This is a genomic window from Cedecea colo (assembly GCF_011808225.1).
Taxonomy (GTDB): domain Bacteria; phylum Pseudomonadota; class Gammaproteobacteria; order Enterobacterales; family Enterobacteriaceae; genus Dryocola; species Dryocola colo.
Map to the genome: position 1 here is coordinate 288,358 of NZ_SOYS01000004.1, position 57,671 is coordinate 346,028.

A 57,671-nucleotide genomic window follows, 5' to 3' on the forward strand; every position below is an offset into this window, starting at 1 on the left:
TCAGCGGCGGATTTTTGGCAACGGCCTCACGCCAGCGCGCCTGTTCATCCTCGCTGCGAGCATGCTTATATTCCGGGAATGACTTTCTAAAATCATGCTCCGCCTCAAGGCCAGACAGCAGGCGTTTAAACGGCTCAGAAAGCGCCTCATATGCCGCAATACCGCTGGTCCACAGCGTGTCGCCGCCCATTTCCGGTAACAGCTTCGCCGCGAGGATCGCTCCGGCAGGCGGCGTGTCGATAAAGGTCACATCGGTATGCCAGTTATCGTTATCCGGCGGGTTATCGTTGTGGGTATCCAGCACGATGATTTCTTCCACGCCTTCCGCATGTGGATAGACCGGATGAATATGCAGGTCGCCAAACCGCATCGCCAGCGCACGCTGCTGCGAAGGCGTAATGGCCTGGTCGCGGAAGAACAACACCTGATGACGGATCAGGGCATGATAAATTTGCTCGAACTGGTTGTCGCTCAGCCCACGCGTCAGATCCACGCCTTGTACCTGCCCGCCAATGTAAGGCCCCAGCGGCACAATATTCACTTTTTCACTCATTGTCCTTCTCCATGCCATGGGGTTAACCGACGCTGTAATGCCCGTAAACCCAGCTCTAAACAAAACGCGATAACGGCAATCACGCCGATGCCCGCCAGCACCACATCGGTTGCCAGAAACTCACCGGCGGACTGCACCATAAAGCCCAGCCCGCGGGTGGCGGCGATAAGCTCCGCGGCCACTAAAGTTGACCAGCCAACGCCCAGACCGATGCGGAACCCGGTGAGGATTTCCGGCAGCGCGCCGGGTAAAATCACATGCCACACAACCTGCGCGCGGGTTGCCCCCAGCGCACGCGCGGCCCGAACGCGAACCTGCTGAACGCTGCGCACGCCGGCCATGGCGGACATCGCGACGGGGGCGAAAATCGCCAGATAAATCAGCAGGATTTTGGAGGTTTCACCGATGCCGAACCAAATCACCATCAGCGGCAGATAGGCCAGCGGCGGCACCGGGCGGTAAAGCTCAATCAGCGGATCGAGAATGCCGCGCACCGTCGGGCTTAAGCCCATCGCGATGCCCACCGGGATACCGATAAGCACCGCGGCGAACAGCGCGGTCAGGATGCGCAGCAGGCTGGCGGCGAGATGCTGCCAGAGCGTCGCATCCATAAAGCCTTCCGGCCCGGCGATGCTAATAAGTTTGCTCAGCACCTGCCCCGGCGGCGGCAAAAAAAGCGGGCTGATCCACTGCTCGGCTGCCACCCACCACCACAGCAGGACGATGGTCGTCAGGGTCACGAGGCTTAACGTAATCTGGCGCGAGAACGGCCAGCGCAGGGCGACGCGCCTGCGACGCGGTTTATCCGGGATTGCGATGCTCACTGGAAGCCCTCCCGCTGTTCAAATACACGGCCGAGCACATACTCGCGCCTGGCGATAAATTCGGGGTCAGATTTAATGCTGCGGCAAGGCTCGCCCGCCGCAAACCGGCGGCCAAAATCGAGCGGTAATCGTTCCAGAACGCGCCCGGGGCCGGGCGAAAGCAGCACTAATTCGGTGGCCAGAAACACCGCCTCTTCAATGTCATGGGTGATAAGCAGCACCTGACGGCGACTTTCATGCCACAGCTTTAATAGCAGGGTCTGCATTTGTTCGCGGGTAAACGCATCGAGCGCGCCAAAGGGCTCATCAAGCAGTAGAAGCTGTGGTTGCGTGGCGAGCGCACGGGCGATGCCTACACGCTGGCGTTGACCACCAGAAAGCTGCCAGATGGTCCGTTTTGCCTTATCCTCCAGCCCAACTTTGCGCAGCATATCGAGCGCGATTTCCTCGCGCTGCGGCTTCGGCTGCCCGGCCAGTTGCAGGCCAAAGGCGACGTTATCCAGCACCGTTCGCCACGGCAGCAGCCCTTCATTTTGAAAGACCACGCCACGCTCGGCACCCGGCCCCGTCACCTGTTTCCCCTGCAAGGTGATGCTGCCTGCGTGATACGGAACAAAGCCAGCTATCAGGTTCAGCAACGTCGTTTTGCCGCAGCCTGACGGGCCGAGCACCACCAGCAACTCCCCTTCGTCTACCGTCAGATTAATATCGTTGAGAACGGTTTTTCCGCCGTAATCGGCGCTGAGTCCTGAAACCTGTAACATGGCCTGCCTCCTTACTGCGCCAGCGTTTTCACGAAGCGATCGGTGACGAACTGGCTGTAGTCCGCTTCCACCGCCGGGACTTTGCCCTGCGCCTTCAGGAACCGTGCGGTATCGACAATCGCTTTATTTACCGGGCCGCTGAGCTGCTCGTTTTGCTGGCCCGGCGTCAGATAGGTATTGCCTTTCACCAGCCCCGGCACGTCGCTTTCCGGCACGCCGCTCAGGCGGGAAAGCTTGCTGAGGTTCTCCGGCTGCTTCAGCCAGACATCAGGATTATCGATATAGCCTTTTTGCGCCCGCAATGCGCTGCGGGCGAAGGCTTCCACTACGTCAGGATGCTGCTGCGCGAAGTCCTTACGCACGACCCAGACATCCAGCGTTGGCGAGCCCCATTTGCCTACCTGCGCGGAATCGGTCAGCACCGTGCCGTCTTTTTCCAGCTCGTTCACCGCCGGTGCCCAGACATAAGCGCCGTCGATATCGCCGCGCTGCCAGGCAGCGATAATCGCCGGCGGCTGAAGATTAAGAATTTGTACCTGGCCGGGCTTGATGCCCCAGTGTTTCAGCGCCGCCAGCAGGCTGTAATGCGTGGTGGAGATAAAAGGAACGGCGATGCGTTTACCGATCAGATCCTTTGGATCGGTTATGCCTTTTTTTACCACCAGCGCCTCAGAGTTTCCGAGCTTTGATGCCAGCAGGAACACCTCAATCGGCACCTTCTGGCTTGCCGCAACCGCAAGCGAACTGGAACCGATATTGCCGATCTGCACGTCGCCAGAAGCCAGCGCGCGCACCACGCTCGCGCCGCTGTCGAATTTGCGCCATGCAACTTTTGCACCGCTGTCTTTGGCAAAGGTGTTATCGGCCTGCGCAACTTTGGCGGGTTCTGCGGATGTCTGATAGGCCACGGTGACGTCCACCGCGAACGCCCGCGTGGCGATTAAGGCCAGCGCTGCCAGCCAGAAAGAATGTCGGATTATTGCCATGTTGTGTTTGCCCCTGTCTCAATGATGGGAGCAGTATTTCCAATGGCGACGATGAGATAAAAGAATTAAAAATTATCGTTAATGCTTTTATATCCTTAGATAAAATTGTGGGAAGAATAGTTGGGGAACGGGAATACAGAAAGCGCAAAAAGGCCAGCACCAACAAGCCGTTGAGAGGTTGATATCCGAAGGGAAAAGGGTTGGTTTAAACCACCAGGATGGGTCACAAATATAAGAAAAGGCCATCCATCCGATGACCTTTTCTTAATTTAATCCGCCTTCCCCGATGGCTTACTTCAGGTATTCGCTTCATGTAACGGCCAGGACTCAAACAGGTAGCCGTCGAAGTTAATATCATCCACGTCAGAGAGTTCCAGCAGCCGCAGCTTAACGTTTTCAAGATGCTGCCACATCGCCAGCTTGGCGGCTCGGGCATCCTTTTTGATCAGCGCGGCGAGGATCTGCTTATGGTCGCCGAGCCACTCTTTGCGGTACTGGGTATCTTTCAGATGACGGTGCAGCTGAATCCACATTGGATTATTGACGCGCCACTCCCAGGATTGCTTAAACAGTTCCACCAGCATGCTGTTATGGGTGGCTTCGGCAATAGCCAGGTGAAACTGCATATCGCCGACTTCATGCTCGTCGGAGACCAGATCCTGCTCCTGAATCTGCAACGCGCGGCGCATTTTAATAATGTCGTCGCGGGTGGCCTGCAAAGCGGCAAATTCAGCGATGTTACTTTCCAGCAGCTGGCGAGCCTGCAGGAGTTCGAAGGGGCCCGCGTCGTTGCATTGATTAACGCTGCTCTCTTCGCCTTCTTTTTCGCCTTCTTTTTCCACTTCATTTCCGGGAATGCGAACCACGAAAATACCGGCGCCTCTGCGCACTTCTACGATACCTTCGATTTCCAGCATAATCAGCGCTTCGCGCACCACGGTTCTGCTGACATCCAGCATATCTGCGATTTCACGCTCCGGAGGAAGACGCGCGCCCATGGCATAGTTTTTATCAACGATCATTGAGCGCAGCATCATGCCCACTTCCTGATAGGGGCGCTGCTGGGATGTGGCCTGTTTCATGGTGATTTTAATTCACTTTTCTGGATTATCTCCGCCATACCGGAGGCAATCCAGACTATACCATAAGAGATCCAATAGTGATTAATCCCCAGGCTAAGTGAAAGAAAGTAGAATAAATTAAGCCGCTAATTTATATGTTTTTTCTTAGCTGAAGCAGCGACAGAATGGCTGTTTAACCCTTCTGTCGCCAGGCTGGACCAGACGTGAAGCCCCGGTAAAACTTATTTTATCGTGAAGTAACGCTGCGCATTATTAAAGCAGATATCCTGCACCATGCGGCTCAGCATCGCCTCATCATCCGGGATCTCTCCTTCCTGCGCCCACTCGCCAATCAGGTTACAGAGAATACGACGGAAATATTCGTGGCGCGTATAAGAGAGGAAACTGCGGGAGTCGGTCAGCATACCGACAAACTGACTAAGCAGACCCATCTGCGAGAGCTGTTCCAGCTGGCGCAGCATGCCGTCTTTTTGATCGTTGAACCACCAGCCGGAACCGAATTGCACTTTCCCGGCGACGCCCGGTCCCTGGAAGTTGCCGATCATCGTCGCCAGCACTTCGTTATCGCCCGGATTCAGGCAGTAGAGAATAGTCTTCGGCAGTTCGTCGGTAATATCCATGCTGTCGAGCAGGCGGGAAAGCGCCCAGCTGATTTTATTGTCGCCAATGGAGTCAAAACCGCTATCCGGCCCCAGCAGGCGGAACATGCGGGTATTATTGTTGCGAATCGCGCCGATGTGCAGCTGCATCACCCAGCCGCGCGCCGCATACTGGCGGCCCAGCCAGACCAGCACGGCGGTAGAGAACTGGGCAATCTCAAGCTCGCTCAGCGCTTCTCCTTTCAGACGTTTGCCAAGGATGACGTCGAGCTGCGCATCGCCAGGAGCCGGCGCAAAGCGCAGCGTTTCAATACCGTGATCGGAAGCGCGGCAGCCGCACGCGGCAAAGTGGTCCAGACGACGGGTGAGCGCCTGCCGCAGCTCGTCAAATTGCGTAATGCTGATATCCGCTGCCGCTTCGAGCTTTTTCAGGTAATCAACGAAACCATCCAGCTCGATTTTAAACACCTTATCGGGACGCCAGCTCGGCGCTACTTCTATGTCGAAGCTGCTGTCGGCGGCAATTTGACGATGATATTCCAGCGAATCAATCGGATCGTCGGTCGTCCCTGCCATGCGCACATTCATCTGGCGCATGATGCCGCGAGCGGAGAACGCCGCCGTGGACAGTTTTTCATTACACTGCGTCCAGATACGCTCGGCGGTGTCTGGCCCAAACAGCGTGTTGGTGATACCAAACGGACGGCGCAGCTCAAGGTGCGTCCAGTGATAAAGAGGGTTACCCAGCGTTTTCGGTACCGTGTTGGCCCACGCCATATATTTCTCATAGTCGCTGGTTTCTTTGCCGGTAATCAGCGACTCTTCCACGCCCGCGCTTCGCAGCGCTCGCCATTTATAATGGTCGCCTTCCAGCCAGATCTGCCCGAGGTTATCAAAGCGGCGATCTTCCGCGATTTCTTTTGGGCTCAGATGGCAGTGGAAATCATAAATCGGCATATCCGCGGCGTACTTATGGTACAGCGTGCGGGCAATTTCGTTTTTCAGTAAAAAGTCTTCCGTCATAAATGCCGCCATTGCTTTTCTCCTTAATCTTTCAGAGCTTCAACCGCTGCACGCGCGCCGTGCTGCAACAGCCGCTGATAAGCCTCGGTTAAGGCTTGCACAAACTCGCTATTCTCCGGCAGGTCACTACCAAAGATGGATTCCATCGTCAGCAGCCCACGCACGCGTTCTTTCGGCGTCTGATATTGCTGATGGATTGCCTGATAGTGTGCCGCCAGCGGATCAACCACATCGATGGCATTCCCTTGTTCATCCACGCCGCCAACGTAGCGCATCCAGCCCGCCACGCCCAGCGTCAGATGACGATAATCATTGCCCTGCTGCAGATGCAGGCGAACCGGGTCCAACAGGCGCTGCGGCAGTTTCTGGCTGCCGTCCATCGCTATCTGCCAGGTGCGGTGCCTGAGCGACGGATTGGTGAAGCGTGCGATCAGTAAGTTCGCGTACCCTTCCAGATCGGTGCCTTCCGGCATCGAAAGCGTCGGCGCCTGCTCTTTAAGCATCAGCGCGAGCGCCGCTTTGCGGTAGGCGGGATTGGTCATGGTATCCGCAATGGTGTCATACCCGCCGAGATAGCCCAGATAAGCAAGGAAAGAGTGGCTGCCGTTGAGCATGCGCAGCTTCATCATTTCAAACGGCACGACGTCCGCCACGAACTGAGCGCCGACCTTATCCCAGGCCGGGCGGCCGTTGACGAAGTTATCTTCAATCACCCACTGACGGAACGGCTCGCAGGCGATGGCGCATGGGTCATAGACGCCCAGCAGATCGGCGACAAGCCGTAGAGTTTCTGCCGTCGCCGCCGGGACGATACGGTCGACCATGGTGCACGGAAAGGTGACATTTTCAGCGATCCATGCGGCCAGCCCCGCATCGCGCGCCTTTGCCAGCCCGAGGACGGCGGCTTTCGCCACGTGACCGTTCTCGCGCACGTTATCGCAGGAAAGTACGGTAAAGGCTTTCATCCCCTGCTCGCGGCGCATGTTCAGCGCTTCAACGATATAACCGATAGCCGATTTTGGCTGTTGCGGATGAGCAAGATCGTTTTTAATCAGCGGATTGTTCAAATCCAGCTCGCCGGAGGCGGCGTCGGTGCAATAGCCTTTTTCGGTCACGGTAAGCGAAACAATAGCGGTTTCCGGGCGCGCCATCGCTTTCAGGATGCCGTCATGGCCGTCGAATTCCGGATGCAGCGCTTCTTTCACCGAACCGATTATTTTCAGCTCGGTGCTTTCTGCGCCGCGCTCTGCAACGGTATACAGCAGATTTTGCGCCTTCAGATTCTCAATCAGCCGCGCGTCGTTGCCCGGCATCAGGTTGACTTCGCAGATGCCCCAATCGCTGTCGCTTTCTTCCAGCAAATGATGGGTAAACAGCGCCTGATGCGCGCGGTGAAATGCGCCGCAGCCCAGATGAACAATACGCGATACCAGACGCGATCTGTCCCAGTTCGGACGGGCGACGGTAACCGTGCCGGTCGCAATATTCTGTTCCATTGCAAACTCCTGTCGTTCGACGTCTTCGCCCGTGGATGAAGGGGCGAGAATGTTGCTATTGCGTTGAATAGAGGGAAATCGCATGACGCGTTGCGCCATGCGAAAGATGATTACTTGCTAAAGAAAGCGCGCTGGATAGCAAGTTCGACGCCGCGAACTTCCGCCAGGCCTTTCAGTCGACCAATCGCCGAGTAGCCGGGGTTGGTTTTCTTTTTCAGATCGTCCAGCATCTGGTGGCCGTGATCCGGACGCATTGGGATCGGATCCTCATTGCCTTCCGCTTTGCGGCGGTGCTCTTCTTCAGCGATGGCTTTCACCACTTCATACATGTCCACATCGCCATACAGATGCGCCGCTTCGTGGAACGTTTTTGGGTTTTCTTCGCGAAGCGTGGAGCGCAGGTGCGTGAAGTAAATGCGTGGGCCGAACTGTTTGATCATATCGACCAGATCGTTGTCCTCGCGCACACCATAAGAGCCGGTGCACATGGTGAAGCCGTTCGCCATACTGTTCACGGTGTCCACCATCCATTGCATATCTTCAACGGTAGAGACAATGCGCGGCAGGCCGAGGATAGGACGCGGCGGATCGTCCGGATGAACCGCCATACGTACGCCAACCTCTTCCGCGACCGCAATAATGGCTTTCAGGAAACAGGCGAAATTGTCGCGCAGTTTCGCTTTGTCGATGTCTTTGTAGGTCGCCAGATGGCTGCGGAACTGATCCAGGGTGTAGCCTTCTTCAGCGCCCGGCAGACCTGCGATGATATTGCGGGTCAGACGCCCTTTGTCTGCGCCGCTCATCGTGGCGAAACGCTGGTTAGCCTGCTCGATCTCTTCCGCCGTGTAATCGGCTTCTGCTCCCTGGCGCTTCAGGATATGTAATTCAAAGGCGGCAAACTCAATCTGGTCAAAACGCAGGGCTTTTGAACCGTCCGGCAGAACATATTCAAGATCGGTGCGGGTCCAGTCCAGTACCGGCATGAAGTTGTAGCAAACGGTGTAGATGCCGCATTGCGCCAGGTTACGCAGGGTTTGCTGGTAATTTTTGATCCACAGATCGTACTGCCCGGTATGGGTTTTGATGTCTTCGTGAATAGGGACGCTTTCTACTACCGACCACACCAGACCCGCCTCTTCGATGATGGCTTTGCGTTTAAGGATCTCTTCAACTGGCCAGACTTCACCGTTCGGGATCTGATGTAACGCCGTCACCACGCCGGTTGCGCCAGCCTGGCGTATATCTGACAGCGTTACCGGATCGTCAGGACCGTACCAGCGCCAGGTTTGTTTCATATTCAATTTCCTCTTCTTTCGATGACTTTGCCGTGGTTGACCAATCGATACCCACTAACGGAACGTTCGTAATAAAACGGGGCTATACGCATTAAGTTCAGCCAAACCCGGTGCCATGTCAACCATCACATGCAAATTGGTTAACCAAATCACAAATATCGCCATTGTTGGTCAGCCAATCTTATTTATTTGATCCGCGTCAAATTTTAGCGTGCAAAAAAAATCCACCATGCATTCTGATGTGATTTTATGCAGGTATCCGTAAGGAATTACTTCCAAAGTTGCGGCGCGGTTCGCGCAACGCTTGCCTTAAATTCAGCAAGTGGCCAACCAATTCGCATGATTTCAGTTTTCTACGCCAAAGATCGGAGGGCGTGGAGGCATTGATCTTTAACGAGGCTTTATCATGAAGATAACGAAATTAAGATGGTGGATTATCGGTTTGGTCTGCGTGGGGACCATCGTGAACTACCTGTCCCGCAGCTCGCTCAGCGTCGCGGCACCGGCGATGATGAAAGAACTCAATTTTGATGAACAGCAGTACTCCTGGGTCGTGAGCGCCTTCCAGCTTTGCTATACCATTGCGCAGCCGATTACCGGCTATCTGATGGATGTCATCGGGCTGAAAATCGGCTTCTTTATCTTCGCGTTGCTCTGGTCGTTTATCAACATGGCACACGCGCTGGCGGGCGGCTGGATAAGCCTTGCGTTCCTGCGTGGTTTGATGGGGTTGACCGAAGCGTCTGCCATTCCTGCGGGGATTAAAGCAAGCGCCGAATGGTTCCCGACCAAAGAACGCGGTATCGCGGGCGGCTTGTTTAACATCGGCACGTCTATTGGCGCCATGCTGGCCCCGCCGTTGGTGGTCTGGGCAATGCTGACCTTCGCGGATAGCGGCATTGGCACCGAGATGGCGTTTGTCATTACCGGCGCTATCGGCGTGCTGTTCGCCATCACCTGGTTCCTGATTTATAACTCGCCGAACAAGCATCCGTGGATTACCCATAAAGAACTGCGCTACATCGAAGACGGCCAGGAAAGCTATCTTCAGGACGATAATAAAAAGCCAGCCGTAAAAGCGATCGTCAAAAAGCGTAATTTCTGGGCGCTGGCGATCGCCCGCTTCCTGGCCGATCCGGCATGGGGCACCCTGAGCTTCTGGATGCCGCTGTACTTGATTAACGTGATGCATTTGCCGCTCAAAGAGATCGCTATGTTCGCCTGGCTGCCGTTCCTGGCGGCGGATTTTGGCTGCGTTGCCGGTGGCCTGCTGGCGAAGTTCTTCATGGAAAAGATGAGCATGACTACCATCAATGCGCGCCGCACAAGCTTTACCATCGGCGCCATTCTGATGATTTCTATTGGCTTCGTTAGCATCACCACAAACCCGTATGTCGCTATTGCGCTGATGAGCATCGGCGGTTTCGCTCACCAGACGCTTTCTACGGTGGTTATCACCATGTGTGCCGACCTGTTTAAGAAAAACGAAGTGGCGACCGTTGCAGGCCTGGCGGGTTCTGCGGCATGGATGGGACAGCTGAGCTTCAACCTGTTTATGGGTGCGCTCGTCGCGGTGATCGGCTATGGCCCGTTCTTTGTTGCGCTTAGCCTGTTCGATATTATCGGCGCCATCATTCTGTGGGCGATGATTAAAGATCCGGCGAAGCATAATCCCCAGGCTACGGCGCAGCCGTTAACCTCCCATAGCTAATCACCCATCCTGCATTAACGGCCACCGGAAGGTGGCCGTTTGCGATGGCTGACAAAGAAGGAAAAAGCGTGGTTTTTCCTTCTTTGTGGTTAACGACCCAGGATCAAGCAATTGATTTTAAATCTGATTTTATTAGAGGCATATTTCAGCGTTTTGCACGCCATGAGGTTTGGCATCAGTCTCTGACGGCCACCGCAAGGCGGCCGTTTGCGTTTCACTTAAGCATGAAATCATACTGAATGCTCATTTTTACATCCCAGTAGTTCAGCCGATCGCCCAGCGTACTGCCGTCGCGCTTTTCCCGCCCCTTATCGGCGGCGAGGAAAACGTTCATTCCCTGTAACGGCCCTTCTGCCACCTTGTAGTTCACCGCGCCTAGCAGCCCTATCCCCTTGATTTGCACATCGCGCTGGCTGGACTCATAGCCGCGGGTGACGATGGGTGCCAGCGTCATGGTTAACTGTGGCGTAAGGCGATAGTTGACCCCAGCCTGCCAGGACTGCATCCCTTCCCGGTTACGATCGAGGCTCAGGGAGAAGGGATAGCCAATATCAGTGTCCACAACCGCGCCGCTCATGGCATGCTGCAAATAGCCCCCGCTTGCAAACAGCCCGCCCCACGGCGCAGACCAGCTTAGCTGGCCGCTGACCAGCCCGGTTTCATCAGGCTGTGATGAAGAGCGGCTTAGCCCTTCTAACTTCACGTAAGACCCCAGCAGTTCGCCTTTCAGGGCGTGATCTTTGGTCAGTGGAATACGCTTTTCAAAAATACTTTGCGCCTGGGTCGAGACATCGTCTTGTACCGAGCCGCCAACTGAATAGCGGCTGTTTTCATCGTGCCAGCTGGCGGCTAAAAACGTGCGGGGCCGGTGCTTGTCATATTTACCCGTCGCACTGTTGTAGACGCCTTCATCACGTATGCCGGTAGCAGAGTCGGTCCATTGAAACACGCGGCTGCGCCACATCGCCCAGAGTTCAATATTCGGCGTTAGCGCCATATATCCCAGCGCGCCTTCCGAAACCGTCGGCAATGTGCGCTGCGAGTTGCCGGCAATAAGCGGAATGCGCCAGGGCAGGCTGCCGTAACCATAATCGGTGCCGAAACGGCCGAGCTTTAAGCGAATATTTTCCGTCGGTTTAATTTTTATCGCGCCGAGGGCGTAACCAAAACTTTCATGTCCATCTAAATACCATCGCGTGCTCATGTCATTATGCGCGCCAAGCTTATAGACATAATATGCACCGCCCTCTACGCCAATAAATTGCGCGTAATATTCGCTATTAAAATCGATCAGTCCTCCCTGAACCCAGGCATAAATATCCCGGCCCGTTCCGGCGCTCGGTTTATCAGCTCTTCGTAATTCATTTTTCAACCTAAATCGTAATGCGGATTCATCATCTGAAAGTTGTATGGCCCAGGCAGAGGGACAAGCCGCGGCCACGGCTATCGAAATAGCCGCTATCTTCGCGCTCTTTTGCATTATTTAACCTTCTGTATTGTAATTATTTTATGGCGAGGCTATTTATTGAAATCTTTAATTAACTGCTGTTGTACTTGTTTTCGTTTATCTATCTCCAGAATAATATCTTTGAATTTTTTGTCGGTAAGGGGATAAAACCAGATAATGATAAATGCCAGCAACATAAAGCCGCACGGTATTAGCGAAATTGCCATACGGATCCCTGTTATTACCTCGGGAGTTTGCGGCTGGTTGGCAATATAACCGCTGAGACCCAAAATAAAGGCAGGAATAGACCCGCCGATTGCCTGACCGCACTTACGCGTGAAAGAGAACAGAGAATATGTCAGCCCTTCAATACGCACGCCGGTGAGATACTCGCCATATTCCACCGTATCGGCTTCCAGCGCCCACATCACCGTCATCGTAATGCCCTGCCCAATAGAGGCAATTGCCAGCGCGGTGAGCGCAACAGGTACGGACTGAACAGACATATAAAAGAACAGTAAATAACCGCAGGTTCCCATAAGCGCACCGAGCAAGAACGTATTCTTTTTACCTGCTCGTGCGACCAAACGCGGCACCAGCGGCGCCGACGCTACGGAACCGATGAGCATTTGCACCAGCACAATCACGGAGAACAACCCGGAATCGTTCAGCACATAACGCACGTAGAACAATGACGAGGCGCTCACGGCGAAAGTGGAAATCAGAATGCAAAGCGCGCCCGAACACAGCATAAGTAATGGCCGGTTCCGTTTCAGCGTTTGCAGGCTAATTTTCAGCGAAGGTTGCGCCACGATACGGACAACGTTTTCGCGGGTTGATTTAAAGCAGAGAAAATAAAGTCCCATACCGGCAACCGCCAGGATGATGGTCCAGAAGAGATATACCGACTCCATTTCCGACGGGCTGGCGCTGGTGATACGCGGCCCGATCAGAAACGCCAGGCAAACAAAGGTCAACGAGGCCGCAATGCTGCGCGCAGCCCCCAGACGCGCGCGCGACTGGGGTTGCCGGGTCATGGCCGTCGCCAGCGACCCGTAGGGAATATTGACGATGCTGTAGCAAAGCCCCAGCCCCATATAGGTCAGGTAGGCGTAAATCACCTTGCTGCTATGGCTCCACTCCGTTGGAACGCAGAACACCAGCACGCTAAACAACATTAAAGGGGCGGACCCGAATAACAAAAAAGGCCGGAATTTTCCCCAGCGGGTATTGACGCTATCGACGATGCGCCCCGCCGCAACGTCGGCGAAGGCGTCAAATACGCGGACTAACAGCAGCATCGTGCCGGCGGCGGCGGCACCGACGCCTGCAACGTCGGTGTAATAACTCAACAGAAACAACGCCCCCATAGCGAAGGCGAAGTTGTTAGCGACGTCACCCAGGCTGTAACCCACAATGCTACGCCAGGAGAGTTGTTGACTCATTATTTATCTCCCTGCTGGGGCTTCACGCCAAAGTCCATGCCGGTCCAGCGTTTTTGCAGCAGGAAGGCCGCCGATTTTGGTTTTCTGTCGCGGGTGAATATACCTTTTTTGTTGCCGCCAACGCGCATAATGCCCTGCGAAGTGGCGAAGTCGGCGAAGTTCCATACCTGCTCGCCGACGACGGCGCTGACGCGATCAAACACGCGATGGTACATATCAAGCCAGGCGCACTGGTACTCTTCGCTCCACATATCGTTGTACATGGAATGCAGGCCTGCAAGCGTATCGACGCCGTATTCGGTGATGATAATCGGGCGGTGGAGTTTCTCCTGCCAGGCCAGAAGCTCTTTCTCCAGCACTTTCTCAGCCTTCTCCAGATCGCCGCTTTGTACATACCAGCCGTAGTAGCGGTTCAGGCAAACGACATCAAAGAGATCGGTAATGGTGTCGCTTTCCGCATCGCAGAACATCACGTTCACGCAGGTTATCGGACGTGTAGGATCGAGTTCGCGCGTTGCCTGCGCCAGCGGAGCGAAGTATTCGCGCGCGCCGTTCGGGCGGGTATCCGGTTCGTTGGCGATACTCCACATCACGACGCTTGGGTGGTTCTTATCGCGGGCAATCAGCTCCTTAATTGCCTGCAGGTGCGCGCGCTGCGTTTCATCGTTCACGGCCTCATCGCTGTAGAGCTCTTTGGGTTTTTCGCCGACATCAAAGCTAATCCCTAAAGACAGGTTGAATCCGACGGCGGCCGTTTCATCAATGATGACGATGCCATGTTCGTCCGCCCAGTCGAGCATCTCTTCGGCATAAGGGTAATGCGAGGTACGGTAAGAGTTCGCACCGATCCAGTCCATTAGCGCGTGGTCGTGCACCATCAGCACGTTATCAAAACCCTTACCGCGCAGATCGGCATCTTCATGACGTCCGAACCCGGTGAAATAGAAAGGCTTATGGTTGATCAGGAACTGCTCCCCTTTTACTTCTACCGAGCGAATACCGACGCGCAGCGGATATTCATCCTGCTCGTCCTGATGCTGCGCGATGACCCGCAGTTCATAAAGATAGCCCTCGCCAGGCTGCCACAGCCGCGGCCCTTCCAGCAGCAGTTCACCTTTTTCCCCTTGCCCCGAAGCGACAAGCTGTTGCTCCGCGTCACGTAGCTCTACACGCACTTCGCCATTCGCCCGTACCTGCCAGGCGACGGTAGCCTGAGCCAGATCGTCAGCAACCTGCGTCACGACGGTAATATCTTCCACAAAAGTTTTCGGCGTGGTGTACAGCATTACGCTGCGATGAATACCGGCGTAGTTAAAGAAATCATGGAAATACGCTTGCTGCTTCTTACCGTTTACGCCCTGGGTCACAACGCCCGGCGGGATCGTCTGCCAGTTCAGCTCGTTATTCACGCATACCGTGATACGCACGGATTCCCCGGCGGAGATAAGGTGGCTGATATCCGCTTCAAACGGCGTGTAGCCGCCCTGATGTTCCATTAAAAATTGGTCATTGACCCAAACTTTTCCATAGTGAGTCACCGCATCAAAGCGCAGCACTATGCGCTGGCGATCCCAGCCTTTCGGGATGCGTATCTCACGCTGATACCAGACGTTGCCAACATAATTGCGGATCTCGGCAGCGGCAAACTGATCGTTATAGCTTCCCGGAACGGCGATAGCGCGGCTTTGGGGTAACGGTTGACGCCACCATTGCTGCGCGTTGCCGCACTCTTCGCTATCCATACAAAACGACCACAGGCCGTCCAGTTTTTTGATTTCTCGCGTCGCGGTTTCGACAGAACGTAACATTTTATGGCTCCTTAACAAGGTGAACGCTTATTGGTCAACCAGAAAACGAGGACAAGTTAACCAGTTAGCTGAGGAGAAATAGTTAGCACGGAGCGATCGGATGGGAGAACGAAGAAAAAAGAGATCTGAAAGGCAGGTCAAAGATCCGGTGATTGCAGAGAAATTTTTGTGTCGTCGGTCACGTAACCGGTTTTATCCGCGTTGACTTATGCTAAAAAATAGTCAACCGAACGTTCATTCGAATGCTTGCCGTAAAAAGAGCGGTCTTCCTGCACGCTGAGCCTGCACAGAGTCGACAGCCACAACTTTATTTTATTGGTTGACCAAATAAGGTAAGAACGGAGAGTAGGCGTTCGCGGTCCATCTGGTTACACTGCTGTTTTCAACGCCAAACCTGGTCACCTTCATGGATAACATGTTTACCGAACCCTTGCCGACGCGTATCAGGATCCTGCGCGCGGCAAGGCAGTGCTTTGCGAAGAATGGTTTTCACAGCGCCTCAATGAAGACGATCTGCGGGGCCTGCGGGATGAGCCCCGGCACCCTGTATCACCACTTTCCGTCCAAAGATGCTTTGATTGAGGCGATTATCCTTGAGGATCAGGAAAGAGCCCTCACCCATTTTCGCGATCCGCTGGAAGGCGTAGGGCTGGTGGATTACCTGGTGGACTCGATGATTGAGGTTACCCAGGAAGATTACGCGCAGCGTGCATTGGTGGTGGAAATCATGGCCGAAGGGATGCGAAATCCGCTGGTCGCGGAAATGCTGAAAAACAAATATCAAACCATTACCGGCTCCCTTGTTACCCGCTTTACGGAGGCGCAAAAGAGCGGGGAAATTGGTGCGGATATCGATAAAGGGATCGCGGCCAGAATGCTGCTGGCCATCACTTACGGCATTTTGTCGGACAGTGAAGCGGCGGAAAATGCCCGGCACGCAGCGTTTGCAGACACGTTCAGGAATATGGTTAACGGCTTACTGAGCGTGCCGAAGATCTGATGGCTGCCGCTGTATTGCGGGCATTGTCGTGAGGCGCCAGCGCGCCTTTTCTGGCGGACCCACATTTTTTGCACGATCTGGGTTCTGGCTTGCAGATCCGAGCTAAACCTCCGCCAGTCGATTGATTGTCCAGCATAAAAAAGGGAAGGTTCTCGCCCGTATTCCTGGCTGGACGGCCTTATATTATGCCTGTTATTCAGCTTGTTGAACGTGCGTTACGGATCCTCAACCTGTTTAACGGCCAGGCGGCGAAGCTTAAAATCACCGACATCAGTAAACGGATGGGCCTGAGCAAAAGCACTCTTCATTCTCTGCTTAAAACCCTGCGGCTATACGGCCAGCGACCTGGAATAATTCCCGGCTTATTCGGCGTCCCTTCCCGCCAACGAATATTTCTTAATTTTGCGGTACAACGTAGCAATGCCAATACCCAACTCATCTGCCGCCTGTTTTTTATTACTGTAGCGTGCAAGCGCATCGTTAATCATTTGTCGCTCCATTTTCTCCAGCGCCGTTCCTCCCTCTTCATGAAACGACAATGTCGTCATAGTCCTGGGCAATTCCGCTTCGGGCTCAACATTGCCGCTACCGCTTACCAGATTAGGCGGCAGCAGAGCCATATCAATTATCTCACCCGAGGGCACGACGTTTACCAGATACTCCATGAGATTGCTCAGTTCGCGAATATTACCCGGCCAGGCGTAGCGTTTTAGGAACTCAACCACCTCCTGCGCCACGCCGGGATAGACCAGCCCAAGCCGGTGCGTATGCAAATTCAGGAAATAGTGAATCAGGAGTTCAATATCATCCCGGCGCTCACGCAGCGGCGGCAGGCGCAGCGGGATCACGTTGAGCCGGTAATAAAGATCTTCGCGAAATTTACCTTTTGCGATGCACTGCTCAAGATTCTGATGAGTGGCGGAGATAATGCGAATATCCACCGGGACCGGACAACTGGCGCCGACCGGCTGAATCTCACGCGATTCAATGGTCCGCAGTAGCTTGGCTTGCAGGGTAAGCGGCATATCCCCTATTTCATCAAGAAACAGTGTGCCCTGATTGGCTGCCTGAATCAGCCCGACTTTCCCGTTTGCAGACGCGCCGGTGAAAGCGCCTTTAACGTAGCCAAAAAGCTCGCTCTCCAGCAGTTGCTCAGGAATGGCCGCACAGTTAATGGCGATAAATGGCTTTGCCTGACGGCCGCTGAGCTTATGGATTGCCCGGGCGACCACTTCTTTACCGGTGCCGCTCTCACCGGCAATCATGACGCTGGAAGGGCTTGGCGCAACGCGGCCGATCAGCTTTTTAAGCTGGCGCATCGCACGACACTCTCCTACCATAGCTTCAATTTGCGGCCCCTCCTGCGCAGCGCTGAGATCCGCAGACGAGTGCGACTGGTGAAAGGCCATTAAAAACAGCCATTGATCCTGCACCATATGCAGTTGCCCAATAATAAGCTCTTTACGATCGTCAAAAGTGATGACGTGCTGCATATGCCCATGTTTGAAATTATCTCCGAAAGTCAGCGGCTGAAACTGGATAGTTTTACCAATCATCTGTCCCCGACTGGCATCCATAATTTTCAATGCCGTATGGTTAGCGAATTTCACTTTTTGATCGTTACCCACTACCAGCACGCCCTGATCCATATTTTCCATCATCGTTAAAAATATTTTATGAATATTCCCCCCGGAGGATCGATCGCATAAAAAACGCGAAACAAATATGGATGAAACATGGCGAACATAATCAGAGAACTCCTGAATATTATCATTAATTCGTTTCTGCTGTTCGTGAGTGAGCGCGACCAGACTAATCACGCCCACGCATTGGTGATGGTACATAATCGGCGTACCCAAAAAAGCTTTTTCCTGGCACGCTTCTTTATTACCGCAATTTTCACAAAGTGGATCAAAGCGTGAATGGGTAATGACTTTCTCTTTTTGGGTTTCAATAATGTAACGCAGAAGTTGCGAGCCTGTAGATAGCTTCTGCCCAATTTTTTTGTTGAACAAGCCGGTTCCGGCTACGCGATATAATGCACTATCGATTATCTCAACCTCAAGCTGGAGTACGCTGGAAAGCATGCTGGCAAATTGTTGAATTTGTGGCTGAATTTGCATCAAAATGGAAAGTGGTATGGACGGTATCATAGTCGACCTTTTTACATTATTCATCAGATACGCACCGGTACGTAACGGCCTGGGCTTGACCTTTCAGAATGATATTACTCCCTCTTCCCATCCGTTCATTGATATAGATAGTGCTTCTCAGAGAGGCTTATCTAAAATATGCAATAGCTATCACATATTTATATCAGCATGATAATTTGGCGCAGGAATTATCATATTGATATAGCATCATCACCTTAAGCAGGCTATTTTCCCCGGCAACGTCCAACCTTGCCTGTTAATTTCACCGCTCAGAAAATACGCCTGGCGCCGATATCCGCGCGCAGAATTTAATTTCGTGACAGAGGTCGCATAACGCGCTTCTTTCGTCGTACTTCATATTATTTATCCGGGAACTGGCACATTTATTGTTAGTAACAACACAGCGCTGGCTGTCGGCATTTCAGCACTGTACCTATCCGACCGCACAGCAAACGTTAAGCCCGCCATTCACGCCCAGGATAGAAATATGAAAACAGTTAATGAACTGATTACGGATATCAACAAACTCAACTCTTATCTCAGCGAGAAAGATTTCCTGCTGACATGGGAGCAATCTCCGGATGAGCTGAAGCAGGTTCTGGATGTTGCGGCCGCCCTGAAAATGCTACGTGCTGAAAATATTGCCACGAAAGTGTTTAACAGCGGGCTGGGCATCTCTGTTTTCCGCGATAACTCAACCCGTACTCGCTTCTCCTACGCCTCCGCGCTGAACCTGTTAGGCCTTGCCCAGCAGGACCTCGATGAAGGTAAATCGCAGATTGCTCACGGAGAAACGGTGCGTGAAACCGCCAATATGATCTCCTTTTGCGCCGACGCTATCGGTATCCGCGATGACATGTATCTCGGCGCCGGTAACGCCTATATGCGTGAAGTGGGTGATGCCCTGGATGATGGCTATAAGCAGGGCGTGCTGCCGCAGCGTCCGGCGCTGATCAACCTGCAGTGTGATATTGACCACCCGACCCAGGCGATGGCCGACCTGGCCTGGCTGCGCGAGCACTTCGGTTCGCTGGAAAACCTGAAAGGCAAGAAAATTGCCATGACCTGGGCCTACTCGCCGAGCTACGGTAAACCCCTCTCTGTACCGCAGGGCATCATCGGTCTGATGACGCGTTTTGGTATGGACGTAACGCTCGCGCATCCGGAAGGCTATGACCTGATCCCTGATGTTATCGAAGTGGCAAAAAATAACGCTAACGCGTCCGGCGGCAGCTTCCGCCAGGTTACCAGCATGGAAGAAGCCTTCAAAGACGCCGACATTGTCTATCCGAAGTCCTGGGCGCCGTACAAAGTGATGGAGCAACGTACCGAATTGCTGCGCGCTAATGACCGCGACGGACTTGCCGCGCTGGAAAAAGCGTGCCTGGCGCAAAACGCCAAACATAAAGACTGGCACTGCACCGAAGAGATGATGAAGCACACCCGTAACGGCGAGGCGCTGTATATGCACTGCCTGCCCGCTGACATCACCGGTGTCTCCTGTAAAGAGGGGGAAGTGACCAAAGAGGTATTCGAAAAATACCGCATTGCCACTTACAAAGAAGCGAGCTGGAAACCGTACATCATCGCCGCAATGATCGTGTGCCGCAAATTCGTCACCCCAGGCCAGACGCTGGAGCAACTCCTTAAAGAAGCGCAAAAACGCATCAAATAATCTACCCCGGTCTGGCCTGCGGGCCAGCCTCATCCTTTCGCCATAAAAGAATAAGGATCGATTATGTCTGCTTTCTCACTGAAAATGGATATTGCCGAAAACCGCTTTTTCAACGGGGAGAACTCACCGCTGTTTTCCCGCCAGCAGGCGCAGCAGGCGCGTCACTTCCATCAAAAAATCGCCGGATACCAACCCACACCGCTGGTTGCTATGAACGAACTGGCCGCCCTGTTCGGCGTGCACAAAATTCTGGTTAAAGACGAGTCTCAGCGCTTTGGCCTTAACGCATTCAAAATGCTGGGCGGCGCTTACGCCATCGCGCGGCTGCTTTGCGAAAAATACCAGCTAGATATCAACGAATTCTCATTCGAAACGCTGAAATCCAGCATTAAAGAGAAGATGACTTTTGCCACCACGACCGATGGCAACCACGGCCGGGGCATTGCGTGGGCCGCCCAGAAGCTGGGACAAAACGCCGTTATTTATATGCCGAAAGGTTCGGCGCAGGAGCGCGTGGATGCCATTTTGCGTCTCGGGGCTGAATGTATCGTCACCGACATGAACTACGACGATACCGTCCGCTTCACCATGCAAACCGCGCAGGAAAAAGGGTGGGAAGTGGTTCAGGATACCGCCTGGGAGGGCTACACCAAAATCCCCACCTGGATTATGCAAGGCTACGCCACCCTTGCGGATGAGGCCGTCGAACAGATGGCTGCCATGGGGATAGCCCGCCCGACTCACGTCTTTTTGCAGGCGGGCGTCGGCGCCATGGCGGGCGGCGTGCTGGGCTATCTGGCGGACGTTTACGGCGCCAGAAACCTGCATTCGGCGATCGTTGAGCCAGAACTGGCAGACTGCATCTATCGCTCGGGTGTAAAGGGAAAAATCGTCAACGTCGGCGGCAGCATGGCCACCATTATGGCGGGACTCGCCTGCGGAGAACCCAACCCGCTGGGCTGGGACATTCTGCGCAACTGCGCCACCCAGTTTATCTCCTGCCAGGACGCTGTTGCCGCGCTGGGTATGCGTGTGCTGGGTAACCCGCCCGGTAACGATCCACGCGTTATTTCCGGCGAATCCGGCGCGGTCGGCCTCGGCGTGCTTGCCGCCGTTTATTTCCATCCGCAGCGCGAAGCGCTAATGCACAAGCTGAAACTCGACGGCCACTCCGTCGTGCTGACGATCAGCACCGAAGGCGATACCGATATTCAGCATTACCGGGAAGTGGTCTGGGAAGGCAAACACCCGGCAGCACGGTGACGGACAACAGGCCGTATTACATTCCTCCCGCCACGCGGGAAACACGAAGGACTGGAGAAAAGATCCATGGCTAAGAACATCCCTTTCAAACAGATTGTTGAAAAAGCACAACGCTATCAGAATGATATGACGCGCTTCCTGCGCGATATGATCGCCATTCCCAGCGAGAGCTGCGATGAGAAGCGCGTCATCCATCGTATTAAAGAAGAGATGGAGAAGGTCGGGTTCGACAAAGTGGACATTGACCCGATGGGCAACGTGCTCGGCTATATCGGACACGGACCGCGACTGGTGGCGATGGATGCACACATTGATACCGTTGGTATTGGCAATATCAAGAACTGGAACTTCGACCCGTACGAGGGAATGGAGACGGATGAGCTGATCGGCGGGCGCGGCGCATCTGACCAGGAAGGCGGCATGGCGGCAATGGTTTACGCAGGCAAAATCATCAAGGACCTGGGGCTGGAAGATGAATATACGCTGCTGGTGACCGGCACCGTTCAGGAAGAGGATTGCGACGGCCTGTGCTGGCAGTACATTATCGAGCAGTCCGGCATTCGCCCTGAATTTGTGGTCAGCACCGAACCGACAGACTGCCAGATCTACCGCGGCCAACGTGGACGTATGGAGATCCGCGTCGAAGTCCAGGGCGTTAGCTGTCACGGCTCTGCGCCCGAGCGCGGCGATAACGCGATTTTCAAAATGGCCCCGGTCCTGACCGAGCTGGAACAACTTTCGCAGAAACTGGGTTATGACGCGTTTCTGGGCAAAGGCACCCTGACCGTTTCCGAGATTTTCTTCACCTCACCTAGCCGCTGCGCGGTGGCGGATAGCTGCGCGGTCTCTATCGATCGCCGTCTGACCTGGGGCGAAACCTGGGAAGGGGCACTGGAAGAGATCCGCGCCCTGCCTGCGGTGCAAAAAGCGAATGCCGTGGTCTCTATGTATAACTATGAGCGCCCGTCATGGACCGGCCTGGTCTACCCGACCGAGTGCTATTTCCCGACCTGGAAAGTGGAAGAGAACCACTTTACCGTCCGCGCCCTGAGCAATGCCTATGAAGGCCTGTTTGGACAGGCGCCGGTCGTGGATAAATGGACCTTCTCCACCAACGGTGTCTCCATCATGGGCCGTCACGGTATTCCGGTTATCGGCTTTGGCCCTGGTAAAGAGCCAGAAGCCCACGCGCCAAACGAAAAAACCTGGAAATCCCATCTGGTGACCTGCGCCGCGATGTATGCGGCCATCCCGCTGAGCTGGCTGGCAACGGAGTAATCCATGATATTTTCCGCCGCGCTCAGCGGCGGGATTCTGAGGTTTCTATGCGTGTACTGATCAAAAATGGCCTCGTCGTTAACGCCGACGGACAGATGAAACAGGACCTGCTGATCGAAGATGGCCTCGTCAGGCACCTTGCCGACGCCATTGAGGTTGAGCAACCCTGTGAAGTGATCGACGCCGAAGGTTGCTACGTTATGCCCGGCGGCGTTGATGTTCATACCCACTTTAATATTGATACCGGCCTCGCCCGCAGTTGCGATGATTTTTTTACGGGCACCCGCGCTGCCGCCTGCGGCGGAACCACCACCATCGTCGATCATATGGGCTTCGGCCCGCCCGGCTGTCATCTGCGCCACCAGCTAGAGGTTTATCACGGCTACGCCGCCTATAAAGCGGTTATTGACTACAGCTTCCACGGCGTGATTCAGCACGTAAACCACGGCGTTCTCGATGAGATCCCTCTCATGGTTGAGGCGGGAATCAGCAGCTTTAAACTCTACCTGACCTACCAGTACAAACTTAATGACGGCGACATACTCCAGGCCATGCGCCACCTGCATCGCGCCGGGGCGCTGACCACCGTACACCCGGAGAATGATGCCGTCATCGCCCAGCGGCGGGCGGAGTTTATCAGCGCCGGTAAGACCGCTCCGCGCTACCACGCCCTGAGCCGTCCACTGGAGTGCGAGGCGGAAGCCATTGCCAGGATGATTAACCTCGCCAAACTGGCCGGAAATGCGCCGCTTTATATCGTTCATCTCTCTAACGGCCTCGGGCTGGATTACCTGCGCCTCGCTAAGGCCCGCCATCAGCCGGTATGGGTGGAAACGTGTCCGCAATATTTACTGCTCGACGACCGCTGCTATGAACGTGAGGATGCGCTGAAGTACTTGCTCAGCCCGCCGCTGCGTAACGCCAGCAATAACGACGCCCTGTGGTGCGGTATTAGCGACGGTTCGATTGATACGGTGGCCACCGACCACTGCACTTTCTCCATGGCCCAGCGCCAGCAGATCTCCGGGGGAGACTTTAGCCGCTGCCCGAACGGCCTGCCGGGCGTTGAGAACCGTCTGCTGCTGCTGTTCTCTCACGGGGTAATGAGCGGACGCATTTCGCCCGAACGCTTCGTGGCGCTGACCAGCGCGAATCCGGCGAAACTGTTCGGCCTCTGGCCGCAAAAAGGCGTGCTGGCACCGGGGGCCGATGGCGACGTGGCGATCATCGATCCTAAGCGCACCACAACCATCCGCCACGGCATGTTGCATGACAATGCCGACTACTCTCCCTGGGAAGGCTTTATCTGCCAGGGCGCCATTCGCCAGACGCTCTCCCGAGGCCGGGTTATTTTTGACAACGGCACCTTTACCGGTAACGCCGGACAGGGCCGCTTTTTACGCCGTAACCCCTTTTCCACCGCTTGCCTCCCCGTCAGCGGACCAGAGAATTAAAGAGAGGAATCTATGAGTAAGAAAATTGTTCTCGCCCTCGGCGGGAATGCGCTGGGCAACGATCTTGCAGGACAGATGCAGGCCGTAAAACAGACCTCGCAGGCTATCGCCGACTTAATCGCTCAGGGCCATCAGGTGGTCGTCACCCACGGCAACGGCCCGCAGGTGGGCATGATCAACCTTGCCTTTGAAGCCGCCGCCAAAACGGAAGCGCATACGCCAATGCTGCCGATGTCAGTCTGCGTGGCGTTAAGCCAGGGCTATATCGGCTACGATCTGCAAAATGCGCTGCGCGAAGAGCTGGTGTCGCGCAAGCTGGATATCCCGGTCGCGACCCTGATTACGCAGGTGGAAGTAGATAAAAACGATGAGGCGTTCCGCACTCCGGACAAACCTATCGGCTCCTTTTTCAGCGAAGAAGAGGCGCAAAAGCTGACTCAGCAGGGCTACATGATGAAAGAGGACGCCGGTCGCGGCTACCGTCGCGTGGTGGCCTCGCCGAAGCCTGTCGATATTATCGAAAAACAGACGGTGAAAACGTTGATGGAAGCCTGTCACGTGGTGATTACCGTTGGCGGAGGGGGAATTCCGGTCATTCGCGAAGGCAATCATCTGCGCGGCGTCAGTGCGGTTATCGATAAGGATTGGGCCAGCGCAAAACTGGCGGAGATAATTGACGCAGACATGCTGATCGTTCTCACGGCCGTGGAAAAAGTCGCCATCAACTTCGGCAAGCCCAATGAGCAGTGGCTGGATAAACTGTCGCTGAGCGACGCAGAACGCTTTATTGCCGAAGGCCATTTCGCTAAAGGTTCAATGCTGCCGAAAGTAGAGGCCGCCGCTGCATTTGCCCGCTCGCGCCCTGGCCGCAAGGCGTTGATTACGGTGCTCAGCAAGGCAAAAGAGGGCATTGAAGGTAAAACCGGCACCCTTATTAGCCAGTAATCAGCAGCGGATATTGCCAGAGCAACAGAATAAAAGAGCAGGCCCGGCAAAGCACGGGCCGCCAGCATTATCCATCACGGGTAGTCATTCAGGCGTCAATGCTTTCCGCTTCACGAAGCCGCTCTTCTGCCCGCGAAGAAGATTTCACCTGGGTCATCAGCCCGCCCGCCGCCCTGTTTTTTACCTGCAGGAGTTCCGCCAGTATGCTGATAGCAATCTCGTTCGGCGTCTCCGCGCCGATGTCATAGCCTACCGGCGCCCGTAAGCGGTTGATGTCCGCCTCCGGTACGCCATTGTCCCGTAACTGGTGCAAAAAGACCTGCACCTTACGGCGGCTGGCCAGCAGGCCCAGCCAGGCAACCGGCCGGGTAATCAGGCTATCCAGCGCCTCCCTGTCCTGATTATTGGTGGCAATTAATACGAAATCCTCGGGGCGAATGACCATTTCGTCGACAACCCCAGCGAAACTTGACGCATGAATCAGATGCGTCGACGCGGGAAAATAGTCTGGATTGAGGCTCTCCTGATAAATGTCGCCAACGCCAATATCAAAATCCAGCAGCGCTGCGCCCTGCGCCACCGCGCGATTGACATGGCCCGCACCAACAAGCCACAGCTTTGGCCGCAGGCCGTGAACGCTGATATAGACTGACATCGCGCCGCCGCAGTCAGATCCCACCGCATCGCTGCCATTGCGTGCCATCCGGCCATGAAACATTCTCGACGCTTTCTCGCTCAGGGCCTCAAGCGCCTCGGCAATGACTTTACGCTCGACCATGCCGCCGCCGATGGTGCCGACAATCGATCCTTCTTCACGAATTAACATCTGGGCAGAGTGCCTCGGGGTCGATCCCCTGCTGTCAACGATCTGCGCCAGGGCGAAGGGACGGTTTTGTTTTTCAAGTCTCGCTGCTTCTTCGAAAATATTCATACCAACCTCAACAGATATTTCTCTGACCTGTAGTCTGCGGCTTCATGACACACCCTGCGTCGCTCTTATGCCTGTCCTCGCTCGGTTCATGCTTTCTCAGTTTGAGAAGTTCACGCTCAAGGAGAATTCGCCGGGAGAGGCACACCTTCCATTAATGCAATGTTCATGCTTATCTGTGACTTTTGTTTTCAAAGCGTGAGCCGGAGCATTTTCAGGAGGTGATGCAAGTAGAAGTTGCGACATCGCACATATTATTACCCCAACGCCGCTGCGGACGTTTAAATCGCTTCACGCCCGGCTCCCGTTATTCTCGTCGCCCCGTTGAAAGTAAAGTCGGAATACGCGACCAAATTATCATTGTGATATTTCCTCTCTATTTTTGAGAAATAACACCGCGCTAAAAAAAAGAGTGAGTTTAATTCGCATTAAGCTGCGGTGAAATAACGCACACCACGACGCTGAGTTTCGAGCCACCTCACAAAATCATTATTCCCAACGGCACTCTCTTCATAACTGGTGTGATTGTTGCTCTGCTCCGATTACCCCGTCGGGATGATGACTCTACCGGCAATGTCGATCTTACAAATAAGTCTAAGGAGAGGGTTATGGGAGATATTATGCGTCCCGTCCCGTTTGAGGAACTTTTGACGCGCATTTTCGATGAATATCAGAATCAAAAATCTATATTTGGCATTCCCGAGCAGCAATTCTATGCGCCGAAAACACATCACCCGCTACAGGTATTTGGCGAAAGCTGCGCAACGCCTCTCGGCCCCGCTGCCGGGCCGCACACGCAACTGGCGCAGAATATCATTACCGCCTGGCTCACTGGCGGCCGGTTTATCGAACTTAAAACCGTCCAGATCCTCGACCGGCTGGAGCTTGAGAAACCCTGTATCGATGCGGAAGACGAATGTTTTAATACCGAATGGTCCACCGAATTCACCCTTAAGAAAGCCTGGGATGAATACCTCAAAGCCTGGTTTGTACTTCATCTGCTGGAGCAGGTTTTCCCGCTGACGCCGAATAGCGGCGGCAAATCGTTTATTTTCAATATGAGCGTCGGTTACAACCTTGACGGCATTAAGCAGCCGCCGATGCAGGAATTTATCGACAATCTGATGGACGCTTCCTCCCATCCTAAATTCATGCGCTATCGCGACACGCTCAACCGCTGGGTACATGACAAAGCGTTTATTGCCCGGCTCCCGCAAGGCACCCGTATTTCTGAGCTTGATACGCTGGCGCAGCGCGTTCCCGCCACGCTGGTACGTGGCGTTACCCTCTCGACCATGCATGGCTGCCCGCCGGATGAAATAGAAGCCATCTGCCGCTACATGTTGGAAGAGAAAAATATCAGCACCTTCGTGAAGCTGAATCCGACGCTGCTGGGCTATCCGCGCGTGCGCGAAATCCTCGACGCCTGCGGCTTTGACTATATCGGACTAAATGAAGCCTCATTCGAACACGATCTGAAGCTCGATCGGGCTCTCGGCATGCTCACCCGCCTGATGGCGCTGGCTAAAACGCATAATCTGGGCTTCGGCGTTAAGCTGACCAACACCCTGGGCACCATTAATCATAAAGGCGCCCTTCCCGGTGATGAGATGTATATGTCCGGGCGCGCGCTGTTCCCGCTGTCGATCAATGTTGCTGCCCTGCTCTCCAGGGCGTTTGACGGCACGTTGCCCATCTCCTATTCCGGCGGCGCCAGCCAGCTCAACATCCGCGACATTTTCGAGACCGGCATTCGTCCGATAACCATGGCCACCGATCTGCTGAAACCGGGCGGCTATCTCCGTCTGGCCGAGTGTATGCGCGAGCTGGAGAAAGCCGACGGCTGGACTATGACGCGGGTTGACGTTGACCGTCTGAATGCGCTGGCAGAGAAAGCGGTCAGCATGGCCTGGACCCAGAAACAGTGGAAGCCGGAAGACCGCATTGACGTTGGTGAGCCGCTGCCGCCGATCGACTGCTATGTGGCCCCTTGCGTCACCGCCTGTGCCATCAAGCAGGATATCCCGGAGTATATCCGCCTGCTGGGCGAACATCGCTATGCCGACGCGCTGGAGCTTATCTACCAGCGTAACGCGCTGCCAGCCATTACCGGCCATATCTGCGATCACCAGTGTCAGTACAACTGTACCCGCCTGGATTACGACAGCGCGCTGAATATCCGCGAATTGAAAAAAGTCGCGCTGGAAAAGGGCTGGGATGAATACCAGAAGCGCTGGCACAAACCGGCCGGGTCAGGATCGATGCATCCGGTAGCGGTGATTGGCGCAGGTCCGGCTGGTCTGGCTGCGGGTTACTTTCTCGCACGCGCCGGATATCCGGTCACGCTGTTTGAGCGGGAAGCGAATGCGGGCGGCGTGGTACAGAACATTATTCCGCAGTTCCGCATTCCGGGTGAGCTTATCCACCATGATATCGACTTCGTGGTGAGTCATGGGGTAAATATCATTTACGGCTGCGATCCGCATCTGACGATAGACAAACTCCGGGCACAGGGCTTCCGCTACGTGCTGGTGGGAACCGGCACCGACAAAAACAGCGGCGTGAAGCTGCGTGGCGACAATCAGAACGTGTATAAATCGCTGCCGTTCCTGCGAGACTTCAACCGTGGCGATAAGCTGCAGCTGGGCAAGCATGTGGCCATTGTGGGCGCAGGCAACACCGCCATGGACTGCGCCCGCGCCGCGCTACGGGTGCCCGGCGTAGAAAGCGCCACTATCCTGTATCGTCGCTCCCGACAGGAGATGCCTGCCTGGCGTGAAGAGTACGAAGAGGCCCTGCACGATGGGGTTAATTTCGAATGGCTGTGCAACCCGGAACAGTTCAACGCTGATGGCACTCTCGTGGTACGCATGATGAAGCTGGGCGATGCCGATGAAAAAGGGCGCCGCCGCCCGGTTGAAACGGACGATACCCGCCTCCTCCAGGCTGACGCGCTTATTACCGCTATCGGCGAGCAACAGGATGGCGAGGCGCTGTCGGCGATAGGCATTCCGCTGGACCCGCAGGGCTGGCCGCTGGTCAACGCCGCAGGTGAAAGCAGCAGAAACAACGTCTTCCTGATTGGCGACGTTCAGCGCGGCCCCTCATCCATCGTCTCCGCGATTGGCAACGCCCGTCGGGCCACGGACGAGATTCTGGCGCGGGAAAACATCGCCAGCCATCACGGCAACAAACGCTGGAACAATGTCGATCCGGCGGAGATCTATCAGCGTAAAGGCGCCATCGCCATCACCCAGGTTGATAAGGACGATCGGGACGCCTTTGTCGCGCAGGAAGCCAGCCGCTGCCTGGAGTGTAACTATGTTTGCAGCAAGTGCGTTGACGTCTGCCCGAATCGCGCCAACGTCTCCATCGCCGTTCCGGGCTTCCAGAACCGCTTCCAGACGCTGCATCTTGATGCTTATTGCAACGAATGCGGCAACTGCGCCCAGTTCTGCCCGTGGCAGGGACGTCCTTATCAAGACAAAGTGACCGTCTTTAGCCTTGAGCAGGATTTTATCAATAGCAGCAATCCGGGCTTCTACATTGAGAACGGCAAGGTGCGCATACGCCAGGACGGCGAGATCTGGCAGCTCAATATAAGCCCTGACGGACGCTTCACCGCCGCTCCTGCACAGCTTGACGCCATGTGCCGCATCATCAGCCACGTTCATCAGCACCACAGCTATCTGCTGGGAGGAGTTGAAGTATGAGTATCGTCATTCTGAAAAATGCCACCGCCGCGCAGCTCTGCCCGGCGAAAGTGTGGGAAAACGTCGATATTGCCATTGAGAATGACAAGATCCTCGACGTAGGGCCAGCGCTGAGCCAGCGCTACCCGCAGGCGCAAATCAAAGAGATGCACGGGCGGCTGGTGATGCCCGGTATGGTCTGCTCCCACAACCATTTTTACTCCGGCCTGTCGCGCGGCATTCAGGCGAAGATTGCCCCCAGCCCGGACTTTATCTCGACGCTAAAAAATCTCTGGTGGCGTCTCGACCGAGCGCTGGACGAAGAATCGCTTTACTACAGCGGCCTTATCTGCGCCATGGAAGCGGTGCGCAGCGGTTGTACGGCGGTTATTGACCATCACGCGTCGCCTGAATATATCGCGGGCTCTTTAAGCCAGCTTCGTAACGCCTTTCTCAGGGTGGGCCTGCGCGGAATGACCTGCTTCGAAACCACCGACCGAAACGGCGGTCTGAAGGAGTTGCGGGCGGGCGTGGAAGAGAATATCCGCTTCGCCAACGAGATAGACGCCGCCCGGCAAAAAGGCGATGAGCCCTGGCTGGTGGAAGCGCATATCGGTGCCCATGCTCCCTTCACCGTGCCTGACGAAGGGCTATTGATGCTAAGCGAAGCGCTGAAAGCGACCCGTCGCGGGCTGCATATTCATGCCGCCGAAGACAGTTACGACGTTTCACATAGCCACCATCACTACGGTAAAGACCTGCTGGTGCGGCTGGATGAGTTCGGCCTGATCGACAGCAAAACGTTAATTGCCCATGGCCTGTATATCTCTGATGCCGACGTCGAAGTGCTCAATTCACGGGACGCTTTTCTGGTCCATAACGCCCGCTCCAATATGAATAATCACGTTGGCTATAACCCTCGCCTGGCGGAAATCCGCAACCTTGCGCTGGGCACCGACGGTATCGGCTCAGATATGTTTGAAGAGATGAAGTTTGCCTTCTTTAAACATCGTGATGCCGGCGGCCCGCTGTGGCCGGACAGTTTCGCAAATGCGCTCTATAACGGTAACACGTTGTTAAGCCGCAACTTCAACGCTCGTTTTGGCCGCCTGGAGGCGGGCTGCAAAGCGGATCTCACCATCTGCGACTATCTACCGCCCACGCCGCTGATGGCAGAGAACATCGCCGGGCATATTGCCTTTGGTCTCGGTTCAAACAGCGTACACAGCGTGATGGTAAACGGGGTGATGATCTATGAAGATCGCCAGTTTGCCTTCGACGCCGCGCCCATCTTCCGGGAAGCGCAGAAAGTGGCAGAGAAAATGTGGCGACGCATGGATGCCCTGCCCTGACAGACAACGAAAACCCGCTAACAGGCCCGGCCCGTCCATAGCCGGGCTTTTCTTCGAGAGCGGTGTGAAATTTAGAAGGTGTTTTGCCGAATAACGGTACGCTTATCCGGCCTGTAGACGCTGATGCGGAGCGTTGACGATGCTGGTCTACGGAAAAATACCGACCCGCAGGTTTACAGGTTCAGCAGCGCGGCGGTGGCGATGTTGCGCTGCCTTTGCAATTCCGTCAGATGCTGTTCGGTCATTTTAGTTAATGCTGCCGTCGGGCAGACATCCACGCAGGCCGGGCCGCGCTCCCGCTCGCCGCAAAGATCGCACTTCACAATCACCGGAGCCTGTCCGATGCGGGTTTCGATGGTGATGGCGCCAAACGGACAGGCCACCACGCAACTCTGGCAGCCGATACAGCGGCTGGCATCGGCCTCTACCCGCGCTGAGCCCATCGCGAGCGCGCCGCAAGGGCAGGCTTCCACACAGGGCGCATTCTCACACTGATGACACATCACGGGCACGCTAAGACTATCAAGGCGCATTACTCTGAGACGCGGATTAAACTCTGCGCCTGCGGTGACATGCTCCAGCGCGCAGGCCACCTCGCAGGTTCGACAGCCGATGCACGCGTGCGGACTGGCGACGATAAAACTGGTCATAACCCCTCCTGCTGCCTGAATAGCGTCAACATCTCCGTCGCCGCCTGGCGTCCGGCCACCATCGCGGTCACCACCAGGTCGGCGCCGGTTACCACATCGCCACCGGCGAAGATTTTCTCGTGGCCGGTCTGGGTAGTTCCGCGTCCTTTTCCGCCGGTGGCGATATTTCCCCACCGATCCCGTTTAATGCCGTAACCGCGTAACCACGGCGTATCATGAGGCTGGAAACCAAACGCCATAATCAACACATCGGCCTGCAACTCAAACTCAGAGCCCGCAACGGGCTGCGGACGGCGGCGACCATCCGGCCCTGGTTCCCCCATCTTCGTGCGGATCATGCCCACGGCGCTCACCTGCCCTTTGCGGTTGCGCTGGATGCGCTGCGGCTGGACGTTGAACTCGAAATTAACGCCCTCTTCACGGGCGTTGATCACCTCTTTTTTCGAGCCAGGCATACTCATTTCGTCGCGGCGATAGGCGCACGTTACGCTGGCGGCACCACGACGAACGGCGGTACGCAGGCAGTCCATCGCCGTATCGCCACCGCCGAGAACCACAACCCGTTTGCCTTTGATCTCCGTTAGCGGATATTCCGCGCTTACCTCCAGGCCCATTACCTCACGGGTGCTGGCTATCAGGAACGGTAAAGCCTGAATCACCCCCGGCGCATCCTCACCCTCAAGGCCCGCAGCCATCAGCCCGTAGGTGCCGACGCCCAGAAATACGGCGTCATAGTTTTCCACCAGATCGTTGAAGGCCAGGTCCCGGCCGACCTCCTGATTGAGATGAAAGTGAATGCCCATACCGCTGAAAATTTCACGTCTTACTGCCAGCAGGTGTTTATCCAGCTTAAAAGGAGGAATACCGAAGGTAAGCAGCCCGCCGATTTCCGGATGACGATCATAGACATCAACATGCACGCCCGCGCGAGCCAGGATATCCGCGCAGCCCAGCCCGGCAGGCCCCGCGCCGATAACCGCCACTCGCTCTTTGCGCGGCGTCATCTCGCTAATCGTCGGCCGCCAGCCCATCGCCAACGCGGTGTCGGTGATATAGCGCTCCAGATTGCCGATGGCCACCGATCCTCCCTCATTTTTTAGCGTACACGCCCCTTCGCAGAGCCGGTCCTGGGGACAGACGCGACCGCAGATCTCCGGCAGGGAGCTGCTCTGGTGACACAGTTCAGCCGCCTCGATAATGTTGCCCTCTTTTACCAGACGGATGAAATCGGGAATCGCGTTGTGCAGCGGGCAGGTCCAGTTGCACCACGCTTTCTGCGCGCAGTAGAGACAGCGCTCGCTTTCATATTCCGCATCGCACTCGGCCAGCGGCCGGTAAATTTCGTCAAAATGTTGTTTGCGGTTATCGGCTGCGACTTTTTTCGCCCCAACACGCGGGGGTTTATCCAGAATAGCCTGCCGCCGTTCGCCGCGGACTGCCGCCACCGGCTGGCCTGTAGCCGAGCGGACCTGACGCTCCCGACGAAGCTGATTGATGCTGGTTTCATCCATCAAACGCAGCGCCTGGGTGGGGCAGCTTGCCACACAGGCGGGCTGCCCGGAGGCATGCTGGCTACAGAGATCGCACTTTTGCGCCAGCTGTGGCGCATCATCATCGTTAGCGACCATCTCTATTGCGCCAAACGGGCAGGCGATGACGCAGTTCTTACAGCCGATGCAGAGCGTCTCTTTAAACTGGACGCTGTCGTTAGCAAATTGCAGCGCCTGCGTCGGGCAGGAGGCGACGCAGGGAGCGTCATTACAATGGTGACAGGTCGTGGCGCTGCTGACGTTACGGTGGAAAAAAACGTGAATACGCGGAAGAAAGTGACTGCGCTGCTGCGGCCAGGCGTCCTGATGATGAGAGGTGACGCAGACCACTTCACACGCGTGGCAACCAATGCAGTTCGCGGCGTCGGCAACGATAAATTTATTCATTTGCTTCCCTTTATTATTCTTAAACTCACAGGGATAGCGATGCAATAATCAGACGCTTTTTAACAGTTTATTGCTGTAAAAATTATTTTTGTGAGACATCTCAAGAAATCATTGCTAATCCGCCAGCGCATTCAATAAAACCATTCTGCCGCATCCACTTTGGGCACTTCTGGATGAATCAGATTGATAATTTACCGATCCTTGATGTAGACCAAAATGATATTCACGCTGTCTCAATGTGATACCGTTAATGTATTGCAAAGCTGTACACATCTATTCTCTATTCACGGGCAAATATTATTCTTATTAGCGTGTGATTTATTTCACAAATATATCTCTCCGTCATCGCTGCCATTATATTTGGCACAGCTTACGCATAGCAAAACCTGTGCGTGCAGCATTCTGATAACGCCATCAGCTCAGGGAGGCCGCGGCCTTCGAATCGTAACTTCGGCTCTGTTCACACGTTTACGGAGAGAAGTCGTACAGGAGATAGTAATTTCATGAAAGATATTGCCATTCCGGCCTCGCAAAATTCGGCAGGGACCGCACCTGTTGATGAGGTTTTACCTATCACGCAAATGATTCTTTATGGTCTGCAACATGTGCTGGTCATGTACGCTGGCGCAGTAGCGGTGCCGTTAGTCGTTGGCAATGCGGTAGGATTGCCGCCCGAACATATTATATTGCTGATCAGTGCCGATCTGTTTATCTGCGGCGCCGCCACCATTATGCAATCTCTGGGGGTGACGCCATGGCTGGGCTGTAAAATGCCGCTTATTCAGGGCTGCACCTTTGCGGCGCTTATTCCGATGGTCCTTATTGGTAAGGAATATGGCATCGGGGGGATTTCCGGCTCCGTTATCATTGCCGGTATTTTCATCCTCTGCTGCGCGCCATGGATAAGCAAACTGATCCGCTTTTTTCCGAAGGTGGTAATGGGCAGCATCGTTACCCTTATCGGCATGTCGATAATGCCGGTAGCAGGCGGCTGGATCGGCGGCGGTTCCAGTGAGATGGACGGTTTTGGCTCCCCCTTCGCACTGCTGATGGCGGCGATTACCCTGGTTATCATCCTTAATATTTACACTTTTGCTGCCGGCGTCGTTAAAAATACCTCCGTACTGATAGGCCTTATCATCGGAACGATACTCTGGAGTTTCTTTAAACCGCTAGATTTCCAGCTTGTCAACGCGACGCAGTGGCTTCACCTGCCGACGTTAATGCCGTTTGCCGGGCCTGAATTTCACATTATACCCATTGCTCTACTGTCGATGGTGATGGTTGTGGTGATGGTAGAAACCATGTCATCGATTTTAGCCACGGGCGATATTGTCGGTAAGAAGGTCGATGCGAAAATGTTGCGCAACGGCCTTAACGTCTGCGGGGTTGCCACTACTCTCTGCGGCTTTTTTAACCTGTTCCCCTATGCCGCTTTTGCACAAAACGTTGGCCTGATAGGGCTTACCGGCGTGCGCAGCCGCTTTGTGGTCTCGGTGTCTGGCGTCATTCTGATTTTAATGGGCGTGTTCGCCAAAATGGCGGCGCTGGTAGTGCTGATACCCAAACCCATTCTCGGCGGCGCGGGCATCGTGATGTTCGGTATGGTCGCCGTATCCGGCATTCGCACGCTGGGTCAGGTCAATTATCGAAATAATAATAATGGCATGGTGGTGGCGTTAACTCTCGGCCTCGGCATGATGCCCGTAATGGTGCCGAACCTGTTTACGCAGTTCCCACCCATGTTACAACTCTTCCTGCATAGCGGTATCACTATCGGCACGCTGACGGCGATAGTCGCCAACCTGACCCTTAATGGAAGCGTGCCTTTCAGAATCACTCATGAAGCCCCAGTCCCGGACCCGGTTCCGCCAAGTTCGGCCGCGCGCAATATGGCCGTCAGAACGGTCAGAATGTGGCTGCTGCTACGCAAAGTACAGAAAGAACAACGAGGTGAAGCCCAGGAGGGATAGTCATGATTATTCGTCTGTGCTTTGCACTGATTGTACTCCTGCTGCTGGCCCTACCCGCCGTGCAGCAGGCAATAGCACTCGGCATTAACAGCCGCTTCAGTTATGGCCTGCTGTTTTAAGCCCGGTTTCATCAGGAGCATTATTATGAATACGGTTATCACTGTCTGTCCTTACTGCGCCTCAGGCTGCAAAATGCAGCTCACGGTGGAGAATGGAAAAATTATTCGCGCCGATGCGGCGATGGGTAAAAACAACCAGGGCACGCTGTGCCTGAAAGGCTATTACGGCTGGGATTTTATTAACGATACCCAGATCCTCACCCCGCGCCTGAAAACGCCGATGATTCGCCACCAGCGCGCCAGCAAGCTGGAGTCCGTTTCCTGGGAAACCGCGCTCGATTACGTCGCGACGCGCCTGGGCGCCATCAAAGAAAAATATGGTCCGGACGCTATTCAGACCACGGGCTCTTCACGCGGGCCCGGAAACGAAACGAACTACATCATGCAAAAATTCGCGCGGGCGGTTATCGGTACGAATAACGTTGACTGCTGCGCACGCGTCTGACACGGCCCTTCGGTTGCAGGTCTGCACCAGTCGGTCGGTAACGGCGCCATGAGCAATGCCATCACTGAGATCGATAATACCGATCTGGTGTTTATTTTTGGCTATAACCCGGCGGACTCTCATCCCATCGTGGCAAACCATATCCTGAATGCCAAACGAAACGGGGCGAAAATCATCGTCTGCGATCCGCGTAAAATTGAAACCGCGCGCATTGCCGATATGCATCTTGCGCTAAAAAACGGATCCAATATCGCGCTGCTCAACGCGATTGGTCACGCCATTATTAAAGAGGATCTTTACGATAAGGCTTTCGTCGCCAGTCGTTCAGAAGGCTTCGAAACCTGGCGCAGCATAACTGAACGCTATACGCCGGAGTCGGTAGAGGAGATTACCGGGGTTAGCGCCCGGCAGATCCGTGAGTGCGCACGCATGTACGCCACCGCCAGAACGGCCACTATTCTGTGGGGAATGGGCGTGACCCAGTTCTGGCAGGGCGTGGAAACCGTTCGCGCGCTGACCAGCCTGGCGATTCTGACAGGCAACCTGGGTAAACCGCACGTTGGGGTTAATCCGGTACGTGGTCAGAACAACGTGCAGGGCGCCTGCGATATGGGGGCGCTGCCGGACACCTATCCGGGCTACCAGTACGTCAGCATCCCGGAGAACCGCGAAAAATTTGCCAAAGCCTGGGGCGTTGACAGCCTTCCTGAGCACACCGGCTACCGCATTAGCGAACTGCCACACCGCGTGGAGCATGGCGAAGTGCGCGCAGCCTGGATCATGGGCGAAGACCCGCTACAAACGGATGCCGAACTTTCCGCCGTGCGTAAGGCATTTGCAGGTTTAGAGCTGGTTATCGTGCAGGATATTTTTATGACCAAAACAGCAGCGGCGGCGGATGTCATACTGCCCTCCACCTCATGGGGCGAGCACGAAGGGGTTTACACCGCGGCGGATCGCGGTTTCCAGCGTTTTTTCAAAGTGGTAGAGCCAAAATGGGATCTGAAAACCGACTGGCAAATTATCTGTGATATCGCCACCCGGATGGGTTACCCGATGCACTATGACAACACCCAGCAGATTTGGGATGAAGTGCGTCATCTGTGCCCTAACTTTTTTGGTGCGACCTACGAGAAAATGGGCGAGCTGGGCTATGTGCAGTGGCCATGTTGGGATGAGTCCAGCGCCGATCGGGGCACCTCTTATCTTTTCGAAGAGCGCTTCTCGACGCCAAACGGTCTGGCACAGTTCTTCACCTGCGAATGGCAGGCGCCGCTCGATAAACTCAGCGACGAGTACCCCATGGTGCTGTCGACGGTGCGTGAAGTTGGCCACTACTCATGCCGCTCAATGACCGGGAACTGTGCGGCGCTGGCGAAGCTGGCAGACGAACCGGGCTATGCGCAGATCAACACGGCTGACGCACAGCGTTTAGGCATTGCGGACGAGGAGCTGGTGTGGGTTAACTCGCGTAAAGGGCGAGTCATCACCCGGGCGAAGGTAAACGATCGGCCAAACGTAGGGGCAGTCTATATGACCTACCAGTGGTGGATTGGCGCCTGCAACGAGCTGGTGACCGAGAACCTGAGTCCAATTACCAAAACGCCAGAGTATAAATACTGTGCTGTTAACGTTGAACGCATCAGCGATCAGCGGGCCGCCGAGCAGTATGTGATTGATGAGTACAACAAGCTGAAGGCCAGCCTGCGTGAAAGTGCGGTAGGTTAAAAATTTGCCCCGGAAGAGCCGGTCCTCCGGGGCAATATGATACCTTGTTTACGCCTGCCGTTATCCTTATGCAATCAGGTGCTTATGGCTCAAATGCGCAATCTGCTGATATTGCACCGGGGTATCAACATCCCAGTGAATACCCTGCGCGCTCACCGGCACAATGTGCGTCTCCATCTGTTTAATCACATCCCTTAAAGTCGAGCCGTCCGGCGCATTGTTGATAAACCCGATCGCGCGCTGAGGAAGCAGTACCGGATGCCCTTTCCCCTTTTCGTACGCGGGGATAAAGCAGGTATCCCGCCCGGTGCGGGCCCACAACGTGCGATAGACGTCGGTCGTCACTTCCGGCATATCTCCCAGCGCCAGGAAAAAACGCTGCGCCCTGATATGGCTAACGCCGCACTGAATAGACGAGAACATCCCGGCCTGATAGTTGGGGTTGTAAACCACCTTAATGGCCGGATTCCCCTGATACCAGGCCGCTAATTCATCGCCGCGAAAGCCCGTCACCAGAATCACCCGGTCGCAAAACGCTAATGCGCTGTCAAGGGCGCTATCAAGGATAGTCCCCTCGCCCCAGGGCATCATCATTTTCCATTTTCCCATGCGGCTGGAGAGCCCTGCCGCCAACATGACGCACGTTTTTGCCATTGCTTTTTCCACCTTGATACTCTTCATGAACCGGTAAACGCCGCCGTCGCTTATGACGGCGGCGTTTATCGGCAATCAGGCCTTCAGCACCGCTTTAATGGAGGTAATAATCGGTTGATATCCGGTACAACGGCAGAGGTTCCCCTCCAGCGCCTCCTTCAGTTCCTCATCGCTCGGGGAGGGATTAACATCCAGTAGCGCTTTGGTGCTCATCAGCACGCCAGGAGTGCAGAAGCCACACTGCACGCCACCGTGGCGAACAAAGGCGTTCTGCAACTTTTTGCCAACGGGATCGTGATGCAACGCTTCGACGGTGGTGACTTCCGCTCCGTTGCACTGTGCCGCAAGCAGCAGGCAGGAGCAGACAGACTTTCCGTCCATGATAACGGTACAGGCGCCGCACTCCCCGACGGAGCACCCCTCTTTGGTTCCGGTCAGATGTAACTCATCGCGCAGAAAATCGATCAGGCGAAGGTTGTCTTCAACATCACGGTCAATGCGGATGCCATTCACTTTAAGCTCAATATGATTCATGGTAACGGCTCCTTATTTATTCAGCTCTGCTAAAACGTCCTGCAGCATCTGCCGGAACATCTCGATAAAAACGGGGATTTTGTAAGGCGCTGACCAGCGCCCACCGATAGCTTTTTCAATCAGCCCGTTGAGCACCTGCGCGGCCTGTTCAACGGTATCCGCGTTGAGCACCCTATCCGTTAGCGCTTGCTCAACCGCCACCAGCCGCTGCGGTTTGCTCATCAACGCGCCGTCAACCAGCCGACACAGACGGATAACGTTCGCGTTATCGACGATGAACTGGCCCGTTAAACTCTGACGGGTGATATTCAGCGCATTACGGCGCCCCAGTTGCAGATAGCGATTTATACAAGGCGATGTCATTGGCGCAGGGATAATCACCCGCGTTACCAGCTCATCAGGCTCCAGGCAGGTGCGATAGCCACCGATTACAAACTCGCTGACCGGCATTTGGCGCATACCGCGCAGGCTACGCAGTTCGACCCCGGCGTCATAGATGATCAGCGGCGGCATGGAGTCCGCACAGGGCGCTGCATTGACGATATTGCCGCCAACGGTGGCGCGATTTCGCAGTTGCAGAGAACCTATGGTTTTACAGGCCGTCACCAGAAGCGGATAGCGTTGCTGAATCAGGGGATGTTTAATCAGGTCGGTAAAGCAGACGCCCGCACCGATCGAGATGCCGCCGTCAACATCAGTAATCGCTTTCAGCTCCGGCAAGGCCGCAATATTCACCAGCGGTATATCGCCAGATTGCATCCTGGCCTGCACCAGCACGTCGGTGCCACCGGCAATCGGCACGGCGCCCTTTTCTGCCAGCAGCGTTAAGGCCTGTGACAGGGTTTGAGGTACGCTTAGCGACAGCGAATTCAGGCGATGAACCTGCTTTTTATCACCCGATTCAATCATCTGTTCACTTTGACGTTCGGGCTTCTTGAGGTTGTAGCCAAGACGAACCTGCTCTAAGGTCAACGGCAGCGTTCGGTTGCGGCGGCCAATGGCAAAATTAACCGCATTGTTAAGGGCGGCGGCACCCAGCTCAAGGACGGGTTCGCCAATGACCTTCGCCCCCATCGGCCCGGCATTATCGTGATTTTCCACTGCGATGACATCGATGTGCGGCATATCTTTAATCGTCGGCAGCAGATAGGTATCGAAGTTCTCTGACTTGACGACACCGTGCTCGGTGTTGAAGTCCTCCAGCATGCCGTAGCCGATCATGCCCTGCAATACGCCGCCGTAAACCTGCCCGGTAAACCCGACCGGATTGATTACTTTCCCCACGTCATGCGTTGCCACCACGTTGTTGACCGTCACTTTACCGGTGCGCATATCCACCGCGACGTCGGCCACCTGGCAGCCATAGACCCACGTAAAATAGGGGCTACCGCAGCCTTTCTCCTCATCCCAGTGAATGTTCGGCGCCACGTGCCAGCCGTAAGAGGATAAATTTGCCCCGGTGGCTTTCGTCATATCGACGACCTGCTGGAAACTCAGGCTTAGCTCGGGACGGTGAGCATTGAAAACCTTTCCCTCCTGCCAGACGAGATCCTCGATCCCCTCCGCCTTCAGCGTCTCTTTGATGGCATCCGCCATACGCTTTTTAATCTTATTCGCCGCGCTCAGAATCGCCTGCCCGCCCATCAGCGTCCCGCGCGAGGCCACGGTTGAGCCCCCGTCGGCGATCATGGCGGTCGCCGGTTCGCTGAACATCACCCGCTCAAGTCCAACCCCAAAAGCTTCTGCTGCCAGCAGGGACATCGTGGTCTGCAATCCCTGACCGTTCTCAGACACGGAAGTAGAAATGTTGATACTGCCATCCGCATTGACCTGAATGAGCGCCGAGGAAGCATCCAGCCCTTCGGCCCCAAGCGAACAGCCCCGGTGGCTGAGCGCAAAGCCGATGCCGTAGCGAATGGGTCCGCCTTTCGCGTTAAGCTGCTGATAGTGCGCCTGTTTGGCCTCGTATTCCGCTTTTATCAGCGACTTTTCCAGCACCTCCTGAGCGGAAACCTTATGGTTATCAAAAACCTGCCCGGCCATGCTGGTATCGCCCTGCCTGAGGACGTTTCGCAGGCGCAGCTCAACGGGCGAGAGGCCCATCAGCTCAGCCACCTCATCCATCAGGGATTCATTGGCGAAAATGACCTGCGGGGCACCGTAACCGCGATAAGCCGAGGTGTAGTTATTGTTGGTATAGACGCCGACGAGATCGACACGAACGTTAGGAATATTGTAAGGACCAGCCGCCTGTACCGAACTGCGCCAGGTAACAAACATGGTCTGGCCGGAATAACTGCCGCCATCGGCGATAATCTCGATTTTGATCGCCTGAATACGCGCGTCGTCGTCCAGCCCGATGCGGTATTTCATCTTATAGGGATGGCGCTTATAGCTCTCGCGCATGGATTGCTCGCGATTGTAGGAGATCTTCACCGGACGCCCGGTGAGATGTACCAGCAATGCCGCACGACAGGAAATATTATCGATAATGTCATCTTTACCGCCAAAGGAACCGCCAAGCACCGAACGCTTAACGTTGACCCTGGCCTGCGGGAGATTGAGATATTTGGCGACCACGGCGCGAGTACGGTGTGCGTTCTGAATTGAACCGGCAATGGTCATGATCTGCTCATTATCATCCAGATACACGACGATCGACTCCGGCTCAATATATCCATGCTCCTGAAAGCCCACCTCGTATTCACGTTCGAAAATATGAGCAGAGGCGGCAAAACCGGCGTTAATATCCCCTTTCACCGTGTGGTGACGATTAATAATATTGCTGTCCAGTTCGCTGTGAATAAGCCTGGCGCCGGGCTTCAATGCCTCTTCAGGGGAGGTAATTGGCTCCCAGGGGGTATATGTCACTTTAATCTTATCGACCGCAATGCAGGCAGCTTCGTAAGACTCTGCGGCGACGACGGCAATCACATCGCCACGATAGGCGATTTCATTGTCGATGATCGGAGGATGATCGGGAATAATTGCGCCAAGTTTGCGCTGTCCGGGAATATCATTCCAGGTGGCGATGCGTACCACACCGGGGACATTTTCAGCGTCTGAGAGATCAAGAGAATCGATGCGCCCGGCGGCGATATCCACATAGCGGCATACCCCATACAGCATGCCCTTCGTTTTGATGTCGTCGCCGTAAATCGCTTTACCCGTTACCTTTGCGAGCCCATCCACACGGGGCACTTCATTGCCAACCAGCAATGTATCCATGACATTCCGTCTCCACCAGTAAAGTAAGATAAGCTAACAAAGCAATGGATATGCCATTTATCCAGAAAGGAGAGTTTTGAATGTCGATATGTGAGGCGCTTCAAAAACCATTATGGAATAACAAAAGCAACATTCCTCCATGTCGTTTTCCATTATCAAAAAGAGAAAGTGTTTATCAAAATGATAGCTTCATTATTATTTGATCTGCTCCTCCATTGATTAACACATCACGATAGTAGTCATGTTTTTATCAAGGTGAGGACACCTCATGAAGAAGCGTTTTTCTGACGAACAGACCACCAACGTTCTTCGCGAGGCCGTGGCCAAATTCAGTATGCCGCTACACAACGAGCCCTTTATAGGGCTCGTTCAACAGCCATATCCTCCCCAGCAAATGGCTTTTTTACTTTTATGGACTACTGGTGATCTTTGCTAATAGCATGCAGACGATAACGCAAATAATAATCGGGGCATAGCCGCCACCAAAGGGCAGCACCGCAAATATTCCCAGCACTGCAAGCGCTTTAACAATAAAAATTACGGGCAACGCGCTGAGCGATAGTTTCACCGGACTATTGAGTAGACGATCGATAAACAGCGCACCGAATAACGACGGCAGCAGGAACTGTAATGCGTCGAGAATAGGCTGGGGCAAAAACTCAATAATCATCTGCCCGGCGACCGCCAGAAACGTCATTAACCCCAGGCTAATAAAGGTAGAGACTGCAATCCCTATGGCAGAAATGAGCGTTCCTTCCTGCGTCCCAAGCTGATAGCCGGAAGCATTGAGCGCTTGCGTAGAAGCGGGAACGCGCACCTCTTTGGTGTTGCCCGCCATATATGACAAATACATCCCCGGGGTGCCGAAAATAGACTGTAGAGAAATTGGGTCAACAATATACCACGGTAATAATATTGAAAGCATTGACACCATGCCGGTAAAAATACTGTCAGTGGTCGGATGGGCATCAAAATAAAACAGCAGAACTAAAACGGGTAAATAAGCAACCAATAATACCAGGCGGGTACACCATTTCCCTCTGTTGATGATATAAGGCATGTAGTCTTTAATGAAAATCTCTTCTTTTGTCCGTTCCATTTTTTATCCTTATTTTATTTAACCAGCACGGCCACGCACATTCCAATAAGCATACAAATTGTCAGCCCCCACTCTTTCAGCCACTGCATATTTGCTTTGCGGTTATACAAAACAATTGCCGCCATCGAGAGTGCCGAAGCAATAATCGCAATGGTACTGGCTCCTGACGGATAAGCAAAATTCATGGTCAGGGCACCAAAACTCCCAATCATCGCGCCGCTGCCGATAACGGGGATCAGATGCGTATTTCCCCCGGACATAAAGTGGTTGACCTTATCCATGCGGTCGGCAAAGAAAGAGACAAACAATAAAAAAGGCAGGCCGCAGGTAGTCATAACGATCGCCGCCGCGCAAAGATAATCAACGGTTAATGTATCCTGACCCAATTTGATACCCATACCGTCTGCGGTAAAGGCCGCCTCCATCAACGCATCCGCCACCGAGCCAATAAAGTCAATGCGCATCCACGCCATAGGCGCGCCAACGTACAGCATCAGGGTCAATATACCGGAGAGCATCATAAAGCAGGGGCCGATGGAGGCAATCGACGCCCCACGGATCGCGCTGCGAACCGCTTTCTCAGGAATACCAATTTCAGCAGCGGTCTTTACGCTTTTACGAAAAAAAAGCCACGCCTGGAGAAAAACAAAACATAACGCCGGTGCTGCCGCCATCCATAATATCGGGCTATTGGCTATCTCATTATATTCCGTCATTCCTCGCTTCCTTTGCATTTTTCCATTTTAAAACAGAAAGTACACATATTATCCGTGAAGAAATGCTTATCATGAATACATTTAAGGTTAGGGTTGTAACCGTAGGCAATTGCGGGGTCGATCATTTCACAATAGAGGATGCCGTATTTTTCCATGCCGGCTTTCTGGAATTCGCTGGCGAACACGCAGCGTGAAAAAATCTGCTCAACATATCCTTCATGATAACTATCGGTGCTTTCAAATTCATCACTACGATCCATGTCATAGCTGACCAGGTAATTATCGCTGTCGTTAGGTTTTCCGCGGGCGAAGGCGCGTTTAGCAACACTTTCTCCGCGCTCGACGCCAAAATTCCATACGCCGCGCTTGATGGCCTCGGCCCCTTTTTCACCAAACTCGTCTACAACCTCTTTTGCTAAATGGGCAAACATGCGGGCAAACATTTGATACATTGATACCGGCTGTAGATCATCGGCAATTTTATTACTAACAATTTTTTTCTCGTTCATTTTTATCTTCCAGTTATTTATAGGTAATATTAAAGGCGATCTATTTTTAGTATGGTGTTGTAAAGTACATCGGTTCCTTTCCCCATATCTTCCCAGGGAATACATTCCGCAGGATGATGCGTAATTCCTTGTACACAGGGAACAAATAACATCGCTGCGCGACTAATCCCAGCCATGATCATGGCATCGTGGCCTGCGCCGCTGCTCATCGGTTGCCAGGTCAAATTGCACTCTTCGCAGGCGCTTTTGATAATACCTTTCAGCGTACCGTCCATTTCCACGGGTTCTTTAAAAGAGGTTTCTTCTGTTTCGATAGCGACAGAACAGTGCCTGGCTACCTCAATACTTTCGCTCTGCACATAGCTTATAATTTCCTGCACAATGGCTGCTTTTCCGGAGCGGATATCCAGGGTAAAGCGGCATTCGCAAGGAATACAGTTTGCTGACCCCGGCTCAAGGTGAAATTTACCGATAGTTAATGTCGCTGTTTCCGGGTAACGGTCAATAACATATTGTGTGAGTCGCGTTGCTAGTAAATTTCCCGCCACGCCCGCATCCTGACGCATCGTCATCGGAACGGTGCCTGCATGCCCGGCAAAACCATGAACGTTGACCACCATTTGGCCGATAGCCACAATGTTATCCACAATGCCAATATCGCTATGAGTATTTTCTAACAGCGGCCCCTGCTCATCATGAAGCTCAATAAAAGCTTTAATTGTTCCGGGCTGCCGCCTTGCGGGAATAACTTTATTATCGGAAGAATAGGCTTGCAGCCTATCACGTAGCGTCTCGCCGCTTTCATTACTTATTCTGTCGTAATCTTCCTCGGTAAATTCACCGGTAATAAAACGGCTGCCTAATAAAACAATACCAAACTGGGTTCCCTCTTCTTCAATAAAACCGACAACTTCAAGTGTATGATCCAGCTGAATATTATTTTCCCTGAGCATCCTGGCAACTTCCAGGGCAGCAATGACGCCAGCAATACCATCAAACGCTCCTGCATTGCGTACCGTATCCAAATGAGAGCCGCTGAGGATTGCCGGTAGCTGCGGATTTTTACCCGCCAGACGACCATAAATATTTCCGATATCGTCCTCAACAACGTCCAGTCCTGCCTCACGCATTTGGCATTTTATATATTCCACCCCCTCGCGGTATTTTGGCGTAAAACCGATACGGGTTACGCCCCCGTTACATGGTTCAGAAATAGCTTTTAGCGTTTCAATATTTTTTCGTAAACGCGTAATATTCGCCATCGTCATTTCTTACTGCTCCAACATAATTTTTAAAATAACCTGATCGGTCACACGCATACCGTCACAGGCCAGATTGCCAACCGACAGTGCCATTTTATCCAGCCCATTTTTAACAATGCCATCACCATCAGACATACGCTGGTGACATAGCGCCATCTCAACGCAGGTGAATGCAGTATCGACGCAACCGGCAATTTTGGCCGCGCAGGAGGGTTTCGCACCGTCGCAGATTATGCCGGAGAGCGTGCCGAGCGTATTAATTACGGCAGATTCAATTTGATAGTCATTCCCGCCTTTAAGGAAAGTTATTGCCGCCGCCGCTCCGCTGGAGGCGCATACCACACCGCAATAGGCGGATAATTTACCAATAAATGATTTTTCATAGAGCGCAATCAGGTTACTGAGTATCAGTGCGCGAAATAGATTATCTTCTGTAGCATTAATGTGACGGGCATACATAATTACCGGTAATGAAACGGTAATGCCCTGATTGCCGCTACCGGAATTGATCATTACCGGTAAACTGCATCCGCTCATGCGCGCGTCGGACGCCGCCGCCGCATAGCTTTTGGCCAGGTTGCGGATATTATTATCCCCTGTCATCAGGAGCGTTTTCCCCACATTAATACCATAATCTTTCTGTAGACCTTCGTGGGCAATCTCCAGATTACAATCAATAGACTGACTTAATTGTTCACGCAACGGCTCATAATCAACATGGCGCGCAAAATGGATAATGTCGTTAACAGTATATGACTCAACATCATCATTGCTGCTCTGTAGCGGACTATCGTTTTCTTCCGCAAAAATAATATTATTATTCCGGGTAATGCGAACGATCCGGGTATGTTCATCTTTTACTTCTACGCTAACATGGGTGTTTTTATAATAACCTTCAACAATAAAGTGCAACGCCGACTTGCTCTTCAGCACTTTAATTTTACAGGGAATGGATGCTGCCCTGGATGCGCATAGCGCAGTTTGTTCTTTAGTCATCATGGAGAGGACTTCAAGACCTTTTTCCGCATCACCAAAACAGGCTCCGGTGATGCAGGCAACATCAATACCCTTCATGCCATTAGTTTGCGGAACAATTACGCTTTTAACGTTTTTAATAATATTGGGGCTGCAATGAATAATCATGCCTTCTGGTTCAGCGCCAAGATGCTTTTTAACAACGGCTCCCGCGTAAGCTAATGCCACAGGTTCAGTACACCCTAAAGCAAGAATCATTTCCTTTTGCAGAAGACAGAACAAATCTAATTTCATAGCTACCATGCCATATTTTTCTTGGTTAGTTTTTCGCTTATTAAATAGTGCGCTTAATAAACATAAATAACGAATAAGCATCCTTGATGGCAATATAGCTAAGCACATGGAGAAATACTTTATTTTTTTGTGGGTATTTTTTATGGCAAAGAGAATTTTTTCCTACGGCAGGTCGATACCAGTTTTTTCAAATCTCAACAATACGTTGAAATTTAATGGAAATAAAATAACAGAGTGATATGCGTCACAATAAAAAAGAGAATATTTTTATCTATAAGAGAAAAATGTGAGAGGGATGTGATTTATTTACGGCTCACGATTGAAGGAACCGATCTTCTCCCTGAAAACATTGCAATACGGTGAAAAGGAAGGAGGAACTGACATGTATTAGCCGCGACTTGAGCTGACAATTACCGGTTATTTATACAGGTATCTTTCAGATCAGGTCTGAGCTAATACAGCTAATACGAGGGGGCGTAATGCCCCTTTCTATTGGTTACGCTCTCACGTTCCAGTCGTCTGTATACTGCACGTTGCCATCAACATAACGCCAGGTGATTTTATCGTACATCAAGAAGACTGATTCCATGTGATTGATCTGCGAATTACCCGACATTTTAGCGTTCGGCATTCCTGGGTTAATGCCTGTGATTTTCACACCCTCAATCGCCATAATAAAATAGCATTCTTCCTGCCCTGCATGATTGATGCGATACCAGCGTATTTCCGCGCTTTTCAGCGTCTGACCAGTGGCAACAGCTTTGTATAGATACGGGCTGGAGCTATCAAACTCTTTTTCAATCATCATTGGAGAGTGTGAACGCTTGCCAGTGATCTTACCGTTGGCACTGTCTACCGGAATGTTCAGACCATGACTAAAACCAACAATTTCTATGCTTCCTTCACGATCTTGAACGTCTACAGAGCCTTTGATATCGGCGCCGCCATCGTCTTTAAGCCACATGTAAGCCGGAATAGGCATGTTACAAACTCCTTTTGGTTGTGATTTTCTTCTTGATAAACCAGTAGCAAGCCATCGTTAGTAGCAGGTTAAAGCCTACAATCGCCGCCATAGTGAAAGCTAAATACGTTTGTTCGTCAGGGAAGACAGATTGATAAGGTAGAAAGCGGATCAATGCCCAAAACAGGAAGGTAAAACCGAAGATTTTAGCGAAGCGCCGCAGCGTAGAACTGGCCCAATCTCTGGAAATACCTGCTGGGCTGACTCTGTGTGTTATGCCTCTGTACGCTGTGATAACAGCACCCATTACAGGAACGCTGATCAGGACATTGATCAGGATGCCAAAGTAATCATGTAACGATTCCCAGGCCTCTAAATCAGGCTCACCCAAAATGAAACGGATAAATTTTTGTGCGCTTTGAAAATCGAATAGCCCCGTTATAGAGTCAACTAAACCATCATAGGGAATAACCTTAGCAACGATCGGCATAACCACAGCGAACAGCGCTATCTTGATGAACAAACTAAGGGCATGTTTTGCCATTGGCGATCGCCTCAATCGTGCCGTATGCTTTTAGTTTTCTCATGCAGGGAACATCTATTTTCTGAGTTCGCAGTAGGGCGTTGCGTAGCATGGCAAAATCTGAATCGTGCGCAAGAGTGATACAACCTTCTGAGAGTACGCCAGGGTGTAAACGGAAATCACCGCGCTTAACGCTCTCTACCCATGTGTAATCGTCGATTCCCCAATCATCCCGCCATAGTGCAAACCATTCCGAATGTTTGAACGTCGCACCGCTGGCGAAGTGATTATAGATATATCTGACTCCTGTATTCACCTGTGATCTGAGTCCACCTTCTGGACGGTCAATACCAACACATTAAACCGTTGATTTTGTGACTCGAATCGGGGCAAGGACTACCTCGAAGAGGTTCACAATAGAGCATATCTCTGGCGCTATGCATCAACTATATCTAATGCCGTTCGCCGAAAACCGACAGGAGTGACTGAATACGATCTCTCGTCGTCATATTGTCCTCCCTCTCTTGCTTGAAGATGACGAACTTCAGCGATCCTCTCGGGTATGCCAAAGGTCAACAATATAAATAGTACCGTGCTGAATTTCATAGTGAACGTCGTAATTATCAAACAAGATTTTTCTCACTTCTCGTGGTTCATATCTTGTCTGAGGCGCACCGATTCTTGGATGGTCGGCGAGCCCTGAGGTTCCGATGATCAAACGTTCTAATACGCTGTCAGCATGTTGCCGACTGTACTGGCAGGCAAACCTATAAATACGCTCCAGGTCATCCTGAGCCTTTTGAGTCCAACGTATTTCCATGGGTTATGATTTTTTCAGTTTATTAGCGAAGTCAACAACATCCGCATGGCTAACCACCCTTCCCGCATCGACATCAGCAAGCCCTTTCAAAATCTGCTGATGCCGCCGCTCTCTCTCTTCAATCATGGCGGTTAACGCTTCTTTAATCACCCAGCTTTTGGATCTATCCAGTTCAATAGCCAGGTTTTCAACCGCAGTTGCAAGCTCTGCAGGGATCTGAGCGCTGATCGTCTGTTTCGCGAGTTGTCTCATGACCGCCACCTTTTAATAAAAGTTAATAACGCTTATTAAAATAGCATATTTGTGTTCGCGTAACTACCTGTGGCGAAGACAACATCAGTCCCCCGTCATCTCGAAGCCAGCATTCCCGGATAGTGTTTAGCGATGATGTCGTTCATACGCTCAATCAACTCCAGACGCTTGAAGGTCAAGTGTGCGGTGCCTTTTTGATAGTAACGAATGCTGAAGAACTCATCTTCGTAAACGTCCTTAGCCGGATTATCACGAATATGTTCCATCAATCGGGTAGAGATATCACCCCGGTTGTCAGGGAGGGGTTTACCAGCCAGTAGAAACAGCATTCGCTCCAGGTCCGCCAGTTGATCCCGCCGCCAGCCCCAGTTCAGACTAAATCCCCAGCGGTTATGCATAACCAGATTGTTAATGATGATTTTCTTACCGAAGCTGCAGGGACTATTGGTCTTATAATCCCATGATAGCCCTTTGAAGACGTTGATGATGCCACGTTCGAAGACATCCATCTTGTTCAAATGTAATTGCTCAAAGGTGCTGAGGATATTCGCCTCACTGATGGCTGGCAGATCCCCTTCCTCCAGATTCTTATGCCACTGGTCACGGGCCTGAGCATCCATCAAGGCCATCATGCCAGACTTCAGCATCAGGTCACGCCAGATACAGCGGTCGATATTACGGGTGATAGCAGGCATCGCTTTATCAAACTTCTCGGTCAGCCAACTATCGTAGCGGTGCCCTGACTTCATCGCCCAGTCTTGCGCCGTACCACCACCAATTTCTGAAGTTAGCCGTGAAATGGCATCAAGCTGCTCAATGAGTTGTTCAATCTGTTTAAGTGCGGAATCGCGACCAGTGACTACACGTTCGATACTGGTCGAAAGGATGAGTTCATTGTGTTCCGTCAACACGTCGGGTTCTGTTTGCATCGTTAACCGTCCATAAAAGCAAACACGCCTGCCGGGAGTGGCAAGCGCATTATGCGACGAATAAAAAAGGTGGGAAGTGCAGAGGTAAAAATCAGGAATGAGGCTCGAAGAATTTAAGTATTCATTAATCCGGTAGCTCGCCTTGCTCTGAGAATATCGGTAGCGGTCAGGAATGGCGTCTGCTCCTGCCATGTAAACCCTTTGCGGTCGGTGCGTATCAGTTCATAACGTTCCACCAGGAAATTCACCGCATCAGCCAGTGTTATTCCCGCTTCGATATGTTCCTGAATGGCCGCGTCCTCATGGAATGGCGTGTCGTTGAGTGTCAGGCCGTAATGGTGTTCCAGCAGATAAGTTAATAGTTACTGCCATACCTGTACGGGCGACAGGCGTGACGAAACCGGCGCCGTGGTCGGTACAGATGAGATTTGCATGAGTTGGGTCTCTTGAGTAAGGAAAGATTTGAATGATTACAAGGCCATAGTGGGGCTGAGAGTCAGTCTTCAACCTGATTTGAGGGATAAATTGCGATACACACATACCCATGACTGCCCAGCGTATCGGCTTCACAGATCAGCCCGTTACGGTACAGCGTAACGCTGTGTGCATAGCGGGGATTCATTTCGCCAGAGAACAACATCAGCTCCAGATGCGCGACAAAATGCGGGAAGGCTTCATCCAGATGTCGGGCCTGCAACTCGTTGAACGAATCATTGAACCCTGCCCGGTCCGCCAGAAAATGCAACTGATTACCTTCCTGCACCAGCCGCGCACCGAAACACGGTGTAATATCTCGTTTAAGACCCCAGACTTGGATAGTGTCTTTATTCATCATTTTATTCTTGTTCAAAGAAGACCATGTTCAGCGAAGGAAAATATTTGCCTGCCTCCGACAATCAGGTGATCAGGCACCCGGATTTCCACCAGCATCAGCGCCTGTACCAGTCGCTGAGTGATGGCTTTGTCCGCCTGGCTTGGGTTCACCTCTCCAGACGGGTGATTATGGGCAAATATCATCGCCGCCGCGTTAAAGTACAGGTCACGTTTTACCACCTCGCGGGAATGGACCTCAGTGTGACTGATGGTGCCGCTAAACAGCGTTTCGTGGGCAAGCAACTGGTTCTGGTTATCCAGATACAGCACCCGGAACTCTTCACGTTCAAGCGCGGCCATATGCAGTCGTAGCCACTCACGGACGGCGTGCGTGGAGGTGAAGACCGCTCCGGGTTCATGCAGATGACGGTCCAGAGCCCTGAGCGCCCGCTGAACGAGACGTCAGTCCTGTTGCGTCATCTCTCCGGGTAAAAAGGAAAGCTGTTTCATCCATTAGTCCTCCGTTCATTCGATGATACGCAGAATGGCATAGGCTTCAGGATGCTGCAGGGCATAATCCCGCAGGCGATAATAGTGCGTGGTCATTGCGTCGCACTCTATACGGAAGGCGTGATGGCTGTATTCAATCAGGCCCTGCTGCCTGTGCGCTCATTTGCGCATCGTTGCCGTTCAGGCAGTTAAACAGATGCCATGTCTCATCACTGTCGGACTCGGGGGCCATAAATACCCCACCGTTGCTGAGGATGTAAAACGACCATATAACCGAGATAGGCTTTGGCTGATCATCAGCATCGTCCGTATCAGTTTTAGTGATACGGACTACATTTATCGATTACGCTGTTGAATCGGGCTAAAGAACATATCCCATAGATGTTCTGCCATGCCTTCGTTAGTCAACAACAAATCCCTTGAATTGTTGTAACCCAATCCCATCAAGGTGCGGAACCCAAGTGTTTGCCCATTATCCGCAACACTAAGACTTTCATTGCAACTATTGCGAGTCACACCGCTTTGACTGTAGCAGATATCCCCGAATCCCATATTACGACTGCCACACCAGATTCCGCACTGACCAACCTTGCTACCGTTGATATACACGGCACAAGTGAAAGAATCTGCATCAGGCCGATGGAAATCGACGTCTAACCCTACATGGCGCTTTTTGAGTTCTTCCAGCGAGTTTGCAAAATAACGAGCTACATACTCAAAACCCTCACGACGGGCCCGATCTTTATCAAGGTCGGTAAAACTCTTTGGTAGAGAAAGATTGCTGGAACGCGGCGTAAAAACTGTATCCGTCGCCTGAAGCATTGGGTTAGCCGGAGCTGGGGCGTGCACAATCTGCTGCGGCTTTTTAGTTTCTAAATTGGCAATGGCTCGGGAGACAGCTTCGACGACCTGAACATATCCTTCATCATGGCTGGCAAACTTGGTTATGGGTTTACCATCAACGGTCGCCGCCATAATGCTGCCGAACGGTAGCTGATGCCAGGCACACTCTCTTAAGATCACCGGAATGACCACCGCCTCGCCCCGTTTATGCCGCTCCAGAGCGTTGGTCATTTCTACCTGATAGCAATAATCAGAAGCGATAAAATCGCTGCTAATCAGCAACAGGATGATATCTGCCTGCGAAAAGTAGTGGTCTATTTGGTTCTCAAACTCTTGCCCTGGGACAATACGGCGATCGTGCCATGTCGTAATCTTACCCATGCGCTTCAGGGGTGAAAGATGCTTCTCAAGCTCATTGCGCAGCGCTTCATCCGCATGAGAATAGGAAAAAACGAGAGTAGTCATAAGGGTGAAATGCTCCTGAACCGTTACTGTATTTAGGGCTATTCTGTGCCCACTGTATAAAAAAATCACGCTATTGACTGTAATTAATAGATGCTTGATCTCTTTAAAGTTGTTACGTCAGCTTATTCATAGCCACCGTATGCCATCCGGCTCACCTCGTCAGCCAAAATAGTGTGATATTCTTTCCAGAAATCCTGTTGTATCCACGACACAAGGCGATGATTGATGGAGCAGTCTCTCAATTTTGAAATGTTGCGCAGCCAGTGGCCGGAACTGGCGGAACTCGCGTGTATGGCGGAACGTTACGTTCACACCGACCCGGAAAGCAGTCTGGTTAAGCTGCGCAACTACACCGAATTGATGGTGCGTTGGTTATATCGTCAAGAACGGCTACCTGAAGGCATCAAAGCAAATCTGTATGATTTAATGAACGCCGATGTCTTCACTAGCATGATGCCGGAAGCCATAATCATGAAAATGGATGCGCTGCGTATCCATGGCAACCGTGCCGCGCACGGCGGACGTATCAAAGCTAAAGATACCTACTGGCTGCTCAAAGAAGCGTATTTGTTGGGAATTTGGCTGTATGTTCGCTACGCCCACGGTAATGTTGATGACTGCCCCAAATTCTCTCTCCCTCCGTTAACACAATCGTCAGGTCGTGCAGATGAAAAACGTCTGGAAGATGCAATCAGGGCTCAAGATGAAAGCCGTGAGCGCGAACTGGCGCTACAACGCGCACTACAGCAAGAGCAGGAAAAGGCCGAACACCTTACTCAGCGCCTGAATGAAGCCAGAGCGCGCAATCAGCATGTTGCCGATATCCTCTCCATTGACGAAGCGGAAACCCGCCGCCGCCTGATTGACTCCCGCCTGCTTGCTGCTGACTGGAATGTAGGCGAAGAACTTAAAAATACCGATCAGGTTACGCAGGAGCATCCTGTTAAAGAACAGCCTACTGCAACTGGCGACGGTTATGCGGATTATGCCTTGTGGGATGAAGCGCATAAACCGCTGGCGGTGGTGGAAGCAAAAAAAACCAGCGTCAATGCCGAGCAAGGACGAATTCAGGCTCGGCTATATGCAGACTGGCTGGAAAAAGAATACGGTCAGCGCCCGGTCATTTTCTACACCAACGGCTACGACATCTGGCTGTGGGACGACCATAAAACTCATGGTTATCCCCCGCGTCGAGTATTTGGTTTCTACAGCAAGGAAAGCCTGCAATATCTTATTCAGCAGCGAGAAACCCGTCTGCCACTGAACAGTGTGCCGCACGTAAAAGACAACGAAGGTAAGGCAGTTGCCGGACGTTTGTATCAGCTTGAAACCATCGCCCGCGTCAGCGAACGGTTTACCAATAAGTACCGACAATCGTTAATTGTACAGGCCACTGGTACAGGCAAAACCCGCGTGGCAATTGCACTAAGCAAACTGATGATTGATGCTCGCTGGGTAAAACGCGTCCTGTTTCTTTGCGACCGTAAAGAGCTGCGTAAACAGGCGGCGAATGCCTTCAATCAGTTCACCAATGAGCCGCTGTATGTGGTCGGGAAATCGAAGAAAGCAGACAGACAGAATGCCAGGATCTACATCGCTACCTATCCTGGCATGATGAAAATCATGGACCATTTTGATGTTGGTTATTTCGATCTGATCATCGCCGATGAATCCCACCGCTCTATCTACAACGTCTACGGCGATCTGTTTAAGTATTTTGATGCGCTCCAAATTGGCCTGACGGCCACGCCTATCGACATGGTGAGTAAAACCACTTTCGGCCTGTTTGGTTGTGAAGGACGTATCCCTACCGCCAACTACAGCCTGGAAGATGCCATCGCTGATAACAATCTGGTGCCTTATGAAGTCGTCACACACACCACGGAATTCCTGCGCGAAGGCATCAAACGGGAGAAATTAAGCGACGCACAAATCCGTGAGCTGGAAGAACAGGGTATCGATCCCAATACGCTGGAATTTGATGGCAAGGCGCTGGATGAGGCGATCTATAACAAAGACACCAACCGCTATATTCTGCGTAACCTGATGGAAAATGGCCTGAAAGATCGGGACGGCCAACTCCCCGGTAAAACCATCATTTTTGCCCGTAACCATAAACACGCGCTGCTGTTGAATGAGTTGTTCGACGACATGTACCCGCAGTTTGCAGGACGCTTCTGCCAGGTCATCGACAACTACGATCCCCGTGCCGAGCAACTGATTGACGATTTTAAAGGGCTTGATGAAAGCACCAACAAAGAGCTGACCATCGCTATCTCCGTTGACATGCTCGATACCGGCATTGATGTTCCGGAAATTGTGAACCTAGTCTTTGCCAAGCCGGTTAAATCGAAAGTGAAGTTCTGGCAGATGATTGGCCGTGGTACACGCCTCTGTTCGGGACTATACGGCAACGATGAAAACGGCAAACCGCTGGATAAACAGAAATTTCGCATCTTCGATCACTGGGGCAACTTTGAGTATCACGAGCTGCATACCGAAGAGGCCGAAGTGACAGCGACAAAATCGCTGGCGCAAAAACGCTTCGAAGCGTGGGTTATGCTGGGTGCTGCCGCGCAGCGTAAGTTCGACAAACAGGCGGTGGATTTAGTCGCTCACCAGCTCCGCGAGCAGATCAACGCGCTTGATGAAAAGTCGATTGCCGTACAGGAAAAGTGGCAGCAAAAAGCACAGTACAGCGATGAAAAAGTGCTGCGCCAGCTTTCCCCAAAAACGCAGCAGGATTTAATATCCGTTCTGGCCCCGCTGATGCAGTGGCTGGACGTGCGCGGGCAAAGCGATGCCATGCGTTTCGATATGGATATTCTGGCAGCGCAAACTGCCCGTTATACCAACCCGGAAGAACTGGATGTGCTCTGGCCGGTCATCGTCGAGAAAGTGGAACGTCTGCCGCCGCATCTGGCGCAGGTGCAACAGCAGGGACAGCGGATTAATCAGCTTCGTGATTTGGGCTGGTGGAAGCAGGCCAGTCTGGAAGAACTGGAAGATATCCGCATTCATCTGCGCGGCATCATGCACCTGATGGAAAAAGATGCGACGCCGCAATTCGGCTCGATACAGGTAGATATTACCGAAGATGCGAACCTGATCCAGACGGAAACCCGTAAAACCAATATCCGCTCGATTGACTTCAAACTCTATCGCCAGCAGGTTCAGGGGGCGCTAGAGCCGCTGTTCCAGCAAAATCCGGTGCTGAAGAAAATCCGCAACGGCGAGCCAGTCACGCAAAATGAGCTGGATGAACTAGCGAAGCTGGTGCTGATCCAGAACCCTAACGTTGATATCCGGGCGCTGAAAGAGTTCTACCCGCAGGCAACAGCCAGCCTGGATAAACTTTTGCGTACCATCATCGGGATGGACGGCGATGCAATGGAAGTGCGCTTTGCCCAGTTCGCCGCTGACAACAGCTTGACCAGCCAGCAACTGCGCTTCCTGTCATTGCTAAAAAACCACATCCGCGATTACGGCACCATTGAAATGCGGCAGCTCTTTGAACAGCCGTTTACGCATATCCACAACGAAGGCGTTACTGGCGTTTTCCCGGATATCGAGCAGATCGCCCGGTTGCAAAAGATAGTCGAAGAGCTGGGTGTTGTGACCGACGCAGCGACGGTATAATACGCACATGATAAGCCCCGGCAGCGGGGCTTTTGTATTTATAACAGGGTATAGACGTTAACAATGATTACCGGTGACTTAAAAAGTAAAATCGACGGACTATGGGAAGATTTCTGGGTGGGTGGCATCACTAACCCACTGACCGTAATCGAGCAAATCACTTACCTGATGTACTCCCGGATGCTGGACACCCAAGAGCAACGAGACGAGAAGCGTAAACAAATCGCGGGTATTGATTTTAAACCGCGTTTTGCGCCAGAACAGCAGGAGTTCCGCTTCAGTCACTATAGTAACCTCGGCTCGGATGAAATGATGGAAGTCGTGCGCGACGGCGTCTTCCAGCATTTCCGTCAGCTCGGCCAGGCCGATGCGTCGAAGGTGACGCTGCTGGGCAACTTTATGAAAGATGCTCGTCTGGAGATCGTTAAACCTTCGCTATTGACTAAAGCCGTGGAGGTGATCAAAAACCTGCCGCTCGATCGCGGCGATACCAAAGGCGATCTCTACGAATACCTGTTGAGCAAGCTAACTACCGCCGGGATCAACGGTCAGTTCCGCACGCCACGCCACATTATCCGCACGATGGTCGAAATGATGGAGCCGAACCCGGCGCGCGGTGAAACGATCTGCGATCCGGCCTGTGGTACGGGTGGTTTTCTGGCAACCAGTTATGAATACCTGCTGGAGAAATACAGTTCACTGGAGTCCATTCATAGCGAGATTGGCACCAACGAACGCGGCGAACTAGAAGAGCAAAAGATCTTTACCGGCGATCTGCTGACGCCTTGGCGTGACCATGTGGATAACAATATGTTCCACGGTTACGACTTTGATACCACCATGCTGCGTATTGCCGCGATGAACCTGATTATGCACGGAGTGGAAGCGCCGGATATTCACTATCAGGACACCATGAGCCAGAGTTTCAGTACCAATTTCCCGCAGGCCAGCAAAAACGCTTTCAACCTGATTCTGGCGAACCCACCGTTTACCGGTTCACTGGACGAGGAAGATATCGAC

43 protein-coding genes and 5 pseudogenes (2 of these 48 only partly in view) are annotated in these 57,671 nt (G+C 53.1%); 14 read left to right on the plus strand and 34 right to left on the minus strand.

The features are described from left to right. The 8 genes from tauD to uxuA all read right to left on the minus strand — a co-directional run. Positions 1-553, minus strand: partial view of a taurine dioxygenase gene (gene tauD / locus E2L00_RS11735; protein WP_167611524.1) — the 5' portion only. The gene continues 302 nt to the left of window position 1, outside the view; 553 of the gene's 855 nt are visible here — the first part of the coding sequence; its start codon is at positions 551-553; its stop codon lies beyond the left edge, outside the window. Beyond that, the gene (gene tauC / locus E2L00_RS11740) at positions 550-1,377 is read right to left on the minus strand and encodes a taurine ABC transporter permease TauC (RefSeq protein WP_167611526.1); all 828 of its coding nucleotides are present in this window, start codon (positions 1,375-1,377) and stop codon (positions 550-552) included. The genes tauD and tauC overlap by 4 nt, the downstream gene beginning before the upstream one ends. Continuing rightward, complete coding sequence (gene tauB, locus E2L00_RS11745) at positions 1,374-2,141, minus strand: taurine ABC transporter ATP-binding subunit (RefSeq protein ID WP_167611530.1); 768 nt, start codon at positions 2,139-2,141, stop codon at positions 1,374-1,376. Before tauB ends, tauC begins: the two co-directional genes overlap by 4 nt. An 11-nt stretch (positions 2,142-2,152) precedes the next feature. Continuing rightward, positions 2,153-3,127, minus strand: a complete 975-nt coding sequence (gene tauA, locus E2L00_RS11750; protein ID WP_167611533.1) for a taurine ABC transporter substrate-binding protein — start codon at positions 3,125-3,127, stop codon at positions 2,153-2,155. Positions 3,128-3,423: 296 nt separating this feature from the next. Next, complete coding sequence (gene uxuR / locus E2L00_RS11755; protein ID WP_167611536.1) at positions 3,424-4,209, minus strand: Uxu operon transcriptional regulator; 786 nt, start codon at positions 4,207-4,209, stop codon at positions 3,424-3,426. 221 nt (positions 4,210-4,430) lie between these two features. Then, positions 4,431-5,843: a glucuronate isomerase gene (gene uxaC, locus E2L00_RS11760; protein WP_167611539.1), complete on the minus strand. Its 1,413-nt coding sequence runs from the start codon at positions 5,841-5,843 to the stop codon at positions 4,431-4,433. An 11-nt stretch (positions 5,844-5,854) separates the two neighbouring features. After that, entirely contained in the window at positions 5,855-7,327 is a 1,473-nt protein-coding gene (locus E2L00_RS11765; RefSeq protein WP_167611542.1) for a fructuronate reductase, read from the minus strand. Between the two features lie 110 nt (positions 7,328-7,437). Then, entirely contained in the window at positions 7,438-8,622 is a 1,185-nt protein-coding gene (gene uxuA, locus E2L00_RS11770; RefSeq protein WP_167611545.1) for a mannonate dehydratase, read from the minus strand. 406 nt (positions 8,623-9,028) lie between these two features. On the opposite strand from uxuA, the gene E2L00_RS11775 reads away from it, so the two are divergent. Then, positions 9,029-10,333 carry an MFS transporter gene (locus E2L00_RS11775; protein ID WP_167611548.1) on the plus strand — a complete coding sequence of 435 codons (1,305 nt, stop codon included), beginning with the start codon at positions 9,029-9,031 and terminating at the stop codon, positions 10,331-10,333. 214 nt (positions 10,334-10,547) lie between these two features. On the opposite strand, the gene uidC is transcribed toward E2L00_RS11775, so the two are convergent. The 3 genes from uidC to uidA are packed head-to-tail and all read right to left on the minus strand — an operon-like array spanning position 10,548 to position 15,033. Continuing rightward, a complete protein-coding gene (uidC, locus tag E2L00_RS11780) occupies positions 10,548-11,813 on the minus strand; it encodes a glucuronide uptake porin UidC (RefSeq protein WP_167611551.1) in 1,266 nt (421 codons plus the stop codon). A gap of 38 nt (positions 11,814-11,851) precedes the next feature. Beyond that, positions 11,852-13,225 carry a glucuronide transporter gene (gene uidB, locus E2L00_RS11785; protein WP_167611554.1) on the minus strand — a complete coding sequence of 458 codons (1,374 nt, stop codon included), beginning with the start codon at positions 13,223-13,225 and terminating at the stop codon, positions 11,852-11,854. Next, positions 13,225-15,033, minus strand: a complete 1,809-nt coding sequence (uidA, locus tag E2L00_RS11790) for a beta-glucuronidase (RefSeq protein ID WP_167611557.1) — start codon at positions 15,031-15,033, stop codon at positions 13,225-13,227. The genes uidB and uidA overlap by 1 nt, the downstream gene beginning before the upstream one ends. Positions 15,034-15,439: 406 nt before the next feature. Here uidA and E2L00_RS11795 point away from each other — a divergent pair, with 406 nt between their 5' ends. Further along, complete coding sequence (locus tag E2L00_RS11795) at positions 15,440-16,033, plus strand: TetR/AcrR family transcriptional regulator (protein WP_167611560.1); 594 nt, start codon at positions 15,440-15,442, stop codon at positions 16,031-16,033. A 185-nt stretch (positions 16,034-16,218) separates the two neighbouring features. After that, positions 16,219-16,371, plus strand: a pseudogene (locus E2L00_RS11800) (helix-turn-helix domain-containing protein); the annotation flags it as partial. Positions 16,372-16,395: 24 nt separating this feature from the next. Here E2L00_RS11800 and E2L00_RS11805 read toward each other — a convergent pair. Further along, positions 16,396-18,186 carry a sigma 54-interacting transcriptional regulator gene (locus E2L00_RS11805; protein ID WP_167611563.1) on the minus strand — a complete coding sequence of 597 codons (1,791 nt, stop codon included), beginning with the start codon at positions 18,184-18,186 and terminating at the stop codon, positions 16,396-16,398. Positions 18,187-18,673: 487 nt separating this feature from the next. On the opposite strand from E2L00_RS11805, the gene ygeW reads away from it, so the two are divergent. The 5 genes from ygeW to arcC all read left to right on the plus strand — a co-directional run bounded on the left by ygeW (position 18,674) and on the right by arcC (position 24,801). Next, complete coding sequence (gene ygeW, locus E2L00_RS11810; protein WP_167611566.1) at positions 18,674-19,861, plus strand: knotted carbamoyltransferase YgeW; 1,188 nt, start codon at positions 18,674-18,676, stop codon at positions 19,859-19,861. 63 nt (positions 19,862-19,924) lie between these two features. Then, a complete protein-coding gene (dpaL, locus tag E2L00_RS11815; protein WP_167611569.1) occupies positions 19,925-21,124 on the plus strand; it encodes a diaminopropionate ammonia-lyase in 1,200 nt (399 codons plus the stop codon). Between the two features lie 66 nt (positions 21,125-21,190). Next, the gene (locus tag E2L00_RS11820; protein WP_167611572.1) at positions 21,191-22,402 is read left to right on the plus strand and encodes a YgeY family selenium metabolism-linked hydrolase; all 1,212 of its coding nucleotides are present in this window, start codon (positions 21,191-21,193) and stop codon (positions 22,400-22,402) included. Positions 22,403-22,449: 47 nt separating this feature from the next. Then, complete coding sequence (hydA, locus tag E2L00_RS11825) at positions 22,450-23,856, plus strand: dihydropyrimidinase (RefSeq protein ID WP_167611575.1); 1,407 nt, start codon at positions 22,450-22,452, stop codon at positions 23,854-23,856. A 12-nt stretch (positions 23,857-23,868) separates the two neighbouring features. Beyond that, positions 23,869-24,801, plus strand: coding sequence for a carbamate kinase (gene arcC, locus E2L00_RS11830; protein ID WP_167611578.1), 933 nt, complete (start codon positions 23,869-23,871; stop codon positions 24,799-24,801). Positions 24,802-24,955: 154 nt separating this feature from the next. Here arcC and E2L00_RS11835 read toward each other — a convergent pair. After that, a pseudogene (locus tag E2L00_RS11835) lies at positions 24,956-25,732 on the minus strand (XdhC family protein); the annotation flags it as partial. 605 nt (positions 25,733-26,337) lie between these two features. On the opposite strand from E2L00_RS11835, the gene ygfK reads away from it, so the two are divergent. Together ygfK and ssnA are read left to right on the plus strand one after the other, a co-directional pair. After that, the gene (gene ygfK, locus E2L00_RS11840; RefSeq protein WP_167611584.1) at positions 26,338-29,442 is read left to right on the plus strand and encodes a putative selenate reductase subunit YgfK; all 3,105 of its coding nucleotides are present in this window, start codon (positions 26,338-26,340) and stop codon (positions 29,440-29,442) included. 2 nt (positions 29,443-29,444) lie between these two features. Further along, the gene (gene ssnA / locus E2L00_RS11845; RefSeq protein WP_167611674.1) at positions 29,445-30,773 is read left to right on the plus strand and encodes a putative aminohydrolase SsnA; all 1,329 of its coding nucleotides are present in this window, start codon (positions 29,445-29,447) and stop codon (positions 30,771-30,773) included. A gap of 173 nt (positions 30,774-30,946) precedes the next feature. Here the strand turns inward: ssnA and E2L00_RS11850 are convergent, their stop codons facing one another. Further along, on the minus strand, positions 30,947-31,423 hold the full coding sequence (locus tag E2L00_RS11850) for a 4Fe-4S dicluster domain-containing protein (protein ID WP_167611587.1): 477 nt from the start codon (positions 31,421-31,423) through the stop codon (positions 30,947-30,949). Further along, positions 31,420-33,360: a formate-dependent uric acid utilization protein YgfT gene (gene ygfT, locus E2L00_RS11855; protein WP_167611589.1), complete on the minus strand. Its 1,941-nt coding sequence runs from the start codon at positions 33,358-33,360 to the stop codon at positions 31,420-31,422. Before ygfT ends, E2L00_RS11850 begins: the two co-directional genes overlap by 4 nt. Before the next feature lie 503 nt (positions 33,361-33,863). On the opposite strand from ygfT, the gene E2L00_RS11860 reads away from it, so the two are divergent. After that, on the plus strand, positions 33,864-35,333 hold the full coding sequence (locus E2L00_RS11860) for a nucleobase:cation symporter-2 family protein (RefSeq protein WP_167611592.1): 1,470 nt from the start codon (positions 33,864-33,866) through the stop codon (positions 35,331-35,333). Between the two features lie 144 nt (positions 35,334-35,477). Continuing rightward, positions 35,478-37,625: a formate dehydrogenase subunit alpha gene (gene fdhF / locus E2L00_RS11865; RefSeq protein WP_167611595.1), complete on the plus strand. Its 2,148-nt coding sequence runs from the start codon at positions 35,478-35,480 to the stop codon at positions 37,623-37,625. A 66-nt stretch (positions 37,626-37,691) separates the two neighbouring features. Here fdhF and E2L00_RS11870 read toward each other — a convergent pair whose 3' ends face one another. The 19 genes and pseudogenes from E2L00_RS11870 to E2L00_RS11960 form a co-directional block, all read right to left on the minus strand. Continuing rightward, the gene (locus tag E2L00_RS11870; protein ID WP_167611677.1) at positions 37,692-38,291 is read right to left on the minus strand and encodes an NTP transferase domain-containing protein; all 600 of its coding nucleotides are present in this window, start codon (positions 38,289-38,291) and stop codon (positions 37,692-37,694) included. A gap of 63 nt (positions 38,292-38,354) precedes the next feature. After that, entirely contained in the window at positions 38,355-38,813 is a 459-nt protein-coding gene (locus tag E2L00_RS11875; RefSeq protein WP_167611598.1) for a (2Fe-2S)-binding protein, read from the minus strand. 12 nt (positions 38,814-38,825) lie between these two features. Further along, entirely contained in the window at positions 38,826-42,041 is a 3,216-nt protein-coding gene (locus E2L00_RS11880) for a molybdopterin cofactor-binding domain-containing protein (RefSeq protein WP_167611602.1), read from the minus strand. 409 nt (positions 42,042-42,450) lie between these two features. After that, entirely contained in the window at positions 42,451-43,140 is a 690-nt protein-coding gene (locus E2L00_RS11885) for a hypothetical protein (RefSeq protein ID WP_167611605.1), read from the minus strand. Between the two features lie 14 nt (positions 43,141-43,154). Further along, positions 43,155-43,856: a DUF5058 family protein gene (locus E2L00_RS11890; protein ID WP_167611608.1), complete on the minus strand. Its 702-nt coding sequence runs from the start codon at positions 43,854-43,856 to the stop codon at positions 43,155-43,157. Beyond that, positions 43,853-44,365 (minus strand): L-2-amino-thiazoline-4-carboxylic acid hydrolase, encoded by a 513-nt coding sequence (locus E2L00_RS11895; protein ID WP_167611611.1) that lies wholly within the window; start codon positions 44,363-44,365, stop codon positions 43,853-43,855. The genes E2L00_RS11890 and E2L00_RS11895 overlap by 4 nt, the downstream gene beginning before the upstream one ends. A gap of 29 nt (positions 44,366-44,394) precedes the next feature. Further along, positions 44,395-45,633, minus strand: a complete 1,239-nt coding sequence (locus tag E2L00_RS11900) for a M20 family metallo-hydrolase (protein WP_167611614.1) — start codon at positions 45,631-45,633, stop codon at positions 44,395-44,397. A gap of 3 nt (positions 45,634-45,636) precedes the next feature. Next, positions 45,637-46,896, minus strand: coding sequence for an L-cysteine desulfidase family protein (locus E2L00_RS11905; RefSeq protein ID WP_167611617.1), 1,260 nt, complete (start codon positions 46,894-46,896; stop codon positions 45,637-45,639). A gap of 496 nt (positions 46,897-47,392) precedes the next feature. After that, the gene (locus tag E2L00_RS11910; RefSeq protein WP_167611620.1) at positions 47,393-47,878 is read right to left on the minus strand and encodes an Hcp family type VI secretion system effector; all 486 of its coding nucleotides are present in this window, start codon (positions 47,876-47,878) and stop codon (positions 47,393-47,395) included. 1 nt (position 47,879) lies between these two features. Further along, a complete protein-coding gene (locus tag E2L00_RS11915; RefSeq protein ID WP_167611622.1) occupies positions 47,880-48,401 on the minus strand; it encodes a hypothetical protein in 522 nt (173 codons plus the stop codon). Further along, positions 48,382-48,696 (minus strand): DUF2778 domain-containing protein, encoded by a 315-nt coding sequence (locus E2L00_RS11920; protein WP_420808847.1) that lies wholly within the window; start codon positions 48,694-48,696, stop codon positions 48,382-48,384. The genes E2L00_RS11915 and E2L00_RS11920 overlap by 20 nt, the downstream gene beginning before the upstream one ends. A gap of 228 nt (positions 48,697-48,924) precedes the next feature. After that, complete coding sequence (locus E2L00_RS11925; protein ID WP_167611624.1) at positions 48,925-49,200, minus strand: type II toxin-antitoxin system RelE/ParE family toxin; 276 nt, start codon at positions 49,198-49,200, stop codon at positions 48,925-48,927. Between the two features lie 3 nt (positions 49,201-49,203). Continuing rightward, positions 49,204-49,452 carry a CopG family ribbon-helix-helix protein gene (locus E2L00_RS11930; RefSeq protein WP_167611627.1) on the minus strand — a complete coding sequence of 83 codons (249 nt, stop codon included), beginning with the start codon at positions 49,450-49,452 and terminating at the stop codon, positions 49,204-49,206. A gap of 95 nt (positions 49,453-49,547) precedes the next feature. Then, positions 49,548-50,381 carry a DUF4942 domain-containing protein gene (locus tag E2L00_RS11935; RefSeq protein WP_167611630.1) on the minus strand — a complete coding sequence of 278 codons (834 nt, stop codon included), beginning with the start codon at positions 50,379-50,381 and terminating at the stop codon, positions 49,548-49,550. Positions 50,382-50,494: 113 nt separating this feature from the next. Then, positions 50,495-50,815, minus strand: a pseudogene (locus tag E2L00_RS11940) (TA system toxin CbtA family protein). 62 nt (positions 50,816-50,877) lie between these two features. Then, the gene (locus tag E2L00_RS11945) at positions 50,878-51,213 is read right to left on the minus strand and encodes a type IV toxin-antitoxin system YeeU family antitoxin (RefSeq protein ID WP_167611683.1); all 336 of its coding nucleotides are present in this window, start codon (positions 51,211-51,213) and stop codon (positions 50,878-50,880) included. A gap of 14 nt (positions 51,214-51,227) precedes the next feature. Beyond that, positions 51,228-51,704: pseudogene (locus E2L00_RS11950) on the minus strand (JAB domain-containing protein). A 15-nt stretch (positions 51,705-51,719) separates the two neighbouring features. Beyond that, a pseudogene (locus E2L00_RS11955) lies at positions 51,720-51,975 on the minus strand (antirestriction protein); the annotation flags it as partial. A gap of 65 nt (positions 51,976-52,040) precedes the next feature. Continuing rightward, entirely contained in the window at positions 52,041-53,012 is a 972-nt protein-coding gene (locus E2L00_RS11960; RefSeq protein ID WP_167611633.1) for a toll/interleukin-1 receptor domain-containing protein, read from the minus strand. Positions 53,013-53,237: 225 nt separating this feature from the next. Between E2L00_RS11960 and E2L00_RS11965 the strand changes: the two genes are divergently transcribed. Further along, complete coding sequence (locus E2L00_RS11965) at positions 53,238-56,651, plus strand: DEAD/DEAH box helicase family protein (RefSeq protein WP_167611636.1); 3,414 nt, start codon at positions 53,238-53,240, stop codon at positions 56,649-56,651. A gap of 63 nt (positions 56,652-56,714) precedes the next feature. Beyond that, positions 56,715-57,671: the 5' portion of a type I restriction-modification system subunit M gene (locus E2L00_RS11970; protein WP_167611639.1), read on the plus strand. It continues 678 nt past the right edge of the window; the window shows 957 of its 1,635 coding nt (coding positions 1-957); the start codon lies at positions 56,715-56,717; the stop codon falls past the right edge of the window.

Coding starts and splice junctions, on each gene's coding strand:
- tauB (WP_167611530.1), bottom strand. CDS start 2,141: ATGTTACAGGTTTCAGGACTCAGCGCCGATTACGGCGGAAAAACCGTT.
- tauA (WP_167611533.1), bottom strand. CDS start 3,127: ATGGCAATAATCCGACATTCTTTCTGGCTGGCAGCGCTGGCCTTAATC.
- uxuR (WP_167611536.1), bottom strand. CDS start 4,209: ATGAAACAGGCCACATCCCAGCAGCGCCCCTATCAGGAAGTGGGCATG.
- uxaC (WP_167611539.1), bottom strand. CDS start 5,843: ATGGCGGCATTTATGACGGAAGACTTTTTACTGAAAAACGAAATTGCC.
- E2L00_RS11765 (WP_167611542.1), bottom strand. CDS start 7,327: ATGGAACAGAATATTGCGACCGGCACGGTTACCGTCGCCCGTCCGAAC.
- uxuA (WP_167611545.1), bottom strand. CDS start 8,622: ATGAAACAAACCTGGCGCTGGTACGGTCCTGACGATCCGGTAACGCTG.
- E2L00_RS11775 (WP_167611548.1), top strand. CDS start 9,029: ATGAAGATAACGAAATTAAGATGGTGGATTATCGGTTTGGTCTGCGTG.
- uidC (WP_167611551.1), bottom strand. CDS start 11,813: ATGCAAAAGAGCGCGAAGATAGCGGCTATTTCGATAGCCGTGGCCGCG.
- uidB (WP_167611554.1), bottom strand. CDS start 13,225: ATGAGTCAACAACTCTCCTGGCGTAGCATTGTGGGTTACAGCCTGGGT.
- uidA (WP_167611557.1), bottom strand. CDS start 15,033: ATGTTACGTTCTGTCGAAACCGCGACGCGAGAAATCAAAAAACTGGAC.
- E2L00_RS11795 (WP_167611560.1), top strand. CDS start 15,440: ATGGATAACATGTTTACCGAACCCTTGCCGACGCGTATCAGGATCCTG.
- E2L00_RS11805 (WP_167611563.1), bottom strand. CDS start 18,186: ATGATACCGTCCATACCACTTTCCATTTTGATGCAAATTCAGCCACAA.
- ygeW (WP_167611566.1), top strand. CDS start 18,674: ATGAAAACAGTTAATGAACTGATTACGGATATCAACAAACTCAACTCT.
- dpaL (WP_167611569.1), top strand. CDS start 19,925: ATGTCTGCTTTCTCACTGAAAATGGATATTGCCGAAAACCGCTTTTTC.
- E2L00_RS11820 (WP_167611572.1), top strand. CDS start 21,191: ATGGCTAAGAACATCCCTTTCAAACAGATTGTTGAAAAAGCACAACGC.
- hydA (WP_167611575.1), top strand. CDS start 22,450: ATGCGTGTACTGATCAAAAATGGCCTCGTCGTTAACGCCGACGGACAG.
- arcC (WP_167611578.1), top strand. CDS start 23,869: ATGAGTAAGAAAATTGTTCTCGCCCTCGGCGGGAATGCGCTGGGCAAC.
- ygfK (WP_167611584.1), top strand. CDS start 26,338: ATGGGAGATATTATGCGTCCCGTCCCGTTTGAGGAACTTTTGACGCGC.
- E2L00_RS11850 (WP_167611587.1), bottom strand. CDS start 31,423: ATGACCAGTTTTATCGTCGCCAGTCCGCACGCGTGCATCGGCTGTCGA.
- ygfT (WP_167611589.1), bottom strand. CDS start 33,360: ATGAATAAATTTATCGTTGCCGACGCCGCGAACTGCATTGGTTGCCAC.
- E2L00_RS11860 (WP_167611592.1), top strand. CDS start 33,864: ATGAAAGATATTGCCATTCCGGCCTCGCAAAATTCGGCAGGGACCGCA.
- E2L00_RS11875 (WP_167611598.1), bottom strand. CDS start 38,813: ATGAATCATATTGAGCTTAAAGTGAATGGCATCCGCATTGACCGTGAT.
- E2L00_RS11880 (WP_167611602.1), bottom strand. CDS start 42,041: ATGGATACATTGCTGGTTGGCAATGAAGTGCCCCGTGTGGATGGGCTC.
- E2L00_RS11885 (WP_167611605.1), bottom strand. CDS start 43,140: ATGGAACGGACAAAAGAAGAGATTTTCATTAAAGACTACATGCCTTAT.
- E2L00_RS11890 (WP_167611608.1), bottom strand. CDS start 43,856: ATGACGGAATATAATGAGATAGCCAATAGCCCGATATTATGGATGGCG.
- E2L00_RS11895 (WP_167611611.1), bottom strand. CDS start 44,365: ATGAACGAGAAAAAAATTGTTAGTAATAAAATTGCCGATGATCTACAG.
- E2L00_RS11900 (WP_167611614.1), bottom strand. CDS start 45,633: ATGACGATGGCGAATATTACGCGTTTACGAAAAAATATTGAAACGCTA.
- E2L00_RS11905 (WP_167611617.1), bottom strand. CDS start 46,896: ATGAAATTAGATTTGTTCTGTCTTCTGCAAAAGGAAATGATTCTTGCT.
- E2L00_RS11910 (WP_167611620.1), bottom strand. CDS start 47,878: ATGCCTATTCCGGCTTACATGTGGCTTAAAGACGATGGCGGCGCCGAT.
- E2L00_RS11915 (WP_167611622.1), bottom strand. CDS start 48,401: ATGGCAAAACATGCCCTTAGTTTGTTCATCAAGATAGCGCTGTTCGCT.
- E2L00_RS11925 (WP_167611624.1), bottom strand. CDS start 49,200: ATGGAAATACGTTGGACTCAAAAGGCTCAGGATGACCTGGAGCGTATT.
- E2L00_RS11930 (WP_167611627.1), bottom strand. CDS start 49,452: ATGAGACAACTCGCGAAACAGACGATCAGCGCTCAGATCCCTGCAGAG.
- E2L00_RS11935 (WP_167611630.1), bottom strand. CDS start 50,381: ATGCAAACAGAACCCGACGTGTTGACGGAACACAATGAACTCATCCTT.
- E2L00_RS11945 (WP_167611683.1), bottom strand. CDS start 51,213: ATGAATAAAGACACTATCCAAGTCTGGGGTCTTAAACGAGATATTACA.
- E2L00_RS11960 (WP_167611633.1), bottom strand. CDS start 53,012: ATGACTACTCTCGTTTTTTCCTATTCTCATGCGGATGAAGCGCTGCGC.
- E2L00_RS11965 (WP_167611636.1), top strand. CDS start 53,238: ATGGAGCAGTCTCTCAATTTTGAAATGTTGCGCAGCCAGTGGCCGGAA.